Annotated in this window: 49 protein-coding genes (1 of these 49 running past the window's edge); 35 read left to right on the top strand and 14 right to left on the bottom strand. The window is 73.7% G+C overall.

Annotated features, from left to right (window positions below; translation table 11 throughout):
• Window positions 1–50 precede the first annotated feature (50 nt).
• Both ACQP1S_RS17085 and ACQP1S_RS17080 read right to left on the bottom strand, forming a co-directional pair.
• Window positions 51–767, bottom strand: a complete 717-nt coding sequence (locus tag ACQP1S_RS17085) for a helical backbone metal receptor (RefSeq protein WP_432896296.1) — start codon at window positions 765–767, stop codon at window positions 51–53.
• A gap of 17 nt (window positions 768–784) precedes the next feature.
• A complete protein-coding gene (locus ACQP1S_RS17080) occupies window positions 785–1,888 on the bottom strand; it encodes a DICT sensory domain-containing protein (RefSeq protein ID WP_432896293.1) in 1,104 nt (367 codons plus the stop codon).
• A 136-nt stretch (window positions 1,889–2,024) separates the two neighbouring features.
• Here ACQP1S_RS17080 and ACQP1S_RS17075 point away from each other — a divergent pair, with 136 nt between their 5' ends.
• Both ACQP1S_RS17075 and ACQP1S_RS17070 read left to right on the top strand, forming a co-directional pair.
• A complete protein-coding gene (locus ACQP1S_RS17075; protein WP_432896290.1) occupies window positions 2,025–2,900 on the top strand; it encodes a hypothetical protein in 876 nt (291 codons plus the stop codon).
• A gap of 303 nt (window positions 2,901–3,203) precedes the next feature.
• On the top strand, window positions 3,204–4,472 hold the full coding sequence (locus ACQP1S_RS17070) for a hypothetical protein (RefSeq protein ID WP_432896287.1): 1,269 nt from the start codon (window positions 3,204–3,206) through the stop codon (window positions 4,470–4,472).
• 306 nt (window positions 4,473–4,778) lie between these two features.
• On the opposite strand, the gene ACQP1S_RS17065 is transcribed toward ACQP1S_RS17070, so the two are convergent.
• Window positions 4,779–5,126 (bottom strand): histone-like nucleoid-structuring protein Lsr2, encoded by a 348-nt coding sequence (locus tag ACQP1S_RS17065; RefSeq protein WP_363668361.1) that lies wholly within the window; start codon window positions 5,124–5,126, stop codon window positions 4,779–4,781.
• A gap of 244 nt (window positions 5,127–5,370) precedes the next feature.
• Between ACQP1S_RS17065 and lon the strand changes: the two genes are divergently transcribed.
• Together lon and ACQP1S_RS17055 are read left to right on the top strand one after the other, a co-directional pair.
• Complete coding sequence (gene lon, locus ACQP1S_RS17060) at window positions 5,371–7,707, top strand: endopeptidase La (protein ID WP_432896284.1); 2,337 nt, start codon at window positions 5,371–5,373, stop codon at window positions 7,705–7,707.
• 182 nt (window positions 7,708–7,889) lie between these two features.
• Window positions 7,890–8,261, top strand: a complete 372-nt coding sequence (locus ACQP1S_RS17055; protein WP_432896281.1) for a DoxX family protein — start codon at window positions 7,890–7,892, stop codon at window positions 8,259–8,261.
• Window positions 8,262–8,318: 57 nt separating this feature from the next.
• Here ACQP1S_RS17055 and ACQP1S_RS17050 read toward each other — a convergent pair whose 3' ends face one another.
• Window positions 8,319–10,040: a DEAD/DEAH box helicase gene (locus tag ACQP1S_RS17050; protein WP_091251279.1), complete on the bottom strand. Its 1,722-nt coding sequence runs from the start codon at window positions 10,038–10,040 to the stop codon at window positions 8,319–8,321.
• A gap of 257 nt (window positions 10,041–10,297) precedes the next feature.
• Here ACQP1S_RS17050 and ACQP1S_RS17045 point away from each other — a divergent pair, with 257 nt between their 5' ends.
• The 3 genes from ACQP1S_RS17045 to ACQP1S_RS17035 all read left to right on the top strand — a co-directional run bounded on the left by ACQP1S_RS17045 (window position 10,298) and on the right by ACQP1S_RS17035 (window position 14,380).
• Window positions 10,298–10,825 carry a 2'-5' RNA ligase family protein gene (locus ACQP1S_RS17045; protein WP_432896278.1) on the top strand — a complete coding sequence of 176 codons (528 nt, stop codon included), beginning with the start codon at window positions 10,298–10,300 and terminating at the stop codon, window positions 10,823–10,825.
• Window positions 10,826–10,938: 113 nt separating this feature from the next.
• The gene (locus tag ACQP1S_RS17040) at window positions 10,939–13,179 is read left to right on the top strand and encodes a glycoside hydrolase family 9 protein (RefSeq protein ID WP_091251284.1); all 2,241 of its coding nucleotides are present in this window, start codon (window positions 10,939–10,941) and stop codon (window positions 13,177–13,179) included.
• A gap of 244 nt (window positions 13,180–13,423) precedes the next feature.
• Window positions 13,424–14,380 carry a hypothetical protein gene (locus tag ACQP1S_RS17035; RefSeq protein ID WP_432896275.1) on the top strand — a complete coding sequence of 319 codons (957 nt, stop codon included), beginning with the start codon at window positions 13,424–13,426 and terminating at the stop codon, window positions 14,378–14,380.
• 57 nt (window positions 14,381–14,437) lie between these two features.
• Here ACQP1S_RS17035 and ACQP1S_RS17030 read toward each other — a convergent pair whose 3' ends face one another.
• A complete protein-coding gene (locus ACQP1S_RS17030) occupies window positions 14,438–15,589 on the bottom strand; it encodes an SLC13 family permease (protein WP_432896272.1) in 1,152 nt (383 codons plus the stop codon).
• Between the two features lie 352 nt (window positions 15,590–15,941).
• Here ACQP1S_RS17030 and ACQP1S_RS17025 point away from each other — a divergent pair, with 352 nt between their 5' ends.
• Window positions 15,942–16,967, top strand: coding sequence for a linear amide C-N hydrolase (locus ACQP1S_RS17025; protein ID WP_432896269.1), 1,026 nt, complete (start codon window positions 15,942–15,944; stop codon window positions 16,965–16,967).
• A gap of 78 nt (window positions 16,968–17,045) precedes the next feature.
• On the opposite strand, the gene ACQP1S_RS17020 is transcribed toward ACQP1S_RS17025, so the two are convergent.
• A complete protein-coding gene (locus ACQP1S_RS17020; protein WP_432896266.1) occupies window positions 17,046–18,500 on the bottom strand; it encodes an LVIVD repeat-containing protein in 1,455 nt (484 codons plus the stop codon).
• Window positions 18,501–18,639: 139 nt separating this feature from the next.
• Here ACQP1S_RS17020 and ACQP1S_RS17015 point away from each other — a divergent pair, with 139 nt between their 5' ends.
• The 4 genes from ACQP1S_RS17015 (at window position 18,640) to ACQP1S_RS17000 (ending at window position 24,180) form a co-directional block, all read left to right on the top strand.
• Window positions 18,640–19,320 carry a DUF305 domain-containing protein gene (locus ACQP1S_RS17015; RefSeq protein WP_432896263.1) on the top strand — a complete coding sequence of 227 codons (681 nt, stop codon included), beginning with the start codon at window positions 18,640–18,642 and terminating at the stop codon, window positions 19,318–19,320.
• Window positions 19,321–19,378: 58 nt separating this feature from the next.
• Entirely contained in the window at window positions 19,379–20,611 is a 1,233-nt protein-coding gene (locus ACQP1S_RS17010; protein ID WP_432896260.1) for a sensor histidine kinase, read from the top strand.
• Window positions 20,608–21,273 (top strand): response regulator, encoded by a 666-nt coding sequence (locus ACQP1S_RS17005; RefSeq protein WP_432896258.1) that lies wholly within the window; start codon window positions 20,608–20,610, stop codon window positions 21,271–21,273. The genes ACQP1S_RS17010 and ACQP1S_RS17005 overlap by 4 nt, the downstream gene beginning before the upstream one ends.
• 423 nt (window positions 21,274–21,696) lie before the next feature.
• Window positions 21,697–24,180: an ABC transporter permease gene (locus ACQP1S_RS17000; RefSeq protein WP_432896255.1), complete on the top strand. Its 2,484-nt coding sequence runs from the start codon at window positions 21,697–21,699 to the stop codon at window positions 24,178–24,180.
• Window positions 24,181–24,332: 152 nt separating this feature from the next.
• Here the strand turns inward: ACQP1S_RS17000 and ACQP1S_RS16995 are convergent, their stop codons facing one another.
• Entirely contained in the window at window positions 24,333–25,595 is a 1,263-nt protein-coding gene (locus tag ACQP1S_RS16995) for a nucleotide sugar dehydrogenase (RefSeq protein ID WP_091251305.1), read from the bottom strand.
• 116 nt (window positions 25,596–25,711) lie between these two features.
• Window positions 25,712–27,133, bottom strand: a complete 1,422-nt coding sequence (locus ACQP1S_RS16990) for a serine/threonine-protein kinase (protein ID WP_091251307.1) — start codon at window positions 27,131–27,133, stop codon at window positions 25,712–25,714.
• Between the two features lie 537 nt (window positions 27,134–27,670).
• Between ACQP1S_RS16990 and ACQP1S_RS16985 the strand changes: the two genes are divergently transcribed.
• The 10 genes from ACQP1S_RS16985 to ACQP1S_RS16940 all read left to right on the top strand — a co-directional run bounded on the left by ACQP1S_RS16985 (window position 27,671) and on the right by ACQP1S_RS16940 (window position 35,481).
• Window positions 27,671–28,294, top strand: a complete 624-nt coding sequence (locus ACQP1S_RS16985) for an RNA polymerase sigma factor (protein ID WP_357898992.1) — start codon at window positions 27,671–27,673, stop codon at window positions 28,292–28,294.
• Between the two features lie 16 nt (window positions 28,295–28,310).
• Complete coding sequence (locus tag ACQP1S_RS16980) at window positions 28,311–29,051, top strand: hypothetical protein (RefSeq protein ID WP_432896250.1); 741 nt, start codon at window positions 28,311–28,313, stop codon at window positions 29,049–29,051.
• A 146-nt stretch (window positions 29,052–29,197) separates the two neighbouring features.
• Window positions 29,198–30,433, top strand: coding sequence for an ergothioneine biosynthesis glutamate--cysteine ligase EgtA (gene egtA, locus ACQP1S_RS16975; RefSeq protein ID WP_432896247.1), 1,236 nt, complete (start codon window positions 29,198–29,200; stop codon window positions 30,431–30,433).
• Window positions 30,430–31,767 (top strand): ergothioneine biosynthesis protein EgtB, encoded by a 1,338-nt coding sequence (egtB, locus tag ACQP1S_RS16970; RefSeq protein ID WP_432896244.1) that lies wholly within the window; start codon window positions 30,430–30,432, stop codon window positions 31,765–31,767. The genes egtA and egtB overlap by 4 nt, the downstream gene beginning before the upstream one ends.
• A gap of 16 nt (window positions 31,768–31,783) precedes the next feature.
• Complete coding sequence (gene egtC, locus ACQP1S_RS16965) at window positions 31,784–32,524, top strand: ergothioneine biosynthesis protein EgtC (protein WP_432896241.1); 741 nt, start codon at window positions 31,784–31,786, stop codon at window positions 32,522–32,524.
• A gap of 42 nt (window positions 32,525–32,566) precedes the next feature.
• The gene (gene egtD, locus ACQP1S_RS16960) at window positions 32,567–33,538 is read left to right on the top strand and encodes an L-histidine N(alpha)-methyltransferase (protein WP_432896238.1); all 972 of its coding nucleotides are present in this window, start codon (window positions 32,567–32,569) and stop codon (window positions 33,536–33,538) included.
• A gap of 286 nt (window positions 33,539–33,824) precedes the next feature.
• Window positions 33,825–34,412 carry a TMEM165/GDT1 family protein gene (locus ACQP1S_RS16955; protein WP_091251323.1) on the top strand — a complete coding sequence of 196 codons (588 nt, stop codon included), beginning with the start codon at window positions 33,825–33,827 and terminating at the stop codon, window positions 34,410–34,412.
• A 72-nt stretch (window positions 34,413–34,484) separates the two neighbouring features.
• Complete coding sequence (locus ACQP1S_RS16950) at window positions 34,485–34,868, top strand: DUF1622 domain-containing protein (RefSeq protein ID WP_432908093.1); 384 nt, start codon at window positions 34,485–34,487, stop codon at window positions 34,866–34,868.
• On the top strand, window positions 34,865–35,281 hold the full coding sequence (locus tag ACQP1S_RS16945) for a hypothetical protein (protein ID WP_432896235.1): 417 nt from the start codon (window positions 34,865–34,867) through the stop codon (window positions 35,279–35,281). The genes ACQP1S_RS16950 and ACQP1S_RS16945 overlap by 4 nt, the downstream gene beginning before the upstream one ends.
• The gene (locus ACQP1S_RS16940; protein WP_363668408.1) at window positions 35,278–35,481 is read left to right on the top strand and encodes a hypothetical protein; all 204 of its coding nucleotides are present in this window, start codon (window positions 35,278–35,280) and stop codon (window positions 35,479–35,481) included. Before ACQP1S_RS16945 ends, ACQP1S_RS16940 begins: the two co-directional genes overlap by 4 nt.
• Window positions 35,482–35,559: 78 nt before the next feature.
• On the opposite strand, the gene ACQP1S_RS16935 is transcribed toward ACQP1S_RS16940, so the two are convergent.
• Window positions 35,560–37,437 (bottom strand): polysaccharide biosynthesis protein, encoded by a 1,878-nt coding sequence (locus ACQP1S_RS16935; protein ID WP_432896232.1) that lies wholly within the window; start codon window positions 37,435–37,437, stop codon window positions 35,560–35,562.
• Window positions 37,438–37,625: 188 nt separating this feature from the next.
• Between ACQP1S_RS16935 and ACQP1S_RS16930 the strand changes: the two genes are divergently transcribed.
• The 4 genes from ACQP1S_RS16930 (at window position 37,626) to ACQP1S_RS16915 (ending at window position 43,064) form a co-directional block, all read left to right on the top strand.
• Window positions 37,626–39,083: a polysaccharide biosynthesis tyrosine autokinase gene (locus ACQP1S_RS16930; protein ID WP_363668412.1), complete on the top strand. Its 1,458-nt coding sequence runs from the start codon at window positions 37,626–37,628 to the stop codon at window positions 39,081–39,083.
• Between the two features lie 222 nt (window positions 39,084–39,305).
• Window positions 39,306–40,517: a glycosyltransferase family 4 protein gene (locus ACQP1S_RS16925; RefSeq protein ID WP_432896228.1), complete on the top strand. Its 1,212-nt coding sequence runs from the start codon at window positions 39,306–39,308 to the stop codon at window positions 40,515–40,517.
• A gap of 117 nt (window positions 40,518–40,634) precedes the next feature.
• Window positions 40,635–42,419, top strand: coding sequence for a DUF4012 domain-containing protein (locus tag ACQP1S_RS16920; RefSeq protein ID WP_432896225.1), 1,785 nt, complete (start codon window positions 40,635–40,637; stop codon window positions 42,417–42,419).
• 12 nt (window positions 42,420–42,431) lie between these two features.
• Window positions 42,432–43,064 carry a hypothetical protein gene (locus ACQP1S_RS16915; RefSeq protein WP_432896222.1) on the top strand — a complete coding sequence of 211 codons (633 nt, stop codon included), beginning with the start codon at window positions 42,432–42,434 and terminating at the stop codon, window positions 43,062–43,064.
• Here the strand turns inward: ACQP1S_RS16915 and ACQP1S_RS16910 are convergent.
• Window positions 43,015–43,245 (bottom strand): hypothetical protein, encoded by a 231-nt coding sequence (locus ACQP1S_RS16910; RefSeq protein WP_432896219.1) that lies wholly within the window; start codon window positions 43,243–43,245, stop codon window positions 43,015–43,017. The genes ACQP1S_RS16915 and ACQP1S_RS16910 overlap by 50 nt on opposite strands.
• A 245-nt stretch (window positions 43,246–43,490) precedes the next feature.
• On the opposite strand from ACQP1S_RS16910, the gene ACQP1S_RS16905 reads away from it, so the two are divergent.
• The 3 genes from ACQP1S_RS16905 (at window position 43,491) to ACQP1S_RS16895 (ending at window position 45,803) form a co-directional block, all read left to right on the top strand.
• Window positions 43,491–43,661: a hypothetical protein gene (locus tag ACQP1S_RS16905; RefSeq protein WP_432896216.1), complete on the top strand. Its 171-nt coding sequence runs from the start codon at window positions 43,491–43,493 to the stop codon at window positions 43,659–43,661.
• A 547-nt stretch (window positions 43,662–44,208) separates the two neighbouring features.
• Window positions 44,209–44,802, top strand: coding sequence for a hypothetical protein (locus ACQP1S_RS16900; RefSeq protein ID WP_432896214.1), 594 nt, complete (start codon window positions 44,209–44,211; stop codon window positions 44,800–44,802).
• A 587-nt stretch (window positions 44,803–45,389) separates the two neighbouring features.
• Window positions 45,390–45,803: a protein-tyrosine phosphatase family protein gene (locus ACQP1S_RS16895; protein ID WP_432896211.1), complete on the top strand. Its 414-nt coding sequence runs from the start codon at window positions 45,390–45,392 to the stop codon at window positions 45,801–45,803.
• Window positions 45,804–45,949: 146 nt separating this feature from the next.
• On the opposite strand, the gene ACQP1S_RS16890 is transcribed toward ACQP1S_RS16895, so the two are convergent.
• Window positions 45,950–48,223 (bottom strand): ATP-binding cassette domain-containing protein, encoded by a 2,274-nt coding sequence (locus ACQP1S_RS16890; RefSeq protein WP_432896208.1) that lies wholly within the window; start codon window positions 48,221–48,223, stop codon window positions 45,950–45,952.
• Between the two features lie 116 nt (window positions 48,224–48,339).
• Between ACQP1S_RS16890 and ACQP1S_RS16885 the strand changes: the two genes are divergently transcribed.
• A complete protein-coding gene (locus tag ACQP1S_RS16885; protein WP_091253449.1) occupies window positions 48,340–49,059 on the top strand; it encodes a MerR family transcriptional regulator in 720 nt (239 codons plus the stop codon).
• A gap of 67 nt (window positions 49,060–49,126) precedes the next feature.
• Here the strand turns inward: ACQP1S_RS16885 and ACQP1S_RS16880 are convergent, their stop codons facing one another.
• The gene (locus ACQP1S_RS16880) at window positions 49,127–50,302 is read right to left on the bottom strand and encodes a hypothetical protein (RefSeq protein ID WP_432896205.1); all 1,176 of its coding nucleotides are present in this window, start codon (window positions 50,300–50,302) and stop codon (window positions 49,127–49,129) included.
• A 369-nt stretch (window positions 50,303–50,671) separates the two neighbouring features.
• Between ACQP1S_RS16880 and ACQP1S_RS16875 the strand changes: the two genes are divergently transcribed.
• Together ACQP1S_RS16875 and ACQP1S_RS16870 are read left to right on the top strand one after the other, a co-directional pair.
• Window positions 50,672–51,925 (top strand): D-alanyl-D-alanine carboxypeptidase family protein, encoded by a 1,254-nt coding sequence (locus ACQP1S_RS16875; protein WP_432896202.1) that lies wholly within the window; start codon window positions 50,672–50,674, stop codon window positions 51,923–51,925.
• A gap of 128 nt (window positions 51,926–52,053) precedes the next feature.
• Complete coding sequence (locus ACQP1S_RS16870; RefSeq protein WP_245722843.1) at window positions 52,054–52,833, top strand: peptidylprolyl isomerase; 780 nt, start codon at window positions 52,054–52,056, stop codon at window positions 52,831–52,833.
• Between the two features lie 77 nt (window positions 52,834–52,910).
• Here the strand turns inward: ACQP1S_RS16870 and ACQP1S_RS16865 are convergent, their stop codons facing one another.
• Window positions 52,911–53,141, bottom strand: coding sequence for a hypothetical protein (locus tag ACQP1S_RS16865; protein WP_091253597.1), 231 nt, complete (start codon window positions 53,139–53,141; stop codon window positions 52,911–52,913).
• Between the two features lie 239 nt (window positions 53,142–53,380).
• Between ACQP1S_RS16865 and ACQP1S_RS16860 the strand changes: the two genes are divergently transcribed.
• The 3 genes from ACQP1S_RS16860 (at window position 53,381) to ACQP1S_RS16850 (ending at window position 56,110) form a co-directional block, all read left to right on the top strand.
• Window positions 53,381–54,610: a D-alanyl-D-alanine carboxypeptidase family protein gene (locus tag ACQP1S_RS16860; RefSeq protein WP_432896197.1), complete on the top strand. Its 1,230-nt coding sequence runs from the start codon at window positions 53,381–53,383 to the stop codon at window positions 54,608–54,610.
• Window positions 54,607–55,467, top strand: coding sequence for a M15 family metallopeptidase (locus tag ACQP1S_RS16855; RefSeq protein ID WP_432896194.1), 861 nt, complete (start codon window positions 54,607–54,609; stop codon window positions 55,465–55,467). Before ACQP1S_RS16860 ends, ACQP1S_RS16855 begins: the two co-directional genes overlap by 4 nt.
• Before the next feature lie 136 nt (window positions 55,468–55,603).
• A complete protein-coding gene (locus ACQP1S_RS16850; protein ID WP_432896191.1) occupies window positions 55,604–56,110 on the top strand; it encodes a DinB family protein in 507 nt (168 codons plus the stop codon).
• 72 nt (window positions 56,111–56,182) lie between these two features.
• Here the strand turns inward: ACQP1S_RS16850 and ACQP1S_RS16845 are convergent, their stop codons facing one another.
• Window positions 56,183–56,362: the 3' portion of an alpha/beta hydrolase gene (locus ACQP1S_RS16845; protein ID WP_432896188.1), read on the bottom strand. It continues 600 nt past the right edge of the window; the window shows 180 of its 780 coding nt (coding positions 601–780); its start codon lies beyond the right edge, outside the window; the stop codon is at window positions 56,183–56,185.

The raw sequence follows: 56,362 nt of genomic DNA, 5'->3' as shown, positions 1-56,362 counted from the left end.
TGCCGGCCCGTCCACGCCGGGTCCGCGGCGACCTGGGCGACGGCGGGGGCTCACACCAGGGTCGAGAGCTGGGCGGTGAGCAGGGCGGGGGCCTCGGCCAGCGACGGGCCGTACCAGGTGAGATGCCGGCCGGAGACCAGCGCGCAGTCGATGCCGGGGAAGGCGTCCGGCCCGTCCGTGGCGGTGAACGCGTACGGCTCGTCGGGGAGCACCACCAGGTCGGGGCGGCGGGCCCGCAGCGCGTCGAGGTCGGGGCGCGGATAGCGTTCGGGGTCGTCGTCGTACAGGTTGACCACGCCGAGCCGGCGCAACACGTCCCCGGCGAAGGTGTCCCCGCCGAGCACCACCCACGGCCGACGCCACACCGGCACCACGGCCCGGCGTGTCCCGGCCTCGGCGACCGGTGCCGCCCAGGCCCGGCGGGCGTCGGTCAGCCACCCCGGCTCCCCGGTCACCCCCAGCGCGGCGAGCACCCCGGCCAGCTCGTCCAGGGCCTGCGGCACGGTGCGCGGGTAGGTGACCAGCACCGGCACCCCGGCCGCGGTGAGCGCGTCCGCGTCGACCCGCCGGTTCTCCTCCACGTTGAGCAGCACCAGGTCCGGCCGCAGCGCCCGGACCCGGTCCAGGTCGGGGTACTTGCTGCCACCGACCCGGGCCACGTCCAGCCCCGCCGGGTGGACGCACCAGTCGGTCGCGCCGACCAGCAGCTCCGGCACGGTCGCCGCCACCGCCTCGGTCAGCGACGGCACCAACGAGACCACCCGCATCCCGTGTTCTCCCGTCCTCAGCGTGGGGCGGCGCTCGCGACCGCCTCCCGGGCCACCGTGGCCATCGGCACGCCCTCCCGGGCCGCCCACTCGACGGCGTGCCGGACCTCGGCCACCGGCATCGGCCGCCGGTCGGTCACGGTGACCGCAGTGTGCACCGCGAAGGACACGAACGGGTACGACCGGGCCAGCCCGGCCACCGAGGCGTGCACCTGAGCGGCCACGGCCAGCGCCTCCTCCCGGGTCAACGCGGGCAGGACCAGCAGGTACTCGTCGGGGGCGAGCCGGATCGCCCGGTCGAGCGGGCGCAGGGGCGCGGTCAGCGCGGCGATCACGGCCTGCGCCTCCCGGGCGGTGCTGCGGCGTCCGAAGCGTTCGGCGGCGCCGGCCGGCTCACTGACCCGGACCCCGATCAGGGCCACCGGCAGGGTGCCGGCGGCGGTCACCCCGTCCATCCCGGTCCAGCGGCGCAGCGTCGGCTCGTCCACCAGAGGCGAGGGTGCCGGCACCTCCTCGGCGACCCGACCCGGCCCGCTGCGGTCGACCCGCTCGGCCATCAGCCGCAACGCCGCCTCGGCCCGGCTCTCACCGGGGGTCGCCGGCAGGTCCCAGACCCGGCGCAGCACCTGATCGATCGCGGTCAGGGCGGCCGGGGGGAGCCGGTCGCCGAGCTGCGCCCGCAGCCGGATCACCTCGTGCAGCGCCTCGTCGCGGCGGAACCCCCAGCGGCCGGAGAAGAGGCGGCCTTCCTCCAGCGTGCCGGCGGCCGCCACCTCCCGCCGGTCCCGGGCCACCAGGCTGGCCCCGAACCGGGGGGTCAGCGCCACCACGCTCCACTCCCGGGCCAGTTCCTCGGTCTCGTCCAGCGCCACGCCGTACCCACCGGGGGGCAGCTCCGGCGGTGCCGGCGCGACCAGCCCGACCACGGTGACCGCCGCGCCCGCGGCGATCCGCGTGTAGCGGGCCTGCTCCCGCAGGAAGTACGGCATCCGCTGGAACAGGGCGATCACCACCAGCGGGCCGTCCTCGGCGGTGGCCAGCGCCGACCGCTCGATGGCGTGGGAGACCGTGACGAGACTCCGCTTGGTCAACAGTTCCGGGGCCGGTCCGTCGTGCAGCACCCCGTGAGCGTAGAGATCGCGCTCGGGGCACACCAACCGCCTGGTAACGCGCCCATCGGCCGCACCGACGAGGCGGAAACGGGGGCCGACGTCCTAGACTCGGCCGGTCACCTCTCCTGCCACGGACGGACCGACGATGACGCGTACCGCCACCGACGACGGGGCCCGGCTGCGGCCGGTCCCGGCCGGTGACGCGCCGCTGTTCGTCCGGGCCGGCCAGGCGGTGTACCCCGCCCGTCGACTCGGTGACCTGGTGTCGCGGCGGCCGGCGGGGGTCACCGGGCACCAGTGGAGTTCGGCCCTGCGCGAGGAGTTCGACCACGTCGTCTGCGCGGCCGACACCGGATTCCCGTTGTTCGCCCTGACCGTCGGCCCCACCGCGCCGGCCGGCTCGGCCGGGCAGCGCGCCGAGCGGATGGCCGCGGCGGTGTGCGCCGCAGTGGGCCTGCCGGTGCTGCGGATCGGCTCGCCGACGCTGCGGGCCGCCGGACACGGCCGCCGGATCGTCACGTACGTCCTCGACGCCCGCGCCTACGCCGCCGGTGCCACCTCCTGCGACGACCCGGACGACGCCCCGGTCGGTTACCGCGACATCGTCGGCCGGTTGCCCGACGGGCGCACCGGGCCGGTGAACGACCTCGGCGCGCTGTCCCGGGCGGCGGCCGTCGAGGCGTACGTGTCGCGGCGGCTCAGTGACCCCATCGTGCGGGGGTTGCACGTGCGCTGGCGCGACGGGCTGGCCGAGGGGTGGAGCTGGGTCGAGGTGCGGCCCGGCCGGTGCCTGGTGGAACGGGTCACCGTGCACGAGGCGCGGTGGCACTGCGGGGTGGACCCCGCCCGCTTCGCCGAGGATCTCGCGGCGGTGGCGGTGGGCGACCGGCTGGCCGGGGTGGAGTTCGACGAATCGGCCCTGCTCGACCGGGGCGATCTGCGGCGGCAGATCTGCGCGCTGCGGGACCGGCGGGACGAGTTGGCCACGCCGTTCGCCTTCGATCACCTCTGCGGGGACTGAGCCCGGTAACGACCCGCCGTCATTCTCCGGCGACGTGTGGTGACATTCCGGCCCGGCTGAAAAATGGTCCTGGATTCCTTGATCCGCTTTGAACCTTCGTCCGGGCCGGCCCGTACCTAAGCGGGAATGGACAGGATCTTCCCAGCCGCGCCACCCGACGCGGCGGACGGTGCGGAAAGGCATCGTCGGCCATCGACGTGCGACCGGAACGTCGCAGTGACCCCGGTGGGGGAGACCGACCCGAAGGTCGTCTCCTCGTCGGGGACACGAGTCAGGCACCGGATCGAGAAGGAGAGCAATTCGATGCGCAGGTCCACAGGGGCACGCCGGTCGTCCGGTAACGCGCGGAGCAAGCGGCTGCTGGCGGCGGTCGGTGCGCTCGTCGTCTTCGGCGGTATCGCCGCCGTCACCCAGATCTCATCGGCCGGGGACAAGCCGCGGCAGCAGCAGGCCCGCAACGTCTCGTCGGCCTGTGTCGCACCGAGCCCCGGTGCCACCTCGCCGAGCGGGCGGGGCAGCACCACCCAGACCTGGCAGAACGGTCGCTGGGTCCGCAACCACTGGGGTGACGGTCAGATGTCCGTTGCCGAGTGCCAGGCCGTCAAGGCCGGCAACGCGCCGGTGACCACCCTCGCCTCGACGGTCGCCTGCCCACAGGTGACCCCCCGGCTGCCGCAGATTCCGGCGCAGGCCAAGGCCGAGGTGGACAAGGAACTCGCCCTGCTGAAGACCCAGATCGACGACGCCAACAAGCGGTTGGCGGCCGAGGGGCGCAACGGGCAGGCGTTCATCAACAACGCCATCCTCGGTCCGTTGGCCGACAAGCGGCGGTCCGCCCTGAACCGGATCGCCACCGCGATCGGCCGGTTCGCCCAGCGCCCGCAGGGCCTGGAGCAACTCGCCGGCTGCCAGGTCGCCGCCAATAACGGTGGCAACAACAACGGCGGCCAGAACGGCAACACCGGCGGCCAGAACAACAACGGCGGCAACAACAACGGCGGCCAGAACGGCAACAACGGCAACGCCCTGGGCGTGCTCGCGAAGGACTGCGCCAACAGCAGGTTGCAGCCGCACGACGGCTTCCAGAACGGCAACCGCTGTGTCAGTACCGCGTTCGGCGAGGTCGGCGCGGCGGCCAGCAACCCGTCGCTGCTGATCACGCAGTTCCCGAACCAGGTGCAGCGCAACCAGGCCTTCAGCCTGAAGGTCTCCACCCGCAACCTGGTCCGTGACCGGTTCCTGGCGGCCGGCCAGGGCGGCTACTACGTGGAGAGTTCGGTGCTCAACGGTCAGGGCCTCACCCGTGGCCACTTCCACACCGCCTGCCGGATGCTGCAGAACACCAACCAGGCCCCGTCGAACCCGCAGGACGTTCCGGCGTTCTTCGTGGCCACCGAGGACGGCAAGGGCGGCAACCAGTCCGACGACGTGACCATCCAGATCCCGGGCCTGCCGCAGTCGGGTACGGCGCAGTGCGCGGTCTGGGCCGGTGACGGTTCGCACCGGGTGCCGATGATGGAGCGGGCCAACCAGACCCCCGCCTTCGACGTGGTACGCATCCGGGTCAACTGACCGGACAGGCGACGACGGCCACGGGCCGCCCCGGGAACTCCCGGGGCGGCCCGTGGCTTTTCGGACGGGTCCACGCTCCGGAGGCCGACGCCGTGGTCCGGCGCGGGGTGGTGCGGCCAGTGGTGGCGATCCTGTTCCGGGCGGCGGCCTGCGGGGCGGCGCGTTCCGGTGGTCAGGGCCGGCCGGGCCGGCAAGGGTTTCGGCGACGGGCCGATGGGTGAAATTGTGGACACGGCGAAAAGCGCCGGGGTCGCCGCTGTTATCTCAGCGTGACCCCGGCGCGTCCGTTCGTGACCTGACCGCCGGTCAGCGGTTCTTCCACGCCTCCACGACCGAGACCGGGATGCGACCGCGCTCGGAAATCTCGTGGCCGTTCTTGGTCGCCCATTCCCGGATGGCGCGGTTCTGCTCGCGATCCATTCCCGAGACCCCGGCGCGAGCCGGGCGGCGAGCCGGGCGACCGGCCTCGACCGCACCTCGCCCCATTCGACGGCCAGCGGTGATGTAGGCGTCGAGCGCCTTGCGCAGCACCCCCACGTTCTCGTCGGAGAGATCGATGGTGTACGCCGCCCCGTCCAGGCTGAACTCGACGGTCCGATCGGCCTTTCCGCCGTCGAGGTCGTCGGTCAGAACGGTGATTACTTTCCTTGCCATCGCCATTACTCCCTGTGTTGAGCGGGGTGTGCTAAGAGTTTGACGTATCTGACGGCAAATCCGCAACAATACGCCTCTCTTTCATTTGGCGGGTCGGGTCAATCCTGGGAAATTCGGGTCCGGCCAATGCTGGCGGGTGGTGGCGACACGGGCGGGATGTGTCCTGGGTCACACTGAGGAACACGGGGAACGGTTGGTGACTTGAGTGAGACACGCTCAACCTCAAGGTGATGGCAGGTGTCTGATGGCAACCCTTCCGGTACTTCCGCTGACCGACGTCGTCCTGCTTCCCGGCATGGTCATCCCGGTGACCCTCGACCCGACCACCCAGGCGGCGATCGACGCCGCCCGGGCCAGCGGCGACAAGAGCCTGCTCGCCGTGCCCCGCATCGACGGCGAGTACGGCCCCGTGGGCACGATCGCCACCATCGAGAAGGTGGGCCGGCTCCCCGACGGTGAACCCGCCGCCGTGGTGCGCGGCCTGGCCCGCGCCCGGATCGGCTCCGGGGTCCCCGGGCCCGGCGCCGCCCTCTGGGTGGAGGCCACCCGACTCGACGAACCCGCCCCCGCCGGTCGCGCCCGCGACCTGGCCCGGGAATACCGCGCCCTGATGACCTCGGTCCTGCAGCAGCGGGGCGCCTGGCAGGTCATCGACGCGATGGAGCGGATGACCGACCTGTCCGAACTGGCCGACGCGGCGGGTTACGCGCCCTGGCTCAGCCTGGCACAGAAGACCGAACTGCTCGCCGCGCCGGACGTCACCGCCCGGCTGGAGCTGCTCGTCGGCTGGGTGAAGGAGCACCTGGCCGAGCAGGAGGTCACCGAGCAGATCACCAGCGACGTCCGGGAAGGGCTGGAGAAGTCCCAGCGGGAGTTCCTGCTCCGCCAGCAGCTCGCCGCGATCCGCAAGGAACTGGGCGAGGACGAGCCGGACGGCTCCGCCGACTACCGGGCCCGGGTCGAGACCGCCGACCTGCCGGAGACGGTCCGCGAGGCGGCGCTGCGCGAGGTCGGCAAGCTGGAACGGGCCAGCGACGCCTCCCCGGAGGCGGGCTGGATCAGGACCTGGCTGGACACGGTGCTGGAGATGCCGTGGAGCACGCGTACCGAGGACAACACCGACCTGGCGGCGGCCCGGGCGGTGCTCGACGCCGACCACGCCGGCCTGGCCGACGTGAAGGACCGCATCCTGGAACACCTCGCGGTGCGCAACCGCCGCGCCGAGCGCAACCTCGGGGTGGTCGGCGGGCGCGGTTCCGGCGCGGTGCTGGCCCTCGCCGGCCCGCCCGGTGTCGGCAAGACCAGCCTCGGCGAGTCGGTGGCCCGTGCCCTGGGCCGCAACTTCGTCCGGGTCTCCCTCGGCGGCGTCCGCGACGAGGCCGAGATCCGTGGCCACCGACGCACCTACGTCGGGGCGTTGCCCGGCCGGATCGTCCGCGCGCTGCGCGAGGCCGGCTCGATGAACCCGGTGGTGCTCCTCGACGAGGTCGACAAGCTGGCCGTCGGGTACGCCGGGGACCCGGCCGCCGCCCTGCTGGAGGTGCTCGACCCGGCACAGAACCACACCTTCCGGGACCACTACCTGGAGGTCGACCTCGACCTGTCCGACGTGCTCTTCCTGGCCACCGCCAACGTGGTGGAGGCCGTTCCCGGCCCGCTGCTGGACCGGATGGAACTGGTTACTCTGGACGGGTACACCGAGGACGAGAAGGTCGCCATCGCCCGCGACCACCTGCTGCCCCGGCAGCTCCAGCGGGCCGGGCTGACCACCGATGAGGTCACCGTGGCCGACGAGGCGCTCGCCCGGATCGCGGGGGAGCACACCCGGGAGGCCGGCGTCCGGCAGCTCGAACGGGCCCTGGCCAAGATCCTGCGCAAGGTCGCCGTCGCCCTGGCAACCGACCCGGCACCGGTCGAGGTGGACACCGGCAACCTGGCCCGCTACCTGGGCCGGCCGAAGTTCACCCCGGAGTCGGCGGAGCGGACGGCGGTGCCCGGCGTCGCCACCGGGCTGGCGGTCACCGGCGCGGGTGGTGACGTGCTCTTCATCGAGGCCACCAGCATGGCGGGTGAGCCCGGGTTGACCCTGACCGGGCAGCTCGGCGACGTGATGAAGGAGTCCGCGCACATCGCGTGGTCCTACCTGCGGGCCAACGGGCGGCGGTACGGCCTCGACCCGAACGTCCTCGCCGGAAGCCGGATCCACCTGCACGTGCCGGCGGGTGCGGTGCCCAAGGACGGCCCGAGCGCCGGCATCACCATGGTCACCGCGCTGGCCTCCCTGGTGACCGGCCGGCCGGTACGCCCCGAGTTCGGGATGACCGGTGAGGTGACGCTCTCCGGGCGGGTGCTGCCCATCGGCGGGGTGAAGCAGAAACTGCTCGCCGCGCACCGGGCCGGCCTGACCGAGGTGATCATCCCGGCCCGCAACGAGCCGGACCTCGACGACCTGCCCACCGAGGTCCGCGAGGCGCTGACCGTGCACACCCTGGCCGACGTCGCCGACGTGCTCGCCCTGGCGTTGCGGCCGGCCGAGATCGACGCGGAGGCACTCGGCGGTCGGCCGGTCGGCGCCGCCTGACCGGCCCCGTCCGGCGGCTCCCACAACGCGGCCGCCCGCTAGGTCGGTGACCACACGGGCACCCCGGCCACCGCGGCCCCCGACGTCCCACCGGGCGTCGGGGGCCGGCCGGGGCCGTAGCCTGACCCTTCCCGTTCCCGCATCCGCCACCGAACGGTGGCACCCCCCGGAGGCGACCGCCCATGAACGTGTTCCTGTGGATCCTGCAGATCCTGCTCGCCGCGCTCTTCGCCGGCGCGGGACTGACCAAGCTCACCCAGCCCAAGGAGAAGTTGCGCGACCGGATGGGCTGGGTGGAGAACGTCCCGCCCACCCAGGTCAAGGCGCTCGGCGCGGTCGAGGTGCTGGCCGCGCTCGGGCTGGTCCTGCCCGGCCTCACCGGCATCGCCACGGTGCTCACCCCGCTGGCCGCCGTCGGGCTGGTGATCGTGATGCTCGGCGCGGTCGTCGTGCACGCCCGGGCCAAGGAACACCCCGGCACCGCGATGACCGTGGTGCTGCTGATCCTGGCGGCGATCGTCGCCTGGGGCCGCTTCGGGCCGTACCCGCTCTGAGCAACGCGACCGGCCCGCGCCCCCGTCCGGGGGTGCGGGCCGGTGTCGCGTGTCGGGTCAGTTCCCCTCGCCGCCGCGGTCGCGCCGCACGGTCGCCTTACGACCCTTGATGGTGCTGTTACGCAGCCCCGCGATCACCTCGTCGGCGACGCCCAGCGGCACCTCCACCAGGGAGAACCGGTCGGCGATCTCGATCGAGCCGATGTCCCGGCCGCTCACCCGGGTCTCGCCGGTGATCGCACCGACCAGGTCCTGCGGGCGGACCCCGGCGCGGCGACCCAGGCCGATGAAGACCTGCGCGGTGCCGCCCGTGCGCGGCCGGCTGCCACCGCCGCGCCGGTCCCCGCCCCGGCCCTCGAACCCGGGTCGGGACTCCCGGGGCGCGCGGACCGCCACCTGCGGGATCTCCTCCTCGTCGTCGGAGCCGGGCAGGGCCGCCTCGTGGGCCAGCTTGACGGCCGCCAGCGCCACCTCCATCAGGTCGAACTCGTCCGACAGGGACTCGACGATCACCCGGAACGGGTCCAGGTCGTCCTCCAGCAGGCTCTCCCGCAGCGCCGCCTGGGTCAGCGCCATCCGTCGGGTCCGCAGGTCGGCCACCGTGGGAATCTTGTCGATGTCGATCCGCTGACCGGTGACCCGCTCGATGGTCTTGAGCATCCGGTGCTCCCGGGGCTCGGCGAGGGTGATCGCCACCCCCTCCCGACCGGCCCGACCCACCCGGCCGATCCGGTGCACGTACGACTCCGGAGCCGACGGCACGTCGTAGTTGACCACGTGGGTGAGCTGCTCGACGTCCAGCCCGCGGGCCGCCACGTCGGTGGCCACCAGCAGGTCGGCGGTGCCGGCGCGCAGCCGCCCCATCACCCGGTCCCGCTGCTCCTGGCTCATCCCGCCGTGCAGCGCCTCGGCCCGGTAGCCACGCCCGTTCATCGTCTCGGTGAGCCGGTCCACCTCCTCCCGGCTGCGGCAGAACACGATCGCCGCCGTCGGGGACTCCACGTCCAGCACCCGACCCAGCACCGCCGGCTTGTGCGCCCGGGTGACGATGTACGCGCTCTGCCGGACCCGGGGCGCCTCCCCGGCCACCGGCTGCTCCCGCCCGATCTGGATCCGCTCCGGGTCCGTCAGGTGCTTGCGGGCCAGGCCGTCGATCCGGGCCGGCATGGTCGCCGAGAAGAGCACCGTCTGGCGCTCGGCGGGCGCGTGCTCCAGAATCGCCTCGATGTCCTCGGCGAAGCCCATGTCGAGCATCTCGTCGGCCTCGTCCAGCACCACCGTGGCCAGCGAACCCAGCCGCAGGGTGCCCCGGGCGATGTGGTCCAGGGCCCGGCCCGGGGTCGCCACCACCACATCCACGCCCAGGTCGAGGGCGCGCAGTTGGCGGCCGATCGGCTGGCCGCCGTAGATCGGCAGCACCCGGGCACCGAGATCCTTGCCGTACCGGTGGAACGCCTCAGAGACCTGCACGGCCAGTTCCCGGGTGGGCACCAGCACCAGCGACACCGGGTCACCGCCACGGCGGTCGTCCGGCATCCGCTGCAACAGGGGCAGGGCGAACGCGGCGGTCTTGCCCGTACCGGTCGCCGCCTGCCCGAGCAGGTCCCGGCCGGCCAGCAGCAGCGGGATCGCCTCCCGTTGGATCGGGGTGGGCTCCTCGTAGCCGAGCGCGGAGAGGGCGCCTAACAGCTCGGCGCGCAGCCCGAGATCGACGAAGGCGGGCCCGCCGTCGGAATCGTCGGGAGCGGAGAGGTCGGTCGGTGTAGGTGCGGAACTCATGGGGCAAAGTTTTCCATCACCCCCGTCGGGCCGCTGCGCCGACCGGCACAACCGTGCCGGTCGGCACAACGGCGGCGGACCCGTTCAGGCCACGGGGTGCAGGGCAGGGCACCCCGATGACGAGGTCGCGTACGCCGTACGCCCTCGCCACCACCCGACGGCGGTCCGCAGGCGCGGCGCGACCGACCGTGCCGGGGCGGCCCGGACCGCCCGGGAGGTCGGCGGGCTCCCGGCGTCTGCCGGATAGCCTGACGGGTGTGCGTACGGTCGAGCTGCTCTGCTGCCCGGTGCTGGAAGAGACGGTCCGCGCCGCCTGGGACAGGTTGGCCGGGGCGGGGCTGCCCAGCCTGGCCCGGCACGGTCATCCGACGAACCGGCCGCACCTGACCCTGGCCGCCGTCGAGGCGTTCCCGCCCGGCGCGGTCGACCGGATCGCCGGGCTCTTCGACGCCGCGCTGCCCCTGCCGGTCCGGCTGGAGCGGGTGACGGTGCTCGACGGCAGCGCGCCGCTGGTCTGGTTGGTCCGGCCCACGCCGGAGCTGACCGCCCTGCACGGGGCCGTCTGGGCGGCGCTCGACGACGCGGGCGGCCAGCGGCCCTGGCACGCCCCGGGCCGCTGGGTCCCGCACCTGAGCCTCGCGCTGCGCTTCCGGGACCACGACCGGCGGCGGGCCCGCGCGGTGGTCGGCGGCGACCGGCCGGAGGGTCGGTTCGTGGCGGCGCGCAGTTACGACGGCGACACCCGGACGGTCCACCCGGTGGGTGGTGACTTCCCGGCAGACTGATGCTGGTCTATGGTGGGCGGAGCGCTCCCGTCGACGGTCCCCCGACCGCCCGGCGGATGTCCGCTGCGCCGGGCGGTCGGGTGGTCACTGTCATCACCACCGGAAGAGGCCCCATGCCCCACCAATTCCGACGGCGTCCCCTCGCGTTCACGGCCGCCGCCCTGCTCGCCCTCGGTGGGCTCGCGGCAGTGCCGCAGCTCGCCTCCGCCGCCCCCGATCCCGGCTCACCGGTCAAGGTCAACCAGGTCGCCTACGTGCCGGGGCTGCCCAAACAGGCCACCGTCGTGAACTCCGCGAACGCCCCGATCGGCTGGACGTTGCGCAACGCCGCCGGTGCCACGGTGGCGTCCGGGCAGACCACGGTACGGGGAGCCGACACGCTCTCCGGCGACTCGGTGCACATCGCGGACTTCTCCGCCTATGACACCCCGGGCACGGGCTACGTGCTGTCGGTCGGCGGGAGCAACAGCTACCCGTTCGACATCTCCGCCGACCCGGTGCGCCGGCTGCGCGGTGACTCGCTGGCGTTCTTCTACCACCAGCGCAGCGGCACCCCGATCGACGCCCAGTACGTCGGTTCCCGCTACGCCCGCCCGGCCGGGCACGTCAACGTCGCCCCGAACCGGGGTGACAACAACGTGCCGTGCCGCACCTCCTGCGGTTACACGCTGGACGTGCGCGGCGGCTGGTACGACGCCGGTGACCAGGGCAAGTACGTGGTCAACGGCGGCCTGGCCACCTGGCAGCTGCAGAACATCTACGAGCGCACGCTGTACGTGACCGGGGCCGACCGTTCCGCCGTCGCCGACGGCACGCTGGCCATCCCCGAGCGCGCCAACGGGGTGCCGGACGTGCTCGACGAGGCCCGCTGGGAGCTGGAGTTCCTGCTCAAGATGCAGGTGCCGGCCGGCCGGACCAACGCCGGCATGGTGCACCACAAGATCCACGACCAGAACTGGACCGCGCTACCCACCCGTCCCGAGCTGGACAGCGAGCCCCGGCTGCTCTCCCCGGTGAGCACCGCCGCCACCCTCAACATGGCGGCGGTGGCCGCCCAGGCGTCCCGGCTGTGGAAGCCGTTCGACGCCTCCTTCGCCTCCCGGGCCCTGGCTGCCGCCGAGAAGGCGTACGCCGCGGCGAAGGCCAACCCGAACCGGCTCGCCCCCGCCACCGACAACACCGGCGGCGGCGCGTACGAGGACAACACCGTCAGCGACGAGTTCTACTGGGCGGCGGCCGAGCTGTACGCCACCACCGGCTCGACGGGCTACCGCAACGACCTGAGCGGCTCCCCGCACGCCCGGGGCGCCGGCTTCACCCGGGGCGCGTACGACTGGAGCTGGACGGCCGGGCTGGGTGACACCACCCTCGTGCTGGTGCCGACCGGCCTGGCCAGCGGCGACGTGAGCGCGATCCGCTCGGCGATCGTCGGCTTCGCCGACCGGATGCTCGCCCAGACCGCCAACCAGGGCTACCCGGCCCCGGGCAGCGGCAACGGCACGTACTACTGGGGTTCCAACGGCGCGGTCGCCAACAACGCCAACGTGCTCGCCATGGCGTTCGACCTGACCGGCACGGCGCGGTACCGCAACGGGGCCTACGCCGCCTACGACTACCTGCTCGGCCGCAACCCGCTCAACCAGTCCTACGTGGCCGGCTACGGGGACAAGCCGGTGCGCAACCTGCACCACCGGTTCTGGGCCAACCAGAACGACGGTTCGCTGCCCACCGCGCCGCCCGGTTCGCTGTCCGGCGGCCCGAACAGCGAGTTGCAGGACCCGGTCGTGCAGGCCCAGCTCGCCGGTTGCAAGCCGCAGAAGTGCTTCATCGACGACATCGGGGCGTACTCGGTCAACGAGGTGGCGATCAACTGGAACTCGGCGATGGCCTGGTTGGTGCACTGGGCGGCCGAGCAGGCCGGCACCGGCACCGGGCCGGACCCGACGCCGACCCCCACGGTGACGCCGCCGCCGACCACCACGCCGCCCCCGCCCACGACCACGCCGCCCCCGCCGACCACCACGCCGCCGCCGGCCGGCGGGTGCGCGGTGACGTACTCGGCGAACAGTTGGAGCACCGGGTTCACCGGCAGCGTCACGGTGGCCAACACCAGCGCCGCCGCCTGGTCGTCGTGGCGGTTGACCTTCCGGTTCACCGGCAACCAGCAGATCAGCCAGGGCTGGTCGGGCCGGTTCAGCCAGAGCGGCAGCGAGGTGACGGTGACCAACGAGAGCTACAACGGCGCGGTCGCCCCGAACGGCTCGGTCAACCTCGGCTTCAACGCCACCTACAGCGGCGCGAACCCGACCCCGACCGGGTTCGCCGTGAACGGGACGGCCTGCACGCTGCGCTGATCTCCCCGACCACCCGGGGCCGCCCGCTCCACACCGGCGGGCGGCCCCGGGGTGGTCGCCGGTGGCATCGGGCCGCCCGTCGTCACCGACGTACGTCCAGTCGACCAGGTCGTCGTCGCCCGTCTCCTGGGCAGCCCGTCGCCCTTCGGGGGTCCTGGGGCAAATGCTCGTTCTTTACCGGTTCACAGCGTTTACGGTGCCTTCAGGTTCATCCGCACCGTGGCGTACCGGGAGAGGACCGACCATGCGCGTGCCCAGCCGAAGCCCCGGCCCCCAGCCCGGCGTGACCCCGCCCGCCCCGGCTCGGCGGACGCCCGTCCCGACGCGTGCCCTCCGGCCGGCCGCCCCCGACCTCGACGCCTACCGGGAAGCGGTCGCGGAGTTGCTGGTCGAGGTGGGTGCGCTGGCCGGCACCGCCGCCACCGCCGCCCGTCAGGTGCTGCTCGACCAGCGGCTGCACGAACCGGCCATCGCCGACGTGCTCGACGCCACCGACCAGGGCGTGCTCGGTGCCCGGGAGACCCTGCTGCTGGAGCTGGCCCGGCACCAGCCCGACGACCGCACCTCGGCCGCCGACCTGACCGCGCTGGTCCGGATCTACCTGCTCTCCCGCATCGACCTCGTGTGGTGGCGGGACGCCCCGCTCCTGCGCACCGACGAACAGGTCGACACGCACCCCGACCTGATCGACCTGGAGTGGCTGCGCCGCCGCGGGCTGCTCGGCTTCCGCTACCGGCAGCAGCCGGCGGGCGCCCTCGGCCGCGGCGTCCACGCCGTGCGCCGTCGGTTGCTGCCGGAGGCCACCCCCCGCACCACCGGGGTGCCGTTCCGGCGGACCCGCCGGGAGATCGTCGCGCTCCTCAACGACCTGGCCCGGGAGTTTGCCCGGTCCGCCCCGCCGGGCACCCCGCCGCTGTGGGTGACCAGCCTGGCCCACAGCGCCGAGCACCGGTACCGGTTGCGTCGGCTCGGGTACCCGGCCATGCTCCCCAGCGGCCACTGCCTAGGCTGGGCGGTGGACCTGGAACTGGCCTGGTACGCCCGGTTCGGCGCGCGGGACGTGCTGGCCGAGATCCTGCTGGCCCGGCAGGCCGCCGGTGAACTGAACGTCATCGACGAGGGACCGGCCTGGCACGTCTGCCTGGCCCCCGCCGCCCAGGCCCGGCTGCGCTCGGCGTACGAGGCCGAGATGGGGGTCTGACGGCCGGTCGTACCGCCCCACCACGCCGGGCGAACGGCCGGATCGTCGGGTCGCCGGTCAGCCGACCACCAGCAGGGCGAGCACCGCGGCGACCGTGGCGAGCACCGCGACCACCGCGCTGGTCGCCACGAACCGGCCCCACGGCACGGTCACCCCGGCGGCCCGGCACCGCTCGAACCACAGCAGGGTCGCCAGCGACGCCCACGGCACCGCCAGCGGGCCGACGTTGGTGCCGATCAGCAGCGCCAGCAGCCGGGTCTCGTCGCCGGGCGGGAGCACCGCCTCCCCGGCCAGGTAGGCGGGCAGGTTGTTGACCAGGTTGGCCAGGAACGCGCCGGTGCCACCGGCCCGCAGCGCCCCCACCGTGCCACCGGCGTCCCCGAGCAGCACCGACACCAGGTCGTCCAGCCCGTGCCGGCCGAGGGTCTGCACCACCAGGAACAGGCCGGTCACGAAGACCAGCAGCCGCCAGGGCAGCAGTGCCGGGCGCAGGGTATGTCGGGACCGGACCAGGAAGCCGAGCACCACCAGGCCGGCGGCGACGGCGGCGGCGACGCCGATCTCCACCCCGGCCAGGATGCCGCCGACGAGCAGCAGGCAGCCGGCGACCGCCGTGCCGAACAGCAGCCGGTCCGCCGGCCGGTACGGCGGGGGAGGGGTGAACCGCTCGGCGTCGCGTCGACCCCGCCGCCAGTACCAGAGCCACAGCCCCGCCATGGTCACCCCGATCGCCGCGACCTGCGGCAACGCCATCCTGGCCGCGTACGCCGCCGGGGCCAGGGCGATCCGGTCGGCGGCGAGCAGGTTGGTCAGGTTCGACACCGGCAGCAGCAGGCTGGCGGTGTTGGCCAGCCAGACCGTGGTCATCGCCAGCGGCCCCGGGGCGACACCCAGCTTGCGGGCCAGCGCGATCATCACCGGGGTGAGCAGGACCGCGGTGGTGTCCAGGTTGAGGGCGATGGTGGTGAGCGAGGCGAACCCGACGCAGAGCAGGAACAGGGCGGCGAAGCTGCCCCGGGCGACGATCGCCAGCCGGGTGGCCAGCACGTCGAACACGCCGGCGACGGCGGTCAACTCGGCGAGCACCACCACCGCGCCGAGGAAGAGCAGCAGCGGCAGGATGCGGTGCAGCGTCGCTGCGGCGTCGGCCCGGGGGAGCAGCCCGGTGACCACCGCGCCGAGGCCCAGCAGGGCCAGTCCGATCGCCACCCGGTCCAGCGGCTGCAGCCTCGGACGGCGGGGGCGGTCGGTCGGGACGGGCGGTGTCCCGCCGGCAGGTGTCACGGCGCACGATCCTCGCACAGCCGGCCCAGGTCCGACGCCGGTCCGCCGGAACTGCCCACCCGCCGCTCCCGGCGACCCACGTACTCTCCGGCGACCCACGTACTCTCCGGCGAGCCGCACTCTCCGGCGAGCCGCGCACCCTCCGGTGACCCGCACCCCCGGGCGGTTCCGCGCCGGTCCGCCGGGAGCGCCCGCGCGCCGACCGCACCGCCGGTGCCGCCGGCGGCCCACGGCCACGGTGGACATCCCGCGATGCCTGCCCTAGCGTTCAGGAGATATGCGCAGGATGCTGCTGGGGGCCGGACTGGCCCTGTTGCTCGTCACCACCGGCTGTGCCGAGGGGAACCCGACCGGCTCGGCCCCCACCGGCCCGACCTCGACCGACCGGGGCGCCGCGAGCCCGCCGGTCGCCTCCCGACAGGACCCGGAGCAGGCCCGGCGGACGCTGGACAGCCTGCGCAAGGTCGACGACCTGCCGCTCTACGAGATGACCTACGTCGGCGGGTACGACCCGACGGTGGGCACCGACGCCCGGCCGGAGACCGGCCCGTTCGGTTGCTCCCTCTTCGCCGCCTCCGGCGACCCGGCCCGGCCGCTGTTCGCCCGCAACTTCGACTGGGACGCCAACCCGGCGATGGTGCTGCGCACCGACCCGCCCGAGGGCTACGCCTCGGTCTCCCTGGTCGACCTCTCCTATCTCGGGGTGGGCCCGGACCCGACCGGGGACCGTCGGTTGCTCGACGCGCCGCTGCTGCCTTTCGACGGGATGAACGAGCGGGGGCTGGCCGTCGGGCTGGCCGCCGACGACAACGCGACGGCCGAGCCGGTGCCGGGGCGGCCCACCGTCGGGTCGGTGCGCATCCTGCGGCTGGTGCTGGACCGGGCGGCCACGGTGGACGAGGCGGTGGCGCTGTTCGGCCGGCACAACCTCGACTTCGACGGCGGGCCGCCGCTGCACTACCTGCTCGCCGACGCGGGCGGCCGGTCGGCGGTGGTCGAGTTCGTCGACGGGACGATGCGGGTGCAGCGGGCGCAGGGGCGGTGGCAGGCGCTGACCAATGTGCCGGTGGTCGACGTACCGGAGCAGCAGCGTCGCCGTGACCACCGCTACGGCGTCCTCGCGGCGGCACTGGACCGGGCCGACGGCCGGGTCGAACCGGCGGCGGCATTGCGCCTGCTGGACCAGGTCCGGCAGGGGCACACCCGCTGGTCGGTGACGTACGGCCTGCGGGACGGTGAGGTCCGGCTGGTCACCGTGGCCGGCGGTGGCCAGGAGCGCCGTTACCAGTTGCCGATCCGCTGACCCCTTCACCCACGGCGTCTCCGGCCCACGAACGGCCCGGCCCCAGGGGGCCGGGCCGTTCGTCGTCGGTGGGTCGGGTTACCAGCTGAGGTAGCCGGCCTGGGTCTGCACGTTCAGCTCGGGGACCCGGACCAGATCGGCCGTCCAGGTCCGCCAGTCGTTGAGCTTGAGCACGTCCAGGCCCTTCTGGATGTCGCTGGAGTAGATGTGCCCGTTGTAGTAGTAGGTCGACCAGGCGCCACCGGTGGTGAGCTGGGTGTCCGACAGCGGCCCCCGCTCCCAGAAGCCGATCTCCTTCGGGCGGGTCGAGTCGGTGAAGTCCCAGACCGAGACCCCGCCCTGGTACCACGCCTGCACCATGACGTCCTTGCCGAGGACCGGGATCAGCGAGCCGTTGTGGGCCACGCAGTTCTCGGTGTCGGCGTTGGTGCGGGGAATCTTGAAGTAGCTGCGGAAGACCATTGCCCGGGCGTCACCACGGCCGGTGATGTCGTAGATGGCGTCCGCGCCGCGCTGCGGGCCGACGATCTCGTTGCAGGTGGCCGCGCCGCCACCGCCGAGTTCGTCGGTGAAGACCACCTTGGTGCCCTCGTTGTTGAACGTCGCCGAGTGCCAGAACGCGAAGTTGACCGTGTCCCGGACCCGGTTGATCACCCGGGGTGCCTCGCGGTTGCGGATGTCCAGCAGGACGCCGTCGCCCATGCAGGCACCGGCGGCCAGGTCCTTGGCCGGGTAGGCGGTGATGTCGTGGCAGCCGGAGGTGGCCGAGGTCTGACCGGGGATGCCCTCGTAGCCACCGTCCGGGAAGAGGTTGGGGGTGGCCACCACGGCCGCCTCGGTCGGCTTCTTCACCGGGACCTTGACGATCGAGATCGAGTCGTGTGGCGGCTGGCAGTCGGGGAAGTCCGCCCGGGGGCTGTACGACGACACGTACAGGTAGACGGTCTTGCGGTCCTTGCTCGGGACGAGGGTGTGGGTGTGTGAACCGCAGGCGGTCTCCACCGACTTGATGTAACGCGGAGCGGCCTTGTCGCTGATGTCGAAGACCTTGATGCCCTCCCAGGACTCCTTCACCGTCGCCGGCTGCGCGACGCTGTTGCAGGAGTCGTCGGTGCGGGACGAGTCGGTGGAGAGGAAGAGCAGGTTGCCGTAGACCGAGATGTCGTTCTGCGAGCCGGCGCAGAGCACCTGCGACACGATCTTGGGGGCGCTGGGGCGGCCGATGTCGTAGACGACGAAGCCGTTGTAGTTGCCGACGAAGGCGTACCGGTCCTGGAACGCCATGTCGGTGCCGAGCGCGCTGGTGGTGTCGAACGGGGCCTGCTTGGGCAGGTTGGCCACCTGGCGCAGGTTGGGGCTGCTGGAGATCTCGTCGACGGCGAGGCCCGGGGCCGCCGGGGTCACGCCCTCCGTCGCGGTGGCCGGTGCGGCGTTGCTCGCCGGGCTGGTGGCGACGCTTGCCACCAGCAGACCGGCGGCGACCACGCTGACGATCTTCAGCTGCCGTCGTCGGGGCAGGGAGAACCTGATCATCGGCGGAACCCTTCGAAAGGGGACGATGCGTATCAGGCACCTTACCGGCCAGTGATGACAGTTGATGTGATCCGGGTCACATCAATCCGCCTTGGTGAATGGATACGATCGCGACGACCTCGATCGGAGGGGGAGTCGCATGACCGGCCGCCGTGGACGGACCCTGCTCGCCGTCACAGTCGCCGCCGTCGTCCTGCTGGCGGTCGTGCTGGCCCTGCGCCCCGACGGCGGGTCGACCCCGGCAGCCGCCGGCCGCACGGCCGCGCCGACTCCGACCCTCCCGGCGGACGCCCCTGCGGTGATCGTGCCCGGCCGGCCGGGGGAGCCCGCCGCGACCCGGCCCGCGCAGGACGCCCGCGACACCGGCGCCCCCCGCTACAACACCCTTGACGTCTGGTTCGTGCGGATGATGATCCCGCACCACCAACAGGCCCTCCAGTTGGCCGCGCTCGCCCCCGACCGGGCCGCCAGCGCCCAGGTCAAGGCGATCGCCGCCCGGATCCGGGGTGCACAGTCCCCCGAGGTCGGGCTGCTGCGCGGCTGGCTCGACGCCCGTGGCCTGGCCGCCGAGGAACCCGGCCACGATCACGGCCGGATGCCGGGCATGCAGTCCCCCGAGGCGGTCCGGCAGCTCACCGCCGCCCGGGGCGTCGCCTTCGACCGGCTCTTCGTCCAGCTGATGACCGCTCACCACGAGGGCGCGGTGACGATGGCCACCCAGCTGCTCTCCGCCGGTGTCGACCAGCAGCTCAACGAGTTCGCCAACGCGGTGGCGACCGAGCAGACCGTGGAGATCGCCCGGCTGCGCGAGCTGGTCTGAGCCCTGCTCGGCCGACAGGCCCGCATCGACGCCGAACGGGGCACTACGCTCGGTCACCGTGAGCCGTACCCTCTTCGGTCGCCCGCTGCGCGGCGTCGCCTTCGACGTCTGCGTCGGCGCGCTGGTAGTGCTCTTCACCCTGGTCACGGCGGCGTCCCAGCCCGGGATGTCAGCCCAGCCCGGTGGCTGGTGGGCCGCCCTGGTCGGCCTGGGCATGGCGGTGGCCCTGCTGTTCCGGCGCGGCCACCCGTCGCTGGTCGCGACGGTCGTCGCCGTGCTGGCGTTGACCCAGGTGGTCGCGGGCTGGGGTCCGCTGGCCTACGACGTCGCCGTGCTCATCGCCCTCTACAGCGTGGTCAAGTACGCCGACCGGCTGCGCGACGGCATGGTGGCCGGTGCCGTCGCCGCCGTCGGCGTGCTGCTGGCCGCCTCGCAGGCCCAGTCCAACGTCGCCTGGTGGGCTACCGCGATCTACTTCGGGCTGATCACCGGCGGGGTGTGGCTGGCCGCGCTGAACGTTCGTACCCGCCGGCTCTACGTGCTCAGCCTGGAGGAACGGGCCGCCACCCTGGAACGTGAGCGGGAGGCCGAGGCCCGCGCGGCGGTGGTCGGCGAACGGGCCCGGATCGCCCGCGAGCTGCACGACGTGGTGGCGCACAGCATGGCGGTGATGATCGTGCAGGCCGACGGGGCCCGGCTGCTGTTCGACCGGGACCCGGAGACCGCCCGGCACGCGGTGAAGGTGGTGGCCGACACCGGCCGGCAGGCCCTGGAGGAGATGCGTCGGCTGGTCGACGTGTTGCGCGAGCCCAGCCCGCCGGAGCCGACCACCGGTGCCGGTGCGACCACCCCCAACACCGACCCGGAACGCCGCCGCGCCACCGTCGCCGAGCTGCCCGCGCTGGTGGGCCGGTTCCGCGACGCCGGCCTGCGGGTCCGGTACCGGGCCGAGGACGTGCCGGCCACCCTGCCACCCGGGCTCGACCTGACCGTCTACCGGGTGGTGCAGGAGGCCCTCACCAATGCCCTCAAGCACGCCGGGGTCGGCGCGGACGTCACGGTGGCGCTCGGCGTCGACGACGACCTGGTGGTCCGGGTGAGCGACGACGGGCGCGGACGCCCGCCGGCCCGGCCGGCGCCCTCCGGCGGCCACGGCCTGGTCGGGATGCGCGAGCGGGTCGGCGTGTACGACGGCCAACTCACCGCCGGCCCCCGTACCGGTGGTGGGTGGCAGGTCGAGGTGCGGCTGCCGCTACCGTCGACCCCGGACCCGGAGGTGATCGCGGTATGACGGTGCGAGTGGTGATCGTGGACGACCAGGCGCTGGTGCGGGCCGGCTTCCGGATGGTGCTCGACTCCCAACCCGACCTGACGGTCGTCGGTGAGGCGATCGACGGGGCGGACGCGCTGCGGGTGCTGGCCCGGGTCGAGGCCGACGTGGTGGTGATGGACCTGCGGATGCCGACCATGGACGGGGTGGAGGCGACCCGCCGGATCTGCGCGGCCTCCACCGACGGTCGGCCCCGGGTGCTGGTGCTCACCACCTTCGACACCGAGGCGGACGCGTTCGCCGCCCTGCGGGCCGGGGCCAGCGGTTTCCTGCTCAAGAACGTGCCCCCGGAGGAGCTGCTGGCGGCCATCCGGGTGGTCGCCGAGGGCGACTCGGTGGTCGCCCCGTCGATCACCCGCCGGCTGCTGGACCGGTTCGCCGACCGGCTCGGCCCCGCCCCCGCCGAGGACCCGCGACTGGCCCAGCTCACCGACCGGGAACGGGAGATCCTGCTGCTGGTCGCCCAGGGGCTGGCCAACGCCGAGATCGCCGCCCGGGTGCACGTCGCCGAGGCGACCGTGAAGACCCACGTCGGCCGGATCCTGGCCAAGCTCCAGCTCCGCGACCGGGTCCAGGTGGTGGTCCTGGCGTACGAGAGCGGCCTGGTCACCCCGGGCGGCTGAGCCGGGGTACGACCTGGGTCGTACGGGTTGCCCCGGTGGGGGACGACCTGCGGGGGAGTCGACCCGAGCGGCCGGGTGGACGCCGGCCGGTCTTGCGCTGCCTAGCGTCGGTGGGGACCCTGCACCACGCCGACCGGGAGTCTCCATGTCCGTCCCCAGCACCGTCCGTCCGGCCGCCGGCCGCCCCGCGCCAGTCCCACCCACCGCCGATGTGCACCGGCCCGGCCGGCCCGCTACCGGCTGCCGCACGCCCGTCCGGCCCGCTGCGTTCGCTCCCGTCCGGCCTGTGGTGCCAGTGCCCGTCGGGCCTGCGGTGCCAGCGTCCGTCCGGTCCGCAGTGCCAGTGCCCGTCGGGCCCGTGGTGCCAGCGTCCGGCCGGCCTGCCGGGTTCGCGACCGTCGCCCTCGACCGGCGGTGACCGGGATGTGGCGGCTGACCCTGCGCACGTTGCGCGCCGACGCGGTGCGCCTGCTGCTGTCCTCGCTGGCGATCGTGCTCGGCGTCGCCTTCGTCACCGGCACGCTGATGCTCACCGACGGGATGCGGGCCGGGGCGTACGAACGGGCCGGTGCCTTCGACCGGCACACCGACCTCGGTGTCTACGCCGGGGGGAGCGCCCTGTCCCCGGCCCTGGTCGACCGGGTCCGTGCGGTCGACGGGGTGGCCGCCGCCGCCGGTGAGCTGACCGCCTCCGCCGGGGTGGTCGGTGCCGACGGCCGCCCGGTGCTCGGCTTCGCGGTCCTTGCCGCCATCCCCACCGAACCGGCGCTGCGCTCGTACGATGTGGTGGCCGGCCGACTGCCCGACCGTCCCGGTGAGGTGGCCCTCGACGCGCCGACGGCCACGCGGGAGGGCTTCGCCCTCGGCACCCCGGTCTCCGTCGGCGGGTCCACCGGCCCGGCCCGGCCGTACACCCTGGTCGGCACGGTGGACGTGGCCGACACCACGCGGGACGTCGGTGGCCCGTTCATCGGCCTGGTCGGCGCGGACGCCCTGGCGGTCAGCGGGGAACGGGGCTACGGCCGGATCATGGTGGCCGCCGAGCCGGGCACGTCCGCGTCGGCGTTGGCCGCGCGGGTGGCCGGGGCGGTCGGCGGGGAGGACGCCACGGTGAAGTCGCGGCGGCAGATCCTGGACGAGGCCGTCGACGACGCGGTCCGCGACCTGGACCAGTTCGGCATGGTGCTGCTCACCTTCGCCGGGGTGGCGGTGGTGGTGGCCGGCTTCGTCATCGCCAACACCTTCGCCATCGTGCTCGCCCAGCGGGCCCGGCGGACGGCCCTGTTGCGCCTGGTGGGGGCCCGCCGGAGCCAGGTCTTCCGGGCCGCCCTGGGGGAGTCGGCGACGCTCGGCCTGGTCGGCTCGGCCCTCGGGGTGGCGCTCGGCGTCGGTCTGGCCGCCGGGGCGACGGCCCTGGCCCCGCGCCTCGACCTGCCGATCTCCGGCGACCTCACGCTGACCGCCCGGACCGTGCTGCTCAGCCTGCTGCTCGGCACCGTGGTCACCGTCGGGTCCGCGTTGGTGCCGGCGTGGCAGGGCACCCGGGTGCCGCCGATCGCCGCGCTCACCGCTGCCGCCGGGCAGCCGGCCCGGGGTGCCGGGCGGGTCCGGCTGGCGCTCGGCGCGCTGGTCGGTGCCGTCGGTGTCGGTGCGCTGGCCGGGGCCGCCGCCGTCGGCCAGATCGCCCTGGTCGCCCTGGGCGGGGTGCTCGCCTTCTTCGGCATCGTGCTGTTCGGTCCGGTGCTGGTGCCGCGGCTGGTCCGGGTGCTCGGTCGACCGTTGCGACCGTTGCTCGGGGCCACCGCCACGCTCGCCGTCGCCAACGCGGCCCGCAACCCCCGGCGGGTGTCCGCGACCGCCACCGCCCTGGTGATCGGCATCGGGTTGGTCTCGGCGTTCGTGGTCGGTGCCGGCAGTATCAAGGTGGGCATCGAGCGGGCGGTGGACGCCCGGATCGGCGTCGACTACCTGGTCACCGGCATCGGTGGTGACCTGCCCGACCGGGTCGCCACCGAGTTGGCCGCGCGCCCGGAACTGGGCGTGGTGCACGAGCAGCGCGGCCGGGTCGTCGACGGGGTGGCGCTCCGCTCCGCGCATCCGGCGCTGGTGCGTCGTACCCTCACCGGGGTCGACGCCGGGGACGTCGCCGACCTGGGGCCGGGCGCGGTGCTGGTGCACCGGGAGTTGGCCGCCGCGCGGGGCTGGCGGGTGGGGTCGACGGTCACCGTGGCGGGGCGTCCGTTCCGGGTGGCCGCCGTGGTCACCGCCGAGGTGGTCGGGCCGAGCCCGGTCGGCGTTGCCGAAGGGCACGTCGTCGAGCTGACCGACACCGACTTCACCGCGCTCTTTCCCGCCGAACGCGGCTACCTGGCCGAGGTGGAGCCGGCCGACGGGGTGTCCGCCGTGCAGGCCCGCGCCGCCGTCGAGGCGGTGGTGGCCCGGTATCCGACCGTGAACCTGCTGGACCAGGCGGCCTACAAGAGGATGCTCACCGGCACGGTGGACATGCTGCTGGCCTTCGTCACCGCGCTGCTCGGCCTGGCGGTGGTGATCGCCCTGGTCGGTGTCGCGAACACGCTCAGCCTCTCGGTGGTGGAACGCACCCGGGAGAACGCGGTGCTGCGCGCCCTGGGCCTGTCCCGGGGTCGGATGCGGGCGCTGCTGGCCGTCGAGGCGGTGCTGACCGCAGTGGTCGGCGCGCTGCTCGGCATCGCACTGGGCGTCGCGGTCAGCGCCGGGGCGGTGGCCTTCGTCGCCCGGGTGGGCGGGGACTTCACGTTGGTGCTGCCCTGGGGGCGGCTGGGGCTGATCCTGGCCGTGGCGGTGCTCGCCGCGCTGGCCGCCTCGGTGTTGCCGGCCCGCCGGGCGCTGGCCGGTCCGGTGGTGACGGCGCTCGGCGCGGACTGACCCCGCCCGCCGGCCCGGGGCCGCCGTGCCGCCGTCGTCCGGCGGCCCCGGTGCCGGCCGGCGGGCCGCTACGGCCCGAGCGGCGTCGCGTGATCGGCGGGGTGCCCCCCGACGGGCGGGTCGGCGTCGCTCGGGTGCGGCGGGACCTGCGGTCAGAGCCGTTCCACCATCTCGCCCCGGCACCGGTCCCGGGTGTCGAAGACGTACCGGGCGTGCCGGGTGACCAGGTCGTAGTCGAAGCTGTCGTGGTCGGTCACCAGGACCACCGCGTCGGCCGCGGCGATCTCCCGCTCGGTCAGGTCGACCACCACCACCCCGCCCGGGATGTGCTGCGGCTCCGCGTACGGCTCCACCGCGTGCACGTCCGCGCCGAGCGCCTGCAACCGCCGGGCCACGTCCACCGCCGGCGAGTCGCGCATGTCGCCGGTGTTCTTCTTGTACGCCAGCCCGAGCAGCAGCAGCCGTGCCCCGTTGACCGGCCGGCCGATCCGGTTCAACCCGGCCATCACCCGCTGGGCCACGTGCTCGGGCATCTGGTGGTTGATGTCGTCGGCCAACTCGATGAACCGGAACGGTCGGCCCAGGGTGCGTTTGACCTGCCAGGACAGGTAGCAAGGGTCGATCGGCAGGCAGTGCCCGCCGACCCCCGGCCCGGGGCGGAACGGCATGAAACCGAACGGCTTGGACGACGCGGCCTCGATGGCCTGCCAGGCGTCGATGCCCAGCTGGTGGGAGGCCATCGCCAGCTCGTTGATCAGCGCGATGTTGACCTGCCGGAAGGTGTTCTCGATCAGCTTGGTCAGCTCGGCGACCCGGGTGGAGTCCACCGGGACGGTCCGCTCGACCAGCCGCCGGTAGAAGCCGTCCACCCGGGCCAGCGACGCCGCGTCCACCCCGGACACCACCTTCGGGGTGTTCTCCAACCGCCAGGTGGGGTTGCCCGGGTCGATCCGTTCCGGGCTGTAGCCGAGGTGGAAGTCGCCCGGACTGCGCAGTCCGCTCGCCGCCTCCAGCAGCGGGCGGAGCAGATCCTCGGTGGTCCCCGGGTAGGTGGTCGACTCCAGCACCACCGTGCACCCCTGCCGGACGTACGGGCCGACGGCGGTGCCGGCCTGCTCGACGTAGCTCAGATCGGGCGCCCCGTCGCGCAGCGGGGTGGGCACGGTGATCACGCAGATGTCGAAACCCTCGGCGTCCGGGTACTCGGTACTCGGCCGGTACCGGCCGCTGGCCAGGGCGCGGCCGAGCCGGTCGGCCGGAATGTCCTCGACGAAGGACTCGCCGGAGGCGAGCCGCTTGACCCGGTCGGCGTCGACGTCGAGTCCGACCACGTCCAGTCCGGCTTCGACGGCGCGCATGGCCAGCGGCAGTCCGACATATCCCTGACCGATGACGACGAGCTTTTCTGCGTTCACCCGGGCTCCCTGCAAGCGTGTCCTTGCAGGGAGCCTAGATGGCGATATGGCGATCTACGCCCGTTTTGGTGTTCCTGGGGCTTCCCGGGGTTTTCCTGACGAAACGAGAGGATCGCTCAGCTGCCGGCCGGTGGCAGCCCGTCGCCGTCCCCACCACCTCCACCGCCGCCCGCGTCGGGCGTGGGCGGTGTCGTCACCGGCGGGGTGGTTCCGGCGGGGGTCGTGGGTTCCGGCGGGGTGGGTCCGGCCGGAGTCGTCGTCTCCACCGGGGTGGCCGGCGCGGAATTGGTCGGCACCGGCTGGGACGACCCGTTCGGCAGCGGCGTCGGGCTGACCGTGATCGACGGCGACGGCTTCGCGTTCTGGTTCCCCGGCCGGTTCGGTCGCTCCGGCTCGTCGGAGCCGGTCTCCTCCACGACCGTCGGGGCCGCGCTCTGCTCGGTGGGTGCCACCGCCGGCCCGGTGCTGCGGATGTTCGGCACGCCGTTGTCGAGCGACTTCGCGGCGCCCAGCGCGGCGCCCAGCGCGGTCAACGCGACCAGCACGGCGGCCAGCGCGCCGACCAGCGAGCCCCGGCGGGCCCGCCCCGACCCCGCGCCGACCACCGTCCTCGGCGTCCTGGCCGAGACGAGGCGGGGGGCGTTCGCCCCGGACGGGTCGCGCAGCGGCGGGGTCACCAGGGCGGTCATGGCGGTGGCGGTGCCGTCACCGCTCGCGGCGCGGGCGGCGGCGGCCATCTCGGCACCGGTGGCGAAGCGGTCCGCCGGATCCTTGGCCAACGCCCGCGCCACCAGGGCACGGACCGGCATCGGAATATCCGCCGGCAGCTCCGGGGGCTCGTCGTCCAGATGCCGGACGGCCACCTGGAGCGGGTTGTCCCCGGTGAAGGGTGGTTGCCCGGTCAGGCAGCAGTGCGCCACCGCGCCGAGGGCGTAGATGTCGGTAGCGGCCGAGACCGGCCGGCCGGACGCCTGCTCCGGCGCCATGTAGAGGGCGGTGCCCGGCACCGCGTTGGCGCTGGTGATGCTGGTCACATTCGCGGAGCGGGCGACGCCGAAGTCGACCAGCACCACCGTGCCGTCCTCCTGCACCAGCAGGTTGCTCGGCTTGACGTCCCGGTGCACGATCCCGCCGGCGTGCGCGGCGTGCAGGGCCTGGGCGACCTGTGCCACGACCGACATCGTCTCGGTCACGTCCAGGTGGCCGGCCGACTCGATCCGCCGCGACAGCGGCTCACCCTCGACGAACTCCATGACGAGGTAGTCGGCCCGGCTGCCGTCGTCGAGCCGGTCCTCTCCGCAGTCGAAGACCTGGACGATTCCGGGGTTGCGCAGCGCGGCCATGATCCGCGCCTCGGAGCGGAACCGGGCGATGAAGTCGGGGTCCGAGACGAGCGCCGGCAACAGCACCTTCACCGCGACCTGGCGACCGAGAACCAGGTCGGTGGCCCGCCAGACATCGCCCATGCCGCCGGTGGCGACACGTTCGTCCAGGCGGTAGCGACCGCTGAGCACGACCTCGGATGACAACACCCCCATACCGTACCCAGGGTCCTCCCGTCCGGCAGATGGCGATATCCCTTCCCGGCATTCGGGGGATGGCCCGGCAGGGAGCGTCCTGACCAGCGGTGACCGATGGTCCACTCGCTGTCACCGGCGTCCGGTCGTCGACTTCGGCCCCATTGCGCCGCTGTCCCGCTGTCCCGCTGTCCCGCTGCTCCGCTGCTCCGCTGCTCCCGGGCGTTCGCGTGAAGCGTTCGCGCCGTGATCCGTGTTACGACGACGCGCCGCCAGTGAAATTGATCTATCTCACCCTTTCCGCCTCGATGACCGCTTGCCTCCGCCGCCTCCGGCTCCTAATGTTGCCCACTCTGGCCCCGCCCCGGTGCCGGTACCGCGCCCATACCGACGCCGTACTCCCGCGGCGGTGCCGGACGGGTCACCCGGCCTCCGGTGCCGGGTGCGATCGGTCAGCGGGGGGCTGAAGGTGCGCGAGGTGGTCCGCTGGGCGGGCCGGGGCTGCGGCATGCGTCCGCCCGCCACCGGCTCGGTTCCGACGGCGGGAGCGGCGCGGCCATGACCGGGGACCTCACCGAGGCGGTCGTCGCGGCGCAGGCCGGTGACGAGGAGTCGTTCCGAATCCTCTACCGCAGCCTCCAGCCTGGTCTGCTGCGCTACCTGACCGCCCTCGTCGGCCCCGACGCCGAGGACGTGGCGTCCGAGACCTGGTTGCAGATCTCCCGGGACCTGTCCCGGTTCACCGGCGGTGAGTTCCGCGCCTGGGCGGTGACCATCGCCCGCAACCGGGCCATGGACCACCTGCGCCGCCAACGTCGCCGCCCGTCCCTCCCGGTGCCGGTGCAGGCGCTCAGTGACCTCGCCGGGGACGCCGACACCGCCGAGCGGGCCGGTGAGACGATCGGGACGGAGTCCGCGTTGGCGCTGATCGCCACCCTGCCTCCCCGGGAGGCGGAGGCGGTGCTGCTGCGGGCGGTGATCGGGCTGGACGCCGAGACCGCCGGGCGGGTGCTCGGCCGGCGGCCGGGAGCGGTCCGTACGGCCGCCCACCGGGGACTCCGCCGGCTGGCCGCGTTGCTGGAGCGTGGCGACGCGCCCCAGTCGTCCGACGACGAGCGGGTCACCCCGCCCCGACCCCGGCCGACGCCACACGCGCCCCGGGTCGAGCCGGCGGACGGCTGAGATGAGGGGAAACTGGATGAACTTCCGCCGGTCGGCCCGATCCGGCCGGACGGTGGGCCGGGCCGAGGCGGAGCGGCTGCTCGATCCGACCGGCACCCCGTCTGCCACCGACGATCCGCTCGCCCGGTTGCTGGCCGCTGCCGCCGCCCCGGCCCGGCCCGGTGAACTCGCCGGTGAGCAGGCGGCGGTCGCGGCCTTCCGGGCCGTGCGGGCCGCCGGTGTTCCCGGTCCCGCCGCGACCGGTCGACGGCGGCGACGGCTGACCACCGGCGTGGTGGCCTGGATCGCCGCGCTGGCCGCCACCGCCACCGCCGGGGTGGCCTTCGCCGCCGTCACCCGCGACCATGCCGCCGAGCGGGCGCCGGACCCCGCCCCGTCCTCCGCCACCGCCACCGCCACCGGGTCCGCGCGGCCCACCCCGCACCGGTCCGGCCCAGACCGGCGGACCCCGCCGCGGCGTTCCCCCTCCGCCCCCGGCGGCACCCCTTCCGCCCCGGGCCCGATCCCCGGCCCGGGTGGGCCGCCCGGCACCGGCAAGGTGGTCGGCCAGTGCCGGGCCTACCTGGCCATGTCGCCCGAGCAGCGGGTGAAGGCGTTGACCAGATCCGGCCTTGCCGGCCTGGTGGCCGCCGCGGGCGGGGCGGACCGGGTGGGGGCCTACTGCCGGAGCCTCGTCCCGGGGTACCCCCCGACCGGGTCCCACGCCGGTGCCGGTGTTCCGCCCGGTCCCGGCGGCGGTCCCGGCCGTAAGAACTAGTCGAAAAGGCTTCACAGAAATTTCTTGCCGTCAGGTCTGCGGGATCGGTCCGGGGGACAGAGGATGAAGGCACGGGGCCGGCCGCCACGGCCATCCCCGGACCGGCCGGCACGGCCGGATCCCGGCGTCGGGGAGGGGGCCGTCTCGTGGTGACATCGCCGGAACTGGACCGGACCAGCGTGCTCGGCGAGGTCGCTGGTGCCGCCGGCCACCTCGCCCGGATCTGCTTCAAGACCGGGCCACCCACCCTCACCGGCGTCGAACTGGAATGGACCGTCCACGACGCCGCCGACCCCGCCCGACCGTTGGACCGGGCGCGGCTCCGAGCGGCACTCGGGCCCCACAGCCCGCCCACCCTGGACGACACCAGCCCCGCCCACCCCCTCCGGCACGGCAGCACCGTGACCGTCGAGCCGGGTGGCCAGGTGGAGGTGTCCACCGCGCCGCGATCCTCGGTCGCCGCGCTGGTCTCGGCCACCCAGGCCGACATCGACGAACTCGACGCGCTGCTCGCCCGCGCCGGGCTGGTGCTCGGGCGGACGGGCATCGACCCGTGGCGGGCCCCGCGCCCGGTGGTCGACACCCCGCGCTACCGCGCGATGCGGTGCGTCTTCGACCGCCGCGGCCCGGCCGGGCAGACCATGATGTACAGCACCGCCGGCCTCCAGGTCTGCCTCGACGTCGGTGCACCGGCCGGGCTGGCCGACCGCTGGGCGGCGGTGCACGCCGTGGGGCCACCACTGGTGGCGGCCTTCGCCACCGCCGACCGGCACGCCGGCCGGCGCACCGACTGGGCGTCCGCCCGGATGGCCGCCTGGCTGGACATCGATCCGGCCCGCACCGGGCCGGTCTGGTCGGCGCAGCAGCCGGACCAGGATCCGGTCGCCGCCTGGATCGACTACGTGCTGGCCGCGCCGCTGCTCTGCCTGCGGCACGACGGCCCGGACTGGACGCCACCGCCGGGGGTCACCTTCGCCGACTGGATCGCCGGGGCGCTGCCGCACCCGCCCACCACCGACGACCTGGACTACCACGTCAGCACCCTCTTCCCGCCGGTACGCCCGCGCGGCTACCTGGAGGTCCGCTACCTCGACACCCAGCCCGGCCGGGACTGGACCATCCCCCTGGCCGTGCTGACCGCGCTGCTGCACGACGACCGCACGGTCCGGGCGGCCCGGACGATCGCCACGCCGGTGGCCGACCGCTGGCACGCCGCCGCCCGGCACGGACTGGCCGACCCGCCCCTGGCCGCGGCCGCCGCAGCCCTGCTCGACCTGGCCCGGCAGACGCTGCCGGCCCTGGACCTGCCGCCCGAGACCCATGACGAGATCGACCGCGGGATCCGCCGACGGATCGTCGCCGCGGAGAGGGGGAACCGGTGACCACCACCGAAGAACCGGGCACGGGGACCGAGCCCCTGCGCAGCCGGATCGCCGTCGAGCTGGCCCGGACCCGGGCCCGCACCGACGCGCTCACCACCGCCGTCGACGACGACGACCTGATCCGTCAGCACTCGACGCTGATGTCGCCCCTGGTCTGGGACCTCGCCCACGTGGGCAACCAGGAGGAACTCTGGCTGGTCCGCGACGTCGGCGGACGGACGCCCGTCCGGCAGGACATCGACGACCTGTACGACGCGTTCAAGCAGCCCCGCAAGGACCGGCCGGCGTTGCCGCTGCTGCCCCCGGCCGAGGCGCGGGCCTACGTGGCGACCGTCCGCGACAAGGTGCACGACCTGCTCGACGGGATCCGGTTCACCGACCGGGCGCTGGTCGCCGACGGGTTCGTCTTCGGCATGATCGTGCAGCACGAGCAGCAGCACGACGAGACCATGCTCGCCACCCACCAGCTGCGGTCCGGCCCGCCGGTGCTCGACGCGCCCCCGCCCCCCGAGCCCCGGGCGCGGGTCGCCGCCGAGGTGCTGGTGCCGGCGGGGCCGTTCACCATGGGCACCTCGACCGACCCGTGGGCGTTGGACAACGAACGGCCCGCCCACATCGTCGAGCTGCCCGCGTACGTCATCGACGCCGCGCCGGTGACCAACGGCGCGTACCGGGAGTTCCTCGCCGACGGCGGGTACGACGACCCGCGCTGGTGGAGCGCGGCCGGCTGGCGGCACCGCACCGAGGCCGGGCTGACCGCGCCGATGCACTGGCGACGAGACGGCGACGGCTGGGCCTGTCGGCGGTTCGGGCGATGGTCGCCGGTACGTGACGACGAGCCGGTGGTGCACGTCTGCTGGCACGAGGCGCAGGCGTACGCGCGCTGGGCCGGCAAGCGGTTGCCGACCGAGGCGGAGTGGGAGAAGGCGGCCCGCTGGGACCCGACGACCGGTCGGTCCCGGCGCTGGCCGTGGGGCGACGACGAGCCGACCGCCGAGCACGCCAACCTGGGGCAGCGGCACCTGTGGCCGGCGCCGGTCGGGGCCTACCCGGCAGGTGCCTCGCCGCTCGGTGTGCACCAGTTGATCGGCGACGTCTGGGAGTGGACGGCCAGCCCCTTCCACGGCCATCCCGGGTTCGCGGTGTTCCCCTATCGGGAGTATTCGGAGGTGTTCTTCGGCGGTGACTACCGGGTGCTGCGCGGTGGCTCGTTCGGCACCGACCGGTCGGCCTGCCGGGGCACCTTCCGCAACTGGGACCACCCGATCCGGCGGCAGATCTTCAGCGGCTTCCGCTGTGCCCGTGACGCCCGGCCCGAGGAGGTCCACGGGTGATCGGCGGCCCCGCCTGATGTGCCGGCACCTGGCGTACCTCGGCCCCCCGGTGACCCTGCGGGCGCTGCTGTACGACCCGCCGTACTCGCTGGTGCGGCAGTCCTGGACGCCCCGGGACATGCGCGGCGGCGGGACGGTCAACGCCGACGGCTTCGGCGTCGGCTGGTATCCCGGCACCGGGAACCCGGTGCGGTACCGGCGGTCCGGCCCGATCTGGTCCGATCCGACCCTGCCCGAGCTGGCCGGGGTGACCTTCTCCGGCGCGGTGCTGGCGGCGGTGCGCTCCGCGACGGTCGGCATGCCGGTGCAGGAGAGCGCCGCCGCGCCCTTCGCCGAGGGGCGGTGGCTGTTCAGCCACAACGGGGTGGTGCGCGGCTGGCCGGACTCGATCGTCGCGCTGGCCGGCGGGCTGCCGGTGCGGGACCTGGTCACCCTCGACGCACCGACCGACTCGGCATTGCTGTGGGCGCTGGTACGGCACCGGTTGCGGGCCGGCGCATCGGCGGCGGAGGCGGTCACCGCGACGGTGCGGGAGGTGGCCGCCGTGGCCCCGGGATCACGGTTGAACCTGCTGCTCACCGACGGGGTGTCGGTGGTGGCGAGCGTGTGGGACCACGCGCTGTCGGTGCGCGTCACCGGCGACGCGGTGCTGTTGGCCTCCGAGCCGGTGGACGACGCACCCGAGTGGCAGGAGGTGCCCGACCGGCGGTGGGTGCGGGCGGGGCCGGACGGGGTGCACCTCGGCGAGCTGGGGTGACCGGGTGGAACTGGACGATTGCGGTGCAGGAGGGGACATCTGATGAGCGCGGAACCGCTGGAGATCTATCTGCGGGAGCGGGACCTCGACCGGGCCCTGCGGTCCGATGTGCGGACCGGCCTGGCCGCCGACCCGAAGTGGCTGCCACCGAAGTGGTTCTACGACGCCCGGGGCAGTGAGTTGTTCGAGGAGATCACCCGACTGCCGGAGTACTACCCGACCCGGGCGGAACGGGTGGTGCTCGCCGAGCGGGCGGCCGAGGTGGCCGCGTCGACCGGGGCGAAGACGCTGATCGAGCTGGGCTCGGGTTCGTCGGAGAAGACCCGGCTGCTGCTGGACGCGTTCACCCGGCACGGCGGGCTGGGCACCTTCGTGCCGCTGGACGTGTCGGTGAGCGCGCTGCGGCAGTCCACCGCGCAGATCGCCACCGACTACCCGGCGCTGCGGGTCCGCGGCATCGTCGGTGACTTCACCCGTCACCTGGACCGGCTGCCGACCGGTGGCGGGCGGCTGGTGGTCTTCCTGGGCGGCACCATCGGCAATCTGCTGCCGGCCGAGCGGGCCGGCTTCCTGGCCGCCATGCGGGCGGCCCTGGAACCGGGCGATCACCTGCTGATCGGCACCGACCTGGTCAAGGACCCGGCGGTGATCGTGCCGGCCTACGACGACGCGGCCGGGGTGACCGCCGAGTTCAACCGCAACGTGCTCCGGGTGATCAACCGGGAGTTGGCCGCCGACTTCGATCCGGACGCGTTCGCCCATGTGGCCCGCTGGGACCCCGAACAGGAGTGGATCGAGATGCGGCTGCGGGCCCGCCGGCCCATGCGGGTGCGGGTCGGTGCGCTCGATCTGACGGTCGACTTCGCCGCCGACGAGGAGTTGCGCACGGAGGTGTCGGCGAAGTTCCGGCCAGCGGGAATCGCGGCGGAGCTGACGGCGGCCGGCTTCCGGCCGACGCAGTTCTGGACCGACCCGGACGGCCTGTTCGGGGTGACGCTGGCCCAGGCGGCCTGACCCGCGCCGGCTGTTCCGGGTGACGCCAGCCCGGAGCAGCCCGGCCCGCGCCGCCGACGGATGGTCGACGAGGTGCACCCGGCCACCCCGGCGGGCGGGACGGTCGGCTAGGCTGGCAGCCGCGAAGGGGAGTAGCCCCCAATGTCGTGGTCGACATACTGGTGTGTTCCGCACCCGGCCACGCGGCCCCACCTCACGGTGAGGCGGGCGAGACCTTCGACTCAGGCTGTCACAGCCGGGTCGAGGGCGCCCCACACCTCCTCCCGGCCTGATCGGGAAGGTTCTCATGGACGGTTTCCTCGTCGCGCTGGTGGTCAGCTTCGGCGTCATCTTCGTCGCCGAGCTGGGGGACAAATCCCAGCTCATGGCGCTCACGTTCGCCACCCGGTTCAAGACGGTCCCGGTGCTGATCGGCATCACCGTCGCCACCGCGATCGTGCACCTGGCGTCGGTGGCCATCGGGGTCGGCCTGAACGCCGCGTTGCCCACCGAATGGATCTCCCTGGTCGCCGGCCTGGCGTTCCTCGGCTTCGGCGCCTGGACGCTGCGCGGGGACAAGCTCACCGACGAGGAGAAGCGCAAGGCGGAGAAGACCGGCAAGTCTGCCATCTTCGCCGTCGGTGTCGCGTTCTTCCTGGCCGAGCTGGGCGACAAGACGATGCTCGCCACCATCACCCTGGCCACCAAGTACGGCTGGTTCGGCACCTGGCTCGGCTCGACCCTCGGCATGGTGGCCGCCGACGCCCTGGCCATCCTGGTCGGCCGGCTGCTCGGCCGCCACCTGCCGGAGCGGACCATCCGGTACGGCGCGGCGGTGCTCTTCGCCATCTGCGGCCTGTGGTTGATCCTGGAGGCGGTGCGGGAGCTGTCCTGACGACCGACTAGCTGATCCGGGGGCGGGTAACGCCTCCCGGTGAGGGTGGACGAGTTGCTGCGCGACGGCGACATGGTCGTGGTGGGGGTGGTGGAGACCCTCGGCGCGACGGTGATCGTCGTCGGTGCGCTCTGGGCGGCGCTGCGGTTCGTGGTCGAGGGGCTGCGACACCACAGCGCCGCCGTGTTCACCCCGATCCGACTCTCCCTCGGCCGGTTCCTCACCCTCGGCCTGGAGTTCCAGTTGGCGGCGGACATCCTGCGTACCGCGGTGTCACCGACCTTCGCCCAGCTCGGTCAGCTGGCCGCGATCGCCACCATCCGGACCGCGCTGAACGTCGTCCTCCGCCGGGAGATCGTCCAGGAGCAGCGGCAGGTGCGCGCCGACGCGGACGCCGGTGGTCGCGCACACCCCGGCCTGCCGACCGGGAGCGGGCGCGGCGGGTCGCCCGGATGAGCGGCGTCGCGATCCTCCTCGCCACCGTGGTGAGCGCGCTCGCCCTCGGTGTCGGTGGGGTGGTGTTGCTGACCGTCCGGTCCTGGCGGACCGCCCTGCAGGTGCTGCTCGAACTGCTGGTTGCCGCTGGTCTGCTCCGGCTGGTGGGCGGGCGGAGCTGGCCGGCGTTGGCGACGGCGGCGGCGGTCATCGCGCTGCGCCGGCTGCTCTGGGCCGGCCTGGGCACGCCGTCATCCCCGCCACCACCGAGCACCGACCCGTCGACGACCACCGACCCGTCGACGACCACCGACCCGTCGACGACCACCGACCCGTCGCTGACTACCGACCCCCGAGGGTGGGTAAGCCGATCACACCCCCACCGGGGGCCAGCAGGGCACGAACAGCATGTGACGGGAAGGATTCCCCTATGAGCCGGCACGACGAGCCGAACGAGTACGGCTTCGCGGGCGGGGCCACCGCCCCGCAGCCCCCGGCGGGCGGTCGCCCCGACGAACAGGATCTGGCCGAGGCGGTCGCGGTGCCGGGCGACGACCTGACCGAGCCGGTCGTCGAGGCGCTGGAGGAGACCGAACCGGACGAGCGGGACCGCGCGGCGCACCGACGTCGTTGACCGGTCACCACCGTCCGCCCGGCGGCCCCACCTGTGGGACGGCACCGGGCGGACGGTGGGCTCAGGCGGACGGTGGGCTCAGCGGGGTGAGGGCAGCGTCGAGAGCCGGGCGGCGTCGCCGAGCCGGGCGGGGTCGTCGTCGCAGCACGCCGCCAATCGCTTGATCAACTCTTCCGGGTCGCCGTACGGGTCGAGTCCGGTCAGCTCCGCCGGGGCCAGCGCGGGCACCCGTACGTGGGAGATGAGCGGGTGCAGCGGACGGCTGTCGATCTCGTCGACGCCGAACAGGTCCTCGTGCAACTTCTCCCCGGGGCGTAGGCCGGTGTAGACGATCTCGGGCGGCGGGGACGCCTCGGCGGCCAACCGCTGGGCCACCTCGGCGATGCGGACCGGCTCGCCCATGTCCAGCACCAACGCCTCGCCGCCCCGGCCCACCACGGCGGCCTGGAGCACCAGGTGCACCGCCTCCTGCACGGTCATGAAGTACCGGGTCACGTCCGGGTGGGTCACGGTGATCGGGAGTCCGGCCCGGACCTGGGCCTGGAAGGCGGTGAGCACCGAACCGCGGCTGCTGAGCACGTTACCGAAGCGGACGCTGAGGAACGCCGCGCCGTACCGGTCGGCGTAGTGCGCCATCAGCCGCTCGGTGATCCGCTTGGAGTAGCCGAGCACGCTGATCGGGTTGGCCGCCTTGTCGGTGGAGATGTTCACGAACTCGGCGACGTCGCGGCACGCCTCCAGCACGTTCAGGGTGCCCTGGACGTTGGTCTTGACCGCCTCGCCCGGATGCCGTTGCAGCAGCGTGAGGTGCTTGAGGGCGGCGGCGTGGAAGACGATGTCGGGCCGCCGGTCGGCGATCACCCGGGCGATGCCGGCACCGTCACGGATGTCGGCGAGGATCAGCTCCGGCCCGTCCAGCAGCGCCCGGCCGTGCAGGGACATCTGCAGTGCGTGCAACGCGGACTCGTCCCGGTCCAGCATCATCAGCTCACCGGGATCACAGCGGGCGATCTGCCGGCACAGCTCCGAGCCGATCGAGCCACCGGCCCCGGTGACCAGGACCCGGCGTCCGGCCAGCCCGTTGCGCTCCACGGTCAGTTCGGCCACCCGTTGGGCCCGGCCGAGCAGGTCGGTGAGTTGCAGGTCGCGTACGGCGTTGGCGGTGACCGGGCGGTCCAGCAGTTCCCGTACGGGCGGGAGGACCTTGAACGCGGCACCGGCCTGCAGGGTGCGACTGCGGACGTCGCGCATCAACGCCGCGTCCGAGCCGTTGATCGAGAAGATCACCGTGCCGGCCCGGGTGTCCCGGACCGCCTGGACCAACTGTTTCCGGCCGCCGAGCACGCGGAGCCCGGCCATCCGTAGCCCCTGTTTGTCGGGGTCGTCGTCGAGCAGCCCCACCGGCAGGTATCCGCTGGTCGGGTCGCCGAGCAGCACCCGGGCCAGGCGTTCGCTGGCCGCGTCGACCCCGTAGATGAGGGTCCGGTCGGCCGAGCGGGCCGGTCGGGCGTCCCGGTCGCGTCGCCACCGGTAGGTGACCCGGCCGGCCCCCATCAGCAGCAGCGCGACGGCGGCACCGAGGACCGGCACGCTGGCCGGGATCGGTCGTTCGGTCATCGGTAGCAGCGCGGCCAGCGCCACGGCGGCGGCCAGCACCACCGTCCCACCCAGGTCGCGGGCCTCGCCGACGCTGCCGACCGGATGCCGGCCACGGGCGGTGAACCGTACCTGTTCGAACGCCGCGTGGATGACCGCGCACACGCCGGCGGCCCCGAGGGCGAGCGCGCACTGCCGGGGCGTGATGCCGAACTCGTAGCGGGCCCAGGAGGCGATCAGGAAGCCCGCGCACCAGGAAGCGGTGTCGAGCGTTAGCAAGGACAGGGCCTTCGCGCGTCGGGTGACCCAATCGCGCCGCTGGAGGGGGTCGTCGTCGGGCAGGGGGTCTACGTGGCTCATTGGCGTCCTCTGCGTTTTGTTTCGTTATTGCGAGGATTCGGCACTGCGGAGAGGTTTGCATCGTATACGTTGTTTTTACTGCCTAACGGGCTACTTGATGGGTTTAGACACTCTCATGCGCTTATAGGAACCTAGGGAGACTTCGTGCTTTTTCACCAGCTGGTCGTTCCGCCGGAACGGAGGGTGTGATGGACGTCCGCACCTGCCTGCGCCTGGTCCGCCGACACTGGTGGATCGTCCTGGTCACGCTGATGCTCACGGTCGGCTCGGCGGCGTTGGTCACGGTCCGTACGGCACCCCGCTACGTGGCCTCGGTGACCTTCTTCGTCACCGCCCCCAACCAGGGCGTCAGCAACGCCTACCAGGGCGAACTCTTCCTCCAGCAGCGCGTGAAGTCCTACGCCGACCTGCTACGCAGTGACCGTCTGGCGCAGGCCATGGTCGCGGAGACCTCCCTCGGCCTGACCGCCGACGACGTCCAGCGGCAGGTCGCCACCTCGACCGAACCGGGCACCGTGCTGCTCCGCGCCACCGTCACCGACACCGACCAGGCCCGGGCCATGAAGGTCACCGAGGCCCTCTCGGCGAAGTTCGTCGAGCTGGTCAAGAAGATCGAGACCACCTCGGACGGCAAGGCCGGGCCCACCCGGATCGAGGTGGTCGGTGGCCCCCGGGTCAGCTCCAGCCCGGTCTCCCCGCAGCCCAATCGCAACCTCGCCCTCGGGGTCCTGGTCGGACTCCTGCTCGGCGTGGCGCTCGCTGTGCTGCGCGGCATGGTCGACGTGCGGCTGCGCGACGCCGCCGGCCTGCAACGGGCCACCGGTAGCCCGCTGCTCGGCGACATCCCCTTCGATCCGGGTGCCAAGGCGGCACCGTTGATCGTGGGGGAGGCGGCCACCTCGGCCCGCGCGGAGGCGGTCCGGAAGTTGCGGACCAACCTGCGTTTCGTGGACGTGCACGAGCCCGCCCGGGTGATCGCGGTGACCAGTGCGTTGCAGGGGGAGGGGAAGACGACCCTGTCCTGCAACCTGGCGATCGCGCTGGCCGAGGCGGGTTGGCGGGTGTTGCTGGTCGACGCCGACCTGCGTCGCCCCAAGGTCGCCGACTACCTCGGGGTCGACGGCGGCGTGGGCCTCACCGACGTGCTCGTCGGCGACGTCCAGGTCGGCGACGTGGTGCAGCGCTGGGGTGACAAGTCGCTGCTGGTGCTGCCCAGCGGGTCGACCCCGCCGAACCCGAGCGAACTGCTGGGTTCGAAGGCGATGGCGGATCTGCTGCTCGCCCTCCGCGAGTCCGCCGACATCGTGGTGATCGACACCGCGCCGCTGCTGGCCGTCACCGACGGCGTGGTGGTCGCCGTGCAGGCCGACGGCGCGTTGCTGGTCACCCAGCAGGGGCGCACCTCACGCGCCCAGGCCGCCGCGGCGGCCCGCTCGCTGCACTCCGTGTCGGTGCGGCTGCTCGGTTGCGTGCTCAACATGGCCAAGGTGGCCCGCGCGGACGCCTACCAGTACGAGGCGTACCGGATCGCCACCACTGCGGGGCCGTCGGTCCCGGCCGACCGTGCCACCGCCGCCCAGCGCGGCGACCAGGGACTGCCCCCCGTCGGCGACCGGACGCAGGAACTCACCCGGCTGCCGCGATGAGCGCAGCTCCGGGTCCGGCCGTGCCGCCCTCGGGCGGGCCGGCGACGGCAGCACGCGGATCCTCCGCGTCGGGGGCGGCGGTTCGCCGCCGCCCCCGGCGCGGGCCGACGAGCGCGTGCGCCGGCCGGCCGGCGGACGACCCGGCATCGGCGGTACGCGCAGGATGCGCCGCGGTCACCGCCCGGCACGGGTGGGGACGACCTCGGGCGGGGGAGCGCGGCGATGAAGGTCGGGATCCTGTCGTACCACTTCCCGCCGGAGCCGGCGTTCATCCCCGGCAGCCTCGCCGAGGAGTTGGCCCGGCGCGGACACGAGGTGCGGGTGCTGACCGGCTTTCCGGACTATCCCGGTGGCCAGGTCTATCCGGGCTGGCGGCAGCGTTGGCGGCACCTGACCCACAGCGAGCGGTTGACGGTGCGCCGGGTGCCCCGCTATGCCGGCGGGGACGCCTCGCCCGCCGCCCGGATGGCCGGCTATCTCTCCTTCGCCGGCAGTGCCGCGCTGGCGGGCCGGCGCTACCTGGCCGACGTCGACGTGCTGTACGTCTTCCAGTTCCCCGCGACCACCTTCGCCACCGCCGGGTTGCTGCGGCTGCTCGGCCGGGTGCCCACCGTCCTGCACGTGCAGGATCTCTGGACCGGGGAGGTCGCCCCGGGGGCGGCCGCGCAGGACCGGCCCGGCCGGATCGCCAGCACCATGCGACGGGTGCTGCGTGAGGCCGACGCGGTGGCGGTGACCGCCCCGTCCATGCGGGACCTGGTGGTCGCGGGCGGGGTGGCCGAGGCGCGGGTGCGCACGGTGCTCAACTGGACCGACGAGCGGATCTTCCAACCCGTGCGCCCCGGGCGGGACGCCTGGGCGCTGGTGCGCCGGGACGCCCGCTGCGTGGTGATGCACGCCGGCACGATCGGCGTACGCCAGGGCCTGGAGACCGCGGTACGGGCGGCGGCGGCGCTCGACGACCGGATGGATCTGGTGCTGGTCGGCTCCGGGGCGCAGGAACGGCGGGTCCGGGGGCTCGCCACCGAGTTGGGTGCCGACAACGTCCGCTTCCTCGCGCGGCGGTCCCCGCTGGACATGCCCGAGCTGTACGCCGCCGCCGATTACCAGCTGGTGACCCTGCGTGACCTTCCCGAGCTGCACGGGACGGTGCCGAGCAAGGTGCAGTCCGCGCTGGCCTGCGCCGCCCCGATGGTGGTCTCCGCCGGTGGTGACACCGCGGCCCTGGTGGAGCGGGCGCGGGCCGGGCTGTCCTGCCCGCCCGAGGACTGGGCCGCGCTGGCCGACCGGTTCTGGCTGGCCACCACGATCCCGCCGCCGGCACGGGTCGAGATGGGTCGGCGGGGGCGGGAGACGTACCTGCGGGAGATGTCGTTGCGGGCCGGGGTGGACCGGATCGAGGCGCTGCTGGGGGAGATCGCGGCCGGCCACTGACGAGCGGATGCCCCGGGCGTCGACCCCTTAAAGGCCCGTAATGGCATCAGAGTGCTGCCAATCATGCTAGAAAACTCACTAATGGTCATATCGCCCGAGGCGAGAGCGGAGTACGGCGTGGGGGAGAGCGGCGGGTCGCGCAGCGGCCGACGAAGACTGCGGCGGCGGACCCGGCGGCGAATCCGGCGGGCCCTGTTGATCGGGTTGGTCGTCGGGTCGGTGCTGTTCGGCGCGGCCGGCTGGGTGGGGTTCCGCGGCTGGCAGGCGCGTGCCCACCTGGTCAACGCGGCCGGGCTCGCCAGGGAGCTGAGCACCCAGGTGCTCGGCGGTGACCTCGACCGTGCCCAGCGCACGCTGGCGGCGTTGCAGGAGCAGGCCGGCGCGGCCAGGACCGCCACCGGCGATCCCGGCTGGGGGCTCGCCCGGCACGTCCCGTACGCCGGCGACGACGTGGCGGCCGTCCGGACCATCGCGGTGGCCATCGACGACCTGGCCCGGCAGGCGTTCCCGGCGCTGCTGCGCACCGACCTGACCACGCTGGTGCCGACCGAGGGGCGGCTGGACCTGGCCCGGCTGCGGGCCGCCTCGGCGGACCTGACCGCGGCGGACGCCGCCGTCCGCAGGTCCCGGGCCGGTCTCGATGCGGTGCCCGCCGAGGACCTGGTCAGCCAGCTCGGCACGGCGTTGGCGCAGTTGCGTACGGAGATCGACCGGCTGGCCGGACTGACCGGGGCGGCCGACCGGGGCGCCCGGGTGCTGCCCGCCCTGCTCGGGGCGGACGGGCCGCGCAGTTACCTGCTGCTGTCGCAGAACCTCGCCGAACTGCGCGCCACCGGTGGCATGTTCGGCGCGTACGCGGTGATCCACGCCGACGACGGGCGGATCCGGATGCGCGAGCAGGGGACCAGCGCCCAGCTCGGTCGCTTCACCCCGGCGCTGCGGGTCGACGACGAGGTACGCCGGATCTACACCGACCTGCCGGGCATCTATCCGGCCGACGTCAACCTCACGCCGCACTTCCCGACCGCGGCGAAGCTCTACCGGGAGATGTACCGACGGCACAGCGGCGTGACCGTCGACGGGGTCCTGACGGTCGACCCGGTGATGCTGTCCTACCTGCTCCAGGCCACCGGGCCGGTCTCGGTGCCGGGCGACGCCACCCTGGTCAGCAGCCAGGTGGTGCGCACCCTGCTCAGCGACGCCTACCAGGGACGGGACGACAACGGGCAGGACGCCTTCTTCGCCGCGTCCGCGTCCGCCGTCTTCGACGCCTTCCTCACGAAGAAGGTCAACCCAAGAGTGCTTTTGTCGGCTTTAGACCGCTCCATCACGGAAAGGCGGATACTGTTCTGGAGTGCCCGATCCACGGAACAGCGGACGTTCGCCGACACCCGGCTCGCTGGTGCGCTCCCTGAACAGGAGTCCGTACCGACCGTCGGGGTCTTCCTCAACGACGGCAGCGGCGCCAAGCTCGGCTACTACCTGCGGCCGGCGGCGACCCTCACCGTCGGCGACTGCGCCGACGAGGGGCGGCGGCAGCTCCGGCTGCGGTTCACCCTGCACTCCTCGGCCCCCGACTCGGGTCTCACCAAGTCGGTGCTCGGCCTCGGCAAGGCCGGTGACCCGTACACCGCCCGGACCCTGATCTCCATCTACAGCCCGGCCGGCGGGACGGTGCTCGGCGCCCGCCTGGACGGCAAACCGACCCCGCTGGGCAGCGGGATCGAGCGTCGTCGGCAGGTCGTCATAGCCACCGTCGACGTCGCCCCGGGGGCCACCCGGACCCTCGATGTGGACCTGCTGACCGGCAGGAACACCACCGGGACCCCAGAAATCTGGCACACACCGACCGCCACCCCATGGACCACCCAAGTAGTTCCCGCACCTAGCTGCAAACAGTAGGAGGAGACCATCATGCGGCTATCCCGCATTCTCATGGCGCTGACGGTCGGTCTGGCCATCGTGGCCGTGCCGACCGCCGCGGGGGCTGCTCAGCCGCAGCCACCCGCCACCACCAGCACCCCGCAGCCGCCACCGGACTATCCGCCCGCCACGCCGTCGCTGACGGCCAACCCGACGACGATCACCATCGGCGAGACGGTGGTCCTCACCGGCACCGGCTTCGGACCGAACGAGATCGTCGACATCGACGTCACCGTGGCGCCCCTCGCCGCGGCCGTTCCGGGGCAGGCGCCGGCCCGGCGCAGCGACGGCACCACCGTCGCCATGGTGAAGGTCGACTATTCGCAGCCCCAGCCCGCGCCGCGGCACTTCACGGCGCAGACCGACGCGAACGGCAACTTCACCGTGAGCTACCGGCCGAGCGACATCGGGCGGATCACCTTCACCGCGACCGGGCGCACCTCGGGCCGTACGGCCAGCACGACGATCACCGTGCTGCCGAAGAGGAAGCCGCACCTGCCGGTGACCGGTGACAACCTGGGCACGCCGCTGAAGGTCGGCGGCGTGCTGGTCGGCGCCGGTGTGGTGCTGATGCTCACCGCCTTCGGCTGGCGTCGTCGCCAGCGGTTCGGCATGACCCGCTGACCCGGATCACACCGGTACGCACAGGTGCCCGTCGGACCATCGGTCCGGCGGGCACCTGCCGTCGGTGCGCGTTGCGGTCCAACGCGCTCACCGCCATCCCGGCGGCATCGGCCGCCTTGCCCGGCGCGAACTTCACCCCGGCCCGGCCGAGGATGCGTACCGCCTCCGGGGTGGCCGGCATGTCCCTTCCGGTCCCGGTGCGGCCTCGTCGCCACACCGTCGTCGGTGTGCGCCACCGACCGCCCCCGGATACGGATCGTCACCCCCGTCCGGTTCACTGGAGGGGTGGACGAGTTGATCTGAAACGCCGCCCGGTCCGCCCGCGCCTGGCTGGACGCCGCCAACGGCACCGACCAGACCGAGCTGACCTGCCGAATCCTCAAACTCACCGAGGAGGCCGGCGAGGCGGCCGGGGCGTGGATCGGTGTGCTCGGCCAGAACCCCCGCAAGGGTGTGACGCACAGTCACGAAGAGGTGGCCGCCGAGCTGGCCGACGTGGTGTTCACCGCGCTGGTCGCCATCGAGAGTCTGGGTCTGGACGCCCGCTCGGTGGTGACCGCGTGCGCGGCGAAGGTCGAGTCCCGGATCGCCCAGTGACGCCTTCGGCACCCGACGGACGGTTCGGTGTCGTGGGGTGCGCGTCGATTGTCCGGCGTCGTCCGGTCCGCCCCCGGTCGCCGTGACCGGCGGCACCCCCGGGCCGGAATCCGGGCCGGCCCGGCGGCGTTACACCCTGCGTACGACCGCAGCAGCGTACCGACCGGCCACCCGGTCCGCCTCCGCCCCCGGCATGATGTCACCGCCACCGGCGGAATGATGGTGGGCCGAAGGTCGTTACACCTGGCCGGTGCCGCGAGCCCTCCGGCCGCGCCCCGGGATACGGTCCGCACCTCCGGGGAATGGCCCCGGGACGCCGGTCGTTACACCTGACCCCGGCCCGAGCGGCCCCCCGGCCTGCGGCAACCGCGCCCTGCGCGGCCCCGCGACAGTGGCAGGACCGGCCAACATCGCCGGAGAACACCCGATCTCTTTCCCCCGTGTTGAGCGCCCCGACGTGGTGCCCACGCCCTCCGAGCCTGTCCCCCCGACAGGCACCCCGACCCCCGGTCGGGACAAGGGCGTCAACCCCCCGAAGGAGCCCCCCATGAACACCACCATCCTGCGTAAGACCGCTCTCGGCATCGCCGGCCTCGCCTTCACCGGCGGCATCCTCGCCGGCCCCGCCACCCACGCCCACGCCACCACCGACACCCGCCCGGTCGCCGTGACCGTCCAGGCCGACAAGCCGGCGGTGGACAAGGGCAAGCTGATCCCGCACGGCGTGCAGGGCGACCAGTCCCGCATCGACCTGAACGACGAGCAGACCGGCAACGTCAAGGCGATCATCGCCGCGACCAAGAAGTCGGGCCTGGACGAGCGGGCCGCCGTCGTCTCCATCGCCACCGCGTTGCAGGAGTCGAAGCTGGAGAACCTCGGCCACCTGGGCGACCGTAACGACCACGACTCGCAGGGCCTGTTCCAGCAGCGCCCGTCGTCCGGTTGGGGCACCGTGGAGCAGATCACCGACCCCGAGTACGCCACCACCGCGTTCCTCAAGGGCCTCAAGCAGGTCGACGGCTGGCAGGACATGCCCCTGACCAAGGCCGCCCAGACCGTCCAGGTCTCGGCGTACCCCGACCACTACGCCCAGTGGGAGCAGCAGGCCGCCGACCTGGTCGCCAAGCACTGGAACAGCTGACCCGTACCCCGCACATGACGCCGTTGGCCGGCACCCCACACCCGGGGTGCCGGCCAACACCATGTCCGCCGACCGCCGACCGCCGACCGCCGACCGCCGACCGCCGACCGCCGACCGATCGGCAGGTGGCCATGCCGGCAGGTGGCCATGCCGGCGGACCGGAAGGTCGGCGGAAGCGGCCGAAGATCGTGGAGAGTTGTTGCTGCCCAGGCACCACAACTCTCCACGTCAAGGCGCACGTCAGCTTTGTGGACCCTCGTCCTCAGCGCCGCTGTCGTGGCCGGCAGCGGGCGGCGACCTCGGCCAGCCCGGTGTCGTGGTGGGCCGGTGCCGTGGTGGGGCGGACAGCGGGCAGTGACGGGGGTCACTGGAGGACGGGGAAGGAGCCCGGGGGGTCCCGCGTTGTGCAGGGCGTCGGTGTGTTCGGTGTCCCCGGGCCTCACCTGAAATGCCGTCGCGGAGTTCCGTTCGGCTGGAGCCGCGTTGCGCCACGCGCCGAGAGGCGACCCGCACATCGACACGCGCCGCCCCCGACCCACCAGGGTCGGGGGCGGCGCGCTGCGTGCGTACCGGGCAGAATCACGGGTGTGGACTGGTCCAGCTCGACCGGCGTGGTCACCCTGCCCAGCGGTGCGACCGTGCGCGGGCGACGGGTGGCCGACGTGGTGTCGCCCGCCGACTTCGCCCTGATCCTGGCGCCCGGCCCGGCCCCGGCCTGGCCCTACCGGCAGATCCGGTGGCCCGACTTCTGGCTGCCCCTCGACCGCGCGGATGCCCTGGACGCGCTCCGCGAGGCACTGCGCCGCGCGCACGACGGTGGCCGGGTGGAGGTGGCCTGCCGGGGCGGGATCGGCCGGACCGGCACCGCCCTCGCCGCCCTGGCGATCCTCGACGGGCTGCCGGCCCGGCAGGCGGTGGGCTGGGTCCGCGACCGCTACCACCCGAAGGCCGTGGAGACCCCCTGGCAGCGGGCCTGGCTGCGGCGGCTCCCCGACCGCTGACCGCTCGCCCCGGCCCGGCGGGACCGCTCGCCCCAGCCCGGCAGGACCGGTCCCGCCTGCCGGCCCGCGCGACCGGTCCTGCCTGCCGGCCGGGCGACGACGACCGACGCCGCCGCCCGGCCGGGCCGAACTGCGCGACCGGTCGGCTACCGGGGTGCGACGTACTCGCGCAGGTGGCGGGCGGTCAGGGTGTCACCGCGCGCGACCAGGTCGGCGGGGGTGCCGGTGAAGACGACCCGGCCACCGTCGTGCCCGGCGCCCGGGCCCAGGTCGATGATCCAGTCCGCGTGCGCCATCACCGCCTGGTGGTGCTCGATGACGACCACCGTGTTGCCCGCGTCGACCAGCCGGTCCAGCAGTGCCAGGAGTTGGTCCACGTCGGCCAGGTGCAGCCCGGTGGTCGGCTCGTCCAGCACGTAGGTGGCGGCCTTCTCGGCCATGTGCACGGCCAGCTTGAGTCGCTGGCGTTCCCCGCCGGAGAGGGTGGTCAGCGGCTGCCCCAGGGTGAGGTAGCCGAGACCGACCTCGGCCAGTCGGTCGAGCACGACCCGGGCCGGCCCGGACGGGAAGAACTCCCGGGCCTCGGTCACCGACATGCCGAGCACCTCGCTGATGTTCCGGCCGCGCAGCGTGTATCCCAGCACCTCGGGGGTGTAGCGACGCCCCTCGCACGCCTCGCAGACGGTGGCGACGGCGGCCATCGTGGCCAGGTCGGTGTAGACCAGCCCGATCCCCTTGCAGGTCGGGCAGGCGCCCTCGGAGTTGGCGCTGAACAGCGCGGCCTTCACCCCGTTGGCGCGGGCGAACGCGGTGCGGATCGGGTCGAGCAGGCCGGTCCAGGTCGCCGGGTTGCTGCGTCGGGAGCCCCGGATGGCGGACTGGTCGACCACCACGACCCCGTCCCGACGGGGCAGCGAGCCGTGGATCAGTGAACTCTTGCCCGAGCCGGCCACGCCGGTGACCACGGTCAGCACCCCCAGTGGCAGGTCCACGTCGACGTCGCGCAGGTTGTGCAGGTCGGCCCCCCGGATCGGCAGGTGACCGGTGGGTGTGCGGACGGCCGTCCGCAGGGTGACCCGGTGGTCGAGGTGCCGGCCGGTCAGCGTGTCGGAGCGCCGCAGCCCGGCCACGTCGCCGGTGTAGCAGATCCGGCCGCCGGCCGTGCCGGCTCCCGGGCCGAGGTCGACCACGTGGTCGGCGATCGCGATGGTCTCCGGCTTGTGCTCCACGACCAGCACCGTGTTGCCCTTGTCGCGCAGCCGCAGCAGCAGGTCGTTCATCCGGGTGATGTCGTGCGGGTGCAGCCCCACCGTCGGCTCGTCGAAGACGTACGTCACGTCGGAGAGGCTGGACCCGAGGTGACGGACCATCTTCACCCGCTGCGCCTCGCCGCCGGAGAGGGTGCCCGACTCCCGGTCCAGGCTGAGGTAGCCCAACCCGATCTCCACCAGCGAGTCCAGGGTGTCGCGCAGGTCGGCCACCAGCGGCGCCACCGACGGGGCGTCGATCCCGCCGATGAACTGCGCCAGGTCGCTGATCTGCAGGGCCGCGCACTCGGCGATGGTGCGTCCGGCGATCTTCGACGACCGGGCCGCCTCGTTGAGCCGGGCCCCGCCGCACGCGGCGCAGGTGGTGAAGGTGACCGCCCGGTCCACGAACGAGCGGATGTGCGACTGCATGGACTCGCGGTCCTTGGCCAGGTAGAGCCGGCGGACCTTCACCACCAGACCCTCGTACGTCCAGTTGTTGGCCCCCACCTTGATCTTCGTGGCCGGCTTGTGCAGGAAGTCCGCCCACTGCTGCGCGGTGAAGTCCTGGAGTTTGACGTCCGGGTCGAACAGGCCGGAACCGACGATGGTCTGCCAGTACCAGGAGTCGACGGCGAAGTTCGGCACCAGGATCGCCCCGTCGTTGAGCGAGCGTTCCACGTCCACCATGGCCGACACGTCCAGGTCGGAGACCCGGCCCAGCCCCTCACAGGCCGGGCACATGCCCTCGGCGAGGTTGAAGCTGAACGCCCCGGCCCCGCCGACGTGCGGCTCGCCGAGCCGGCTGAACAGGATCCGCAGCATCGCGTACGCGTCGGTCGCGGTGCCCACGGTGGAGCGGGAGTTGGCCCCCATCCGTTCCTGGTCGACCACGATCGCCGGGGTCAGGTTTCGCAGGGAGTCGACGTCGGGCCGGGACAGGTTCGGCATGAACGACTGGAGGAAGGCACTGTACGTCTCGTTGATCAGCCGGCGGGACTCGGCGGCGACGGTGCCGAACACCAGGGACGACTTCCCCGAACCGGAGACCCCGGTGAAGACGGTGAGCCGCCGCTTGGGTATGTCGACGGAGACGCCGGTGAGGTTGTTCTCCCGGGCCCCGCGTACCTCGATCACGTCGTGGTGGTCGGCGGACTTCGCTGATTGCTCCATACCTTCGATTTTCTCATTCATGATCTCATTGAGACTTTCGTCGGCGCTCACCGCGTGGGCTAGGGGAGCGCTGGGCGGAAAGTCTCAAACTACGTGGCAACCGATAGGGTGAGCGGGTGGGGGAGCGACGGTGGCGGCTGGTTGACGTCGCGGCCAGCGCGGGAATCTCCACCCAGCAGGTGCGCAACTATCTGGCCGACGGGGTGCTGCCGCCGACCGACCGCACCCCGAGCGGCTACCGGATGTTCACCGCACGCCACGTCCGGGCCCTGGCGGTGGCCCGCCGGATGGCCGAGGGGCACGGCTGGTCGCGTACCCGGGAGGTGTTGGCCGCCGTGCACCGGGGCGAGTTGCCGACGGCGCTCGCCGCGCTGGACGCCGGGCATGCCGAGCTGGACCGCGAGCGGGCCGAGATCGCCCGGGTGCTGGGCGCCTTCGAGACGGTGCTGGGCAGCCCGGCGACGGCCGTGCCCCGCCGGGACGCCCGGATCGGTGTGGTGGCCGCCCAGGTCGGGGTGCGGACCTCACAGCTGCGCCTCTGGGAGCAACGCGGCCTGCTCCGCCCGCACCGGCAGCGGGGCACCGGCTACCGGGTGTACGACGTGGCCGAGTGGCGGGCCGCGCAGGTGGTGGCGCTGCTGCGCAGGGGCGGGTACCCGTTCGACATCATCACCGCGGTGCTCGACGAGTTGCGCAGCACCGGCCGCCCGGACCGGGTCCGGGCCGAACTGGCCCGCCGGGAGCAGGACCTGCACCGCCGCAGCGTGTGCCGGCTGCGGGCCTCCGCCGCGTTGTACGGCTACCTGGCCGAGACCGGCGCGGCCGAGGCGCCCTGAGCCGACCGGTCCCTACACAGCCGGACGGCCCGGCGGATCATCCGCCGGGCCGTCCGTGTGCGAGGGGTCAGTTCAGGCCGCAGGCGGCGAAGTTGTCGAGGTTGGGGCGCTGTGCGCCGACGCGGTTGAAGGCGATCTCGATGCGGTCGAGGGCGGCCTGGCGCTTGTCCTTCAGCGGGCCGAGGATGGCGTTGTTGATGAAGTTCGCGCCGCCCTGGGGGTTGGCGGCCTGCTGGGCGAGGCGGGCGTTGGCCTCGCTGATCTGCTTGTTCAGGTTGGCCAGTTCGGCCTGGACGTTCGCGGCGGCCTGGGCCGGCACGGCGGGGATCTGCGGCGTCGGGCAGTTCACCGTCCGGGCGGCACCGGCGTTGCCGGCACCGGCGTTGCCCGCACCCGCGTTACCCGCACCGGCATTGCCGGCTCCGGCGTTACCCGCACCGGCATTGCCGGCACCCGCGCCGTTGAGGCCGCAGGCGGCGAAGTTGTCGAGGTTGGGGCGCTGTGCGCCGACGCGGTTGAAGGCGATCTCGATGCGGTCGAGGGCGGCCTGGCGCTTGTCCTTCAGCGGGCCGAGGATGGCGTTGTTGATGAAGTTCGCGCCGCCCTGGGGGTTGGCGGCCTGCTGGGCGAGGCGGGCGTTGGCCTCGCTGATCTGCTTGTTCAGGTTGGCCAGTTCGGCCTGGACGTTCGCGGCGGCCTGGGCCGGCACGGCGGGGATCTGCGGCGTCGGGCAGTTCACCGTCTGGGCGGCGGCTGTGGTGTTCGCGCCCGTGCCGGCGTTACCGGCCTTGACGGAGCTGTTCAGCGCGCTGGCGACGCCCGGGGCGTTCAGCCCGCAGGTGGCCAGGCTGTCCAGGTTGGGGCGCTGCGCGCCGACCCGGTTGAAGTTGATCTCGATGCGGTCCAGCACCGCGACGCGCTTGCTCTTCAACGGGCCGAGGATGGCGTTGTTGATGAAGTTCGCACCGCCCTGCGGGTTGGCCGCCTGCTTGGCCAGCCGCTCGTTCTGCCGGGCGATCTCCTCGTCCAGGTTGGCCAGTTCCCGCTCCACTCCGGCGGCAGCCGCCGCCGGAATCGCCGGCAGCTTGTCCCGTACGGTGGGGCAGTTCACGGTCTGCGCGGCGCTGCTGCCGGTGTTCTCGGCGGCGGAGGCGAGCTGCAGACCGCCACCCAGGAGCAGCACCGCCAGGGCGCCCACTCCGCCGAGCTTGAGGACGGAATTCTTCCGCATTGGCCTGGCCATGTACCTCTCCTCTGATCTCCGGCGGGCCGTGGACGATGTCGCGTCCGGGGGCCCGACGGTGGCTGGGGTGAAGGGGGGCCGGTGTCCGCCGTCTGGCACTGGCGACCGCCCCGGTCCGTCCTTGCGGCGATGGATACGGGGACCGGTCGGAGATCGTTCAAGAATTTCGGTCAGCTTCCGATAGCTCTCCGTGGTCATGGGTAAAACCGCAGCTCAGTGTGGGTGGGAGCGATCCCGGCCGCGCTCTGGAGCGGCGTTTTCGGCAACCTGGAGTAATGGGGTGCCCACCGAAAGTGAGACGCGTCGGTCCCGTCGGGCCAGCCGCGTCCCCTGGGGGAGTGGCCTGCCGCCTCGGTAGGGTGCCTGACCATGAGAGCCCGGGTCCTGGCCGCCGCCGTCGCGGCCGTACTCCTCGTCGGCGTGACGCCCGCTCCGGCGGACGCGGGCGGTGCGGTCCGCGCCGGATCGGCGCGCGCCGTCGTCGTGCCGTGCCCGAAGCTGCCGGCACCGAAGGTGACCCGACCTCCCCGGCCCACGCCGCCCCCGGCGGTGCCCGCGCAACAGGCGGTGGGTGGGGAGGCGCTGGCCACCCCCGGACTGACCGTGCCGCCCGGCGCACCCGCGCCGCCACCGGTCACCGCGACCTCCTGGCTGGTCGCCGACCTGGACACCGGGGCGGTCCTCGGTGGCTGCGGCCCGCACGAGTACGGCACCCCGGCCAGCGTGCAGAAGTTGCTGCTCGCCGCCACCATGCTGTCGAAGCTGGACCCGAAGCAGGTGGTCACGGTGACCCGCCCGGATCTGGACATCGAGCCCGGCAGCTCCGCCGTCGGCCTGCTCGACGGGGGCCGCTACCCGGTCGAGACCGTCTGGCTGGGCCTGCTGCTGCAGTCCGGCAACGACGCGGCCAACCTGCTGGCCCGCCTGGGTGCGGGCAGCGCGGCAGCCGGGGTCCGCGAGATGAACGCCGAGGCACGCCGGCTCGGCGCGTGGCAGACCCGCGCGGTGACCCCGTCCGGGCTGGACGGGCCGGGGCAGTTCACCAGCGCGTACGACCTGGCGTTGATCGCCCGGGTCTGCTTCGCCGACCCCACCTTCCGCCGGTACGCGCTGACCGAGCGGACCCAGATCCCGGCCCAACCGGCGCTGCGCAAGCCCGGCTTCCAGATCCAGAACGAGAACCAGTTGATCTACCGGTACCCGGGGGCGCTGGGCGGCAAGACCGGCTTCACGGACCTGGCCCGGCACACCTACGTCGGAGCCGCCGAGCGTGGTGGCCGGCGGCTGGTGGTGACCCTGCTCGGTGCGGAGGCCCGCCCGGTGCGCGGCTGGGAGCAGGGGGCGCGGCTGCTCGACTGGGGCTTCGGCCTGCCCCGGGACGCCGCGGTGGGACGACTGGTCGACCCCGGTGAGGTGACCACCCCCAACGCGGCGCCGTCGGCGTCCGCCCCGGTGGCCGCCGCGCCGAATCCCGCCGGGCGGGTGGTGGGTGCGCCGGACTGGCTCGGTGGGGCGCTGGTCGGCGGGGCTGCGGGACTGGTCGGGTTGCTGGCCGTCCTGCTCGCCGTCGGCCGCCGCCGGCGGGCCCGCCGACGGGTCCGGCGACGCGTCGCCTGGGACTGACCGCCGCCCGTCGCCGGTGCCGCCTCGCCCGGGATCGGCCGGCGTCGACAACCGGGTCCGCCCTCCATAGACTCCGGTCGTTCCGGTACCACCCGCCTCTCCGGTACCACGAGTCCAGGAGGACCACAGTGTCGAGTGAACCCCGACCGTTCGCCGCCGGGTCACGTGCCCATGGCCGGCTGGCCCGCCTCGCCGGGACGGCGCTGGCCTCGGCCGCGCTGGTCGTCGCCGGTGGCACCGCGGCCGTCGCCGCGCCCGCCGACGGGCCGAGCGCCGCCCGGACCACCAAGGGGCCGTGCGCGTACACCTCCACGCCCGACGAACCGGCGGCCCGGCCGGTGCCGCTGCCGCGGGACCCGCGACAGACGCCGGACCACGGCACGGTCCGGGTCACCCTGCGCACCAACCAGGGGCCGATCGGCCTGACCCTGGACCGGGAGCAGGCCCCGTGCACCGTGCAGAGCTTCCTGCACCTGGCGCGACACCGGTTCTACGACTGGACGCCCTGCCACCGGCTGACCGCCTACCCGACGCTCAAGGTGCTCCAGTGCGGGGACCCCTCCGGCACCGGTGAGGGCGGGCCGGGCTACCGCTACCGCGACGAACTGCCCACCGACCTGCCGCCCGCGCCGACCGACCCCACCGGGGTCCGCCGGCTCTACGCCCGGGGCACGCTGGCCATGGCCAACGCCGGTCCAGACACCAACGGCAGCCAGTTCTTCCTGGTGCAGTCGGATTCGGCGCTGCGCCCCAACTACACCGTGTTCGGCAGCATCGACGCGGCCGGGCTGGCCACCCTGGACCGGATCGCCGCCGGTGGCATCGCGCCCACCCCGGAGGACCCCGCGCCGGTGGACGGCGCCCCGGCCCAGCCGGTGCAGATCCACCGGGCCATCCGGGGTCGCTGAGCCCGGCGGGCCGGGTCGCACCCCGGCAGACCGCCGAACCCGTCGGGCGGGGGCGTGGATCGCCCCCGCCCGAACGGTCAGCCCTCCTCGCCCGCCGCGCGGGCCCGGTCGGCGTCCGCGTCGGCCGACCCGACCGGTACGCCGTCGCCGTCGCGGTCCGCCCCGGACAGGTCCACCTCCGCGCCGGCCCGCGCGGCGTCGGCGCGGGCGTCGTCCGCCCCCACCACGGGGCGGGTGTCGACGTCATCGACGTCGACCAGGTCACCACCGGCCGCGAGGCCGAGCGGAGCGTAACGGGGGTCGGTCATGGTCTCCTCCTTCACCGGTGCCTACCCTCCGCTACCCGCATGGACCGTCGTCGACACCTCCCGCCGCAGGCCGGGTGACCACCGGGCGCACCCACGGCCCGGTGCCGGGGACCCGAATGTGGGTTCGAGCTGCGGGTTCGTCGCAGCAGGGGCGGCATGCTACCGGTCGACCCGGGCCCGCAGGGCGTGATTCACCGGATCGCCCGAGCGACGGACCCGGCATCACTACGTTCGTCAGCGTGAGAGTTCGGGGACGTACCGCCGCTGTCATCGTCGGTCTCCTGCTGTCGCCGGTCGGCGCGCCCGCCGGTGCCGTGGCCGCTGCCGGGGCGGTGACCACCGGGCCGTGCGCGCCCGTGCCGGCGGCGTCCCGGCCGCCCCGGCCGACGCCGCCGCGCGCGGACCCCGCCGCCCGGGCGGTCGGCGGTCCCGCCCTGGCCACCAGGGCGCAGGTACGGCCGGCCGGGACGTCCGCGCCGCCCGCCGTGCCGGCCACCTCCTGGCTGGTCGCCGACCTGGACAGCGGCGACGTGCTCGGTGGCTGCGGCCCGCACGAGTACGGCACCCCGGCCAGCGTGCAGAAGCTGCTGCTCGCCGCCACCATGCTGCCGACCCTCGACCCCCGGCAGGTGGTCACCCTCACCGATGGCGACCTCGACATCGAGCCCGGCAGCTCCGCCGTGGGTTTCGCCGAGGACGGCCGGTACCGGATCGAGACCCTCTGGCTGGGCCTGCTGCTCAAGTCCGGCAACGAGGCGGCGAACGCGCTGGCCCGGCTCGGCGGTGGCGCGGACGGTCTGCCCGGCGGGTTGCGGGCGATGAACGCGCACGCCCGGCAGCTCGGCGCGGGGCAGACCCACGCGGTGACCCCGTCCGGGCTGGACGGGCCGGGCCAGTTCACCAGCGCGTACGACCTGGCGCTGATCGCCCGTGCCTGCTTCGCCGACGCCACCTTCCGCCGCTACGACACCACCCGGGAGGCAATGATCCCGGCCCAGCCGGCGCTCGGCGAGAAGGCCTTCCCGATCCAGAACGACAACCAACTGCTCTACCGGTACCCGGGGGCGCTGGGCGGCAAGACCGGCTACACGGACCTGGCCCGGCACACCTACGTCGGGGCCGCCGAACGCGGCGGCCGGCGGCTCGTGGTTACCCTGCTCGGCGCGGAGGTCGTCGACAAGCGGGGCTGGGAACAGGGCGCGGCCCTGCTCGACTGGGGTTTCGGAGTGCCCCGGGGTGCGGCCGTGGGCCGCCTGGTCAACCCCGGTGAACTGACCGCCGGCCCGTCCGGGACCGCCGCCACCCCGCCCCCGCTGGCCGCCGCCGGTGGACCGGGCCGACTCGACCCGGCCGGTCACCCCTGGTCACGTCCGCTGGTCGCGGTCTCCCTGGCCGCCGTCGTGGCCGGGCTCGCCGGGCTGCTGCTCGCCCTGCGCCACCGACCCCACGACATCCGCCGACGGCGGTGAGACCCGGCGCGCACCGCCGCCGGTGGGTGCTGGTCCGGTTGCTGCTCGTCGCGGTGGTGCTCGCGGCGGCGGGCTGTGACCGGCCCCCGCAGCCCGCGCCGCCGGCGGACGCCGCCACGCCCACCCCGACCGGACCCCGTGCCCCGACCGGACCCCGTGCCCCGACCGACGTGGTGCTGCTGTCCGAGGTCGACCCGAGCATCGTCGTGGACGTCCGCTACGCCGGCCCGCACAACTTCCTCGGCCGCCCGGTGGACGGCTACGACGAGCCGTTGTGCCTGCTCACCCGTACCGCCGCCGAGGCGCTGCGCCGGGTGCAGGACGCTGCCCGCGCCCAACGGTTGAGCCTGCGGGTCTACGACTGCTACCGGCCGCAGCGCGCCGCCGACGAGTTCGTCCGCTGGGCGAAGGACCCCGCCGCGCAGCAGATGAAGGCGGAGTTCTATCCCCGGGTGGCCAAGTCGAAGCTGTTCGCCGACGGCTACCTCGGTGCGCCCACCGCACACAGCCGGGGCAGCACCCTCGATTTGACCCTGGAGCCCCGGCCAGCCCCGCCCCGCGCCTCGTACGCCCCGGGCCAGCCGCTGGTGGCCTGCACCGATCCGGCCGACCGGCGGTTCGCCGACGGCAGCCTCGACATGGGCACCGGATTCGACTGCTTCGACCCGCTCGCGCACACCGCCGACGCCCGGGTCACCGGCGACGCCCGGACCCACCGGCAACTGCTGAAGCGCCTGATGACCGGGGAGGGTTTCGTCAACTACGACCGGGAGTGGTGGCACTACCGGTACGCCGACGAGCCCTACCCGGACACCTACTTCGACTTTCCGGTGGCCCGCGCGTCCCTGCCCCGCTGACCCGCCCGTCATCGGTCCCGGGGTCGGCCGCCGCCGGTCGACCTGCCCCGGCGGGCCGGCACCCGGACGCCGCTAGGCTGCCCGAGGGCTTCCGGCCGCCCGCCCGGGGCGGCCCCGTTCCCGTGGAGGACCCGACATGACCACCGAACGGATCGGCCCGCCGCTGTGCGCCGGGGAGCGGGAGACGCTGCGCGCCTTTCTCGACTTCCACCGGGCCACCCTCGCCATCAAGTGCGAGGGGTTGACCGACGAGGAGCTGCGTCGCCGCGCCGTGCCGTCGTCGCAGTTGACCCTGCTCGGCCTGTTGCGGCACCTCGCCGAGGTGGAGCGCGCCTGGTTCCGTCGGGTGATCGACGCCGAGGACGTGCCGCTGCTCTGGTCGGACACCGGCGACTACCAGCAGGCGTACGACCCGACCGGGTCGACCGGGGCGGAGGCGTTCGAGGCGTGGCAGCGGGAGGTGGCGCACTCCCGGCGTATCGAGCTGGCGGCGGCCTCGCTCGACGTCACCGGCCACCAGCCGCGCTGGGGTGAGGACGTGTCGCTGCGGCTGGTGATGCTGCACATGATGCACGAGTACGCCCGCCACAACGGCCACGCCGACCTGCTGCGTGAAGGCGTGGACGGCAGCGTGGGCGTCTGACCGCCTGCCCCGGCCCGGTGACGGTGCCGCCGCTGCGCCGGGCGGCCGGGCGGCGGTGCCGCGCCCGTCGGGTCAGGTGACGGGGGGCCGGGTGCGCAGCGGCAGCCAGGCCAGCACCTTCTGGATCTGGGCGTCCCAGTACGGCCAGTCGTGGTCGCCGGGGGAGAACTCCACGGTCACCGGCACGCCCCGGTCCCGGGCGGCCTCGACGAAACGCACGTTGTCGCCGTACAGGAAGTCCTCGGTGCCGCA

It is taken from the genome of Micromonospora matsumotoense (genome assembly GCF_050951065.1).
Taxonomy (GTDB): Bacteria; Actinomycetota; Actinomycetes; order Mycobacteriales; family Micromonosporaceae; genus Micromonospora; species Micromonospora matsumotoensis.
Note: the sequence above shows the minus strand (reverse complement) of the source record. Positions and strands in the feature narration are given on the sequence as shown.

Bases quoted from the DNA above. Each gene is read 5' to 3' on its own strand.
- ACQP1S_RS17085 (WP_432896296.1), bottom strand. From the start codon at position 767: ATGCGGGTGGTCTCGTTGGTGCCGTCGCTGACCGAGGCGGTGGCGGCG.
- ACQP1S_RS17075 (WP_432896290.1), top strand. From the start codon at position 2,025: ATGACGCGTACCGCCACCGACGACGGGGCCCGGCTGCGGCCGGTCCCG.
- ACQP1S_RS17070 (WP_432896287.1), top strand. From the start codon at position 3,204: ATGCGCAGGTCCACAGGGGCACGCCGGTCGTCCGGTAACGCGCGGAGC.
- ACQP1S_RS17065 (WP_363668361.1), bottom strand. From the start codon at position 5,126: ATGGCAAGGAAAGTAATCACCGTTCTGACCGACGACCTCGACGGCGGA.
- lon (WP_432896284.1), top strand. From the start codon at position 5,371: ATGGCAACCCTTCCGGTACTTCCGCTGACCGACGTCGTCCTGCTTCCC.
- ACQP1S_RS17055 (WP_432896281.1), top strand. From the start codon at position 7,890: ATGAACGTGTTCCTGTGGATCCTGCAGATCCTGCTCGCCGCGCTCTTC.
- ACQP1S_RS17050 (WP_091251279.1), bottom strand. From the start codon at position 10,040: ATGAGTTCCGCACCTACACCGACCGACCTCTCCGCTCCCGACGATTCC.
- ACQP1S_RS17040 (WP_091251284.1), top strand. From the start codon at position 10,939: ATGCCCCACCAATTCCGACGGCGTCCCCTCGCGTTCACGGCCGCCGCC.
- ACQP1S_RS17035 (WP_432896275.1), top strand. From the start codon at position 13,424: ATGCGCGTGCCCAGCCGAAGCCCCGGCCCCCAGCCCGGCGTGACCCCG.
- ACQP1S_RS17025 (WP_432896269.1), top strand. From the start codon at position 15,942: ATGCGCAGGATGCTGCTGGGGGCCGGACTGGCCCTGTTGCTCGTCACC.
- ACQP1S_RS17020 (WP_432896266.1), bottom strand. From the start codon at position 18,500: ATGATCAGGTTCTCCCTGCCCCGACGACGGCAGCTGAAGATCGTCAGC.
- ACQP1S_RS17015 (WP_432896263.1), top strand. From the start codon at position 18,640: ATGACCGGCCGCCGTGGACGGACCCTGCTCGCCGTCACAGTCGCCGCC.
- ACQP1S_RS17005 (WP_432896258.1), top strand. From the start codon at position 20,608: ATGACGGTGCGAGTGGTGATCGTGGACGACCAGGCGCTGGTGCGGGCC.
- ACQP1S_RS17000 (WP_432896255.1), top strand. From the start codon at position 21,697: ATGTGGCGGCTGACCCTGCGCACGTTGCGCGCCGACGCGGTGCGCCTG.
- ACQP1S_RS16990 (WP_091251307.1), bottom strand. From the start codon at position 27,133: ATGGGGGTGTTGTCATCCGAGGTCGTGCTCAGCGGTCGCTACCGCCTG.
- ACQP1S_RS16985 (WP_357898992.1), top strand. From the start codon at position 27,671: ATGACCGGGGACCTCACCGAGGCGGTCGTCGCGGCGCAGGCCGGTGAC.
- ACQP1S_RS16980 (WP_432896250.1), top strand. From the start codon at position 28,311: ATGAACTTCCGCCGGTCGGCCCGATCCGGCCGGACGGTGGGCCGGGCC.
- egtC (WP_432896241.1), top strand. From the start codon at position 31,784: ATGTGCCGGCACCTGGCGTACCTCGGCCCCCCGGTGACCCTGCGGGCG.
- egtD (WP_432896238.1), top strand. From the start codon at position 32,567: ATGAGCGCGGAACCGCTGGAGATCTATCTGCGGGAGCGGGACCTCGAC.
- ACQP1S_RS16955 (WP_091251323.1), top strand. From the start codon at position 33,825: ATGGACGGTTTCCTCGTCGCGCTGGTGGTCAGCTTCGGCGTCATCTTC.
- ACQP1S_RS16950 (WP_432908093.1), top strand. From the start codon at position 34,485: ATGGTCGTGGTGGGGGTGGTGGAGACCCTCGGCGCGACGGTGATCGTC.
- ACQP1S_RS16945 (WP_432896235.1), top strand. From the start codon at position 34,865: ATGAGCGGCGTCGCGATCCTCCTCGCCACCGTGGTGAGCGCGCTCGCC.
- ACQP1S_RS16940 (WP_363668408.1), top strand. From the start codon at position 35,278: ATGAGCCGGCACGACGAGCCGAACGAGTACGGCTTCGCGGGCGGGGCC.
- ACQP1S_RS16935 (WP_432896232.1), bottom strand. From the start codon at position 37,437: ATGAGCCACGTAGACCCCCTGCCCGACGACGACCCCCTCCAGCGGCGC.
- ACQP1S_RS16930 (WP_363668412.1), top strand. From the start codon at position 37,626: ATGGACGTCCGCACCTGCCTGCGCCTGGTCCGCCGACACTGGTGGATC.
- ACQP1S_RS16925 (WP_432896228.1), top strand. From the start codon at position 39,306: ATGAAGGTCGGGATCCTGTCGTACCACTTCCCGCCGGAGCCGGCGTTC.
- ACQP1S_RS16915 (WP_432896222.1), top strand. From the start codon at position 42,432: ATGCGGCTATCCCGCATTCTCATGGCGCTGACGGTCGGTCTGGCCATC.
- ACQP1S_RS16910 (WP_432896219.1), bottom strand. From the start codon at position 43,245: ATGCCGGCCACCCCGGAGGCGGTACGCATCCTCGGCCGGGCCGGGGTG.
- ACQP1S_RS16900 (WP_432896214.1), top strand. From the start codon at position 44,209: ATGAACACCACCATCCTGCGTAAGACCGCTCTCGGCATCGCCGGCCTC.
- ACQP1S_RS16890 (WP_432896208.1), bottom strand. From the start codon at position 48,223: ATGGAGCAATCAGCGAAGTCCGCCGACCACCACGACGTGATCGAGGTA.
- ACQP1S_RS16880 (WP_432896205.1), bottom strand. From the start codon at position 50,302: ATGGCCAGGCCAATGCGGAAGAATTCCGTCCTCAAGCTCGGCGGAGTG.
- ACQP1S_RS16875 (WP_432896202.1), top strand. From the start codon at position 50,672: ATGAGAGCCCGGGTCCTGGCCGCCGCCGTCGCGGCCGTACTCCTCGTC.
- ACQP1S_RS16865 (WP_091253597.1), bottom strand. From the start codon at position 53,141: ATGACCGACCCCCGTTACGCTCCGCTCGGCCTCGCGGCCGGTGGTGAC.
- ACQP1S_RS16850 (WP_432896191.1), top strand. From the start codon at position 55,604: ATGACCACCGAACGGATCGGCCCGCCGCTGTGCGCCGGGGAGCGGGAG.